General features: G+C 39.9%; 52 protein-coding genes, 1 pseudogene and 1 riboswitch (2 of these 54 cut by a window edge). Of the genes and pseudogenes, 27 read left to right on the forward strand and 26 right to left on the reverse strand.

What is annotated here, in order from left to right:
- Positions 1–377, forward strand: partial view of a zinc piracy TonB-dependent receptor ZnuD gene (znuD, locus tag POD11_RS14385; RefSeq protein ID WP_262457633.1) — the final stretch only. The gene continues 1,705 nt to the left of window position 1, outside the view; only the last 377 of its 2,082 coding nucleotides appear in the window; its start codon lies beyond the left edge, outside the window; its stop codon occupies positions 375–377.
- 75 nt (positions 378–452) lie between these two features.
- A complete protein-coding gene (locus POD11_RS14390) occupies positions 453–1,916 on the forward strand; it encodes a phospholipase D family protein (RefSeq protein ID WP_262457635.1) in 1,464 nt (487 codons plus the stop codon).
- A 275-nt stretch (positions 1,917–2,191) separates the two neighbouring features.
- Here the strand turns inward: POD11_RS14390 and POD11_RS14395 are convergent, their stop codons facing one another.
- On the reverse strand, positions 2,192–2,638 hold the full coding sequence (locus tag POD11_RS14395) for a hypothetical protein (protein WP_262457636.1): 447 nt from the start codon (positions 2,636–2,638) through the stop codon (positions 2,192–2,194).
- A 165-nt stretch (positions 2,639–2,803) separates the two neighbouring features.
- On the opposite strand from POD11_RS14395, the gene POD11_RS14400 reads away from it, so the two are divergent.
- Positions 2,804–3,187: an RcnB family protein gene (locus POD11_RS14400; protein WP_239967402.1), complete on the forward strand. Its 384-nt coding sequence runs from the start codon at positions 2,804–2,806 to the stop codon at positions 3,185–3,187.
- Between the two features lie 37 nt (positions 3,188–3,224).
- On the opposite strand, the gene POD11_RS14405 is transcribed toward POD11_RS14400, so the two are convergent.
- The 4 genes from POD11_RS14405 to POD11_RS14420 all read right to left on the reverse strand — a co-directional run bounded on the left by POD11_RS14405 (position 3,225) and on the right by POD11_RS14420 (position 8,245).
- Positions 3,225–3,707: a phosphate-starvation-inducible protein PsiE gene (locus POD11_RS14405; RefSeq protein WP_086265224.1), complete on the reverse strand. Its 483-nt coding sequence runs from the start codon at positions 3,705–3,707 to the stop codon at positions 3,225–3,227.
- A gap of 119 nt (positions 3,708–3,826) precedes the next feature.
- Positions 3,827–5,608: an acyl-CoA dehydrogenase C-terminal domain-containing protein gene (locus tag POD11_RS14410; protein ID WP_224992695.1), complete on the reverse strand. Its 1,782-nt coding sequence runs from the start codon at positions 5,606–5,608 to the stop codon at positions 3,827–3,829.
- A gap of 167 nt (positions 5,609–5,775) precedes the next feature.
- Entirely contained in the window at positions 5,776–7,578 is a 1,803-nt protein-coding gene (locus POD11_RS14415; RefSeq protein WP_239967398.1) for an acyl-CoA dehydrogenase C-terminal domain-containing protein, read from the reverse strand.
- A gap of 289 nt (positions 7,579–7,867) precedes the next feature.
- Complete coding sequence (locus tag POD11_RS14420; RefSeq protein ID WP_016143069.1) at positions 7,868–8,245, reverse strand: hypothetical protein; 378 nt, start codon at positions 8,243–8,245, stop codon at positions 7,868–7,870.
- A gap of 132 nt (positions 8,246–8,377) precedes the next feature.
- Here POD11_RS14420 and baeS point away from each other — a divergent pair, with 132 nt between their 5' ends.
- Both baeS and POD11_RS14430 read left to right on the forward strand, forming a co-directional pair.
- On the forward strand, positions 8,378–10,036 hold the full coding sequence (gene baeS / locus POD11_RS14425) for a sensor histidine kinase efflux regulator BaeS (RefSeq protein WP_262457638.1): 1,659 nt from the start codon (positions 8,378–8,380) through the stop codon (positions 10,034–10,036).
- Positions 10,037–10,057: 21 nt separating this feature from the next.
- A complete protein-coding gene (locus POD11_RS14430) occupies positions 10,058–10,744 on the forward strand; it encodes a response regulator (protein ID WP_002116101.1) in 687 nt (228 codons plus the stop codon).
- Between the two features lie 63 nt (positions 10,745–10,807).
- Here the strand turns inward: POD11_RS14430 and POD11_RS14435 are convergent, their stop codons facing one another.
- Both POD11_RS14435 and POD11_RS14440 read right to left on the reverse strand, forming a co-directional pair.
- Positions 10,808–12,250, reverse strand: a complete 1,443-nt coding sequence (locus POD11_RS14435; RefSeq protein ID WP_262457639.1) for a protein adenylyltransferase SelO — start codon at positions 12,248–12,250, stop codon at positions 10,808–10,810.
- A gap of 99 nt (positions 12,251–12,349) precedes the next feature.
- Positions 12,350–13,522: an acyl-CoA desaturase gene (locus POD11_RS14440; protein WP_262457640.1), complete on the reverse strand. Its 1,173-nt coding sequence runs from the start codon at positions 13,520–13,522 to the stop codon at positions 12,350–12,352.
- 208 nt (positions 13,523–13,730) lie between these two features.
- On the opposite strand from POD11_RS14440, the gene POD11_RS14445 reads away from it, so the two are divergent.
- Positions 13,731–14,264: an META domain-containing protein gene (locus POD11_RS14445; protein ID WP_239967394.1), complete on the forward strand. Its 534-nt coding sequence runs from the start codon at positions 13,731–13,733 to the stop codon at positions 14,262–14,264.
- A gap of 28 nt (positions 14,265–14,292) precedes the next feature.
- On the opposite strand, the gene POD11_RS14450 is transcribed toward POD11_RS14445, so the two are convergent.
- The 3 genes from POD11_RS14450 to POD11_RS14460 form a co-directional block, all read right to left on the reverse strand.
- Positions 14,293–15,006 carry a glycerophosphodiester phosphodiesterase gene (locus POD11_RS14450; RefSeq protein WP_262457641.1) on the reverse strand — a complete coding sequence of 238 codons (714 nt, stop codon included), beginning with the start codon at positions 15,004–15,006 and terminating at the stop codon, positions 14,293–14,295.
- Between the two features lie 74 nt (positions 15,007–15,080).
- Entirely contained in the window at positions 15,081–15,659 is a 579-nt protein-coding gene (locus POD11_RS14455; RefSeq protein WP_262457642.1) for a cob(I)yrinic acid a,c-diamide adenosyltransferase, read from the reverse strand.
- Between the two features lie 93 nt (positions 15,660–15,752).
- Complete coding sequence (locus POD11_RS14460; protein ID WP_262457643.1) at positions 15,753–17,585, reverse strand: TonB-dependent receptor plug domain-containing protein; 1,833 nt, start codon at positions 17,583–17,585, stop codon at positions 15,753–15,755.
- Positions 17,586–17,621: 36 nt separating this feature from the next.
- A riboswitch (cobalamin riboswitch) is annotated at positions 17,622–17,828 on the reverse strand.
- Between the two features lie 126 nt (positions 17,829–17,954).
- Between POD11_RS14460 and POD11_RS14465 the strand changes: the two genes are divergently transcribed.
- The 4 genes and pseudogenes from POD11_RS14465 (at position 17,955) to POD11_RS14480 (ending at position 21,382) form a co-directional block, all read left to right on the forward strand.
- A complete protein-coding gene (locus tag POD11_RS14465; protein ID WP_262457644.1) occupies positions 17,955–18,614 on the forward strand; it encodes a phosphoribosylanthranilate isomerase in 660 nt (219 codons plus the stop codon).
- A complete protein-coding gene (gene trpB / locus POD11_RS14470) occupies positions 18,598–19,827 on the forward strand; it encodes a tryptophan synthase subunit beta (RefSeq protein ID WP_002116129.1) in 1,230 nt (409 codons plus the stop codon). Before POD11_RS14465 ends, trpB begins: the two co-directional genes overlap by 17 nt.
- A gap of 10 nt (positions 19,828–19,837) precedes the next feature.
- Positions 19,838–20,349 (forward strand): annotated as a pseudogene (locus POD11_RS14475) (DUF1543 domain-containing protein).
- Positions 20,350–20,386: 37 nt separating this feature from the next.
- Positions 20,387–21,382 (forward strand): DUF2804 domain-containing protein, encoded by a 996-nt coding sequence (locus POD11_RS14480; protein WP_262457646.1) that lies wholly within the window; start codon positions 20,387–20,389, stop codon positions 21,380–21,382.
- 8 nt (positions 21,383–21,390) lie between these two features.
- Here the strand turns inward: POD11_RS14480 and POD11_RS14485 are convergent, their stop codons facing one another.
- Positions 21,391–22,266, reverse strand: coding sequence for a metal-dependent hydrolase (locus tag POD11_RS14485; RefSeq protein WP_262457647.1), 876 nt, complete (start codon positions 22,264–22,266; stop codon positions 21,391–21,393).
- Between the two features lie 121 nt (positions 22,267–22,387).
- Here POD11_RS14485 and POD11_RS14490 point away from each other — a divergent pair, with 121 nt between their 5' ends.
- The 6 genes from POD11_RS14490 to POD11_RS14515 all read left to right on the forward strand — a co-directional run bounded on the left by POD11_RS14490 (position 22,388) and on the right by POD11_RS14515 (position 28,768).
- Complete coding sequence (locus tag POD11_RS14490; RefSeq protein WP_262457649.1) at positions 22,388–23,437, forward strand: AraC family transcriptional regulator; 1,050 nt, start codon at positions 22,388–22,390, stop codon at positions 23,435–23,437.
- A gap of 246 nt (positions 23,438–23,683) precedes the next feature.
- Positions 23,684–24,487 carry a tryptophan synthase subunit alpha gene (trpA, locus tag POD11_RS14495; protein WP_239975436.1) on the forward strand — a complete coding sequence of 268 codons (804 nt, stop codon included), beginning with the start codon at positions 23,684–23,686 and terminating at the stop codon, positions 24,485–24,487.
- Positions 24,484–25,380: an acetyl-CoA carboxylase, carboxyltransferase subunit beta gene (accD, locus tag POD11_RS14500; RefSeq protein ID WP_262457650.1), complete on the forward strand. Its 897-nt coding sequence runs from the start codon at positions 24,484–24,486 to the stop codon at positions 25,378–25,380. The genes trpA and accD overlap by 4 nt, the downstream gene beginning before the upstream one ends.
- Positions 25,377–26,663 carry a bifunctional tetrahydrofolate synthase/dihydrofolate synthase gene (folC, locus tag POD11_RS14505; protein ID WP_262457651.1) on the forward strand — a complete coding sequence of 429 codons (1,287 nt, stop codon included), beginning with the start codon at positions 25,377–25,379 and terminating at the stop codon, positions 26,661–26,663. The genes accD and folC overlap by 4 nt, the downstream gene beginning before the upstream one ends.
- Positions 26,654–27,751 (forward strand): SPOR domain-containing protein, encoded by a 1,098-nt coding sequence (locus POD11_RS14510; RefSeq protein WP_262457652.1) that lies wholly within the window; start codon positions 26,654–26,656, stop codon positions 27,749–27,751. Before folC ends, POD11_RS14510 begins: the two co-directional genes overlap by 10 nt.
- A gap of 87 nt (positions 27,752–27,838) precedes the next feature.
- Positions 27,839–28,768 carry a DUF6929 family protein gene (locus tag POD11_RS14515; protein ID WP_262457653.1) on the forward strand — a complete coding sequence of 310 codons (930 nt, stop codon included), beginning with the start codon at positions 27,839–27,841 and terminating at the stop codon, positions 28,766–28,768.
- A gap of 145 nt (positions 28,769–28,913) precedes the next feature.
- Here POD11_RS14515 and POD11_RS14520 read toward each other — a convergent pair whose 3' ends face one another.
- The 3 genes from POD11_RS14520 to POD11_RS14530 form a co-directional block, all read right to left on the reverse strand.
- Positions 28,914–29,495 (reverse strand): dual specificity protein phosphatase family protein, encoded by a 582-nt coding sequence (locus tag POD11_RS14520; protein ID WP_262457654.1) that lies wholly within the window; start codon positions 29,493–29,495, stop codon positions 28,914–28,916.
- Positions 29,492–30,304: an MBL fold metallo-hydrolase gene (locus tag POD11_RS14525; RefSeq protein ID WP_262457696.1), complete on the reverse strand. Its 813-nt coding sequence runs from the start codon at positions 30,302–30,304 to the stop codon at positions 29,492–29,494. The genes POD11_RS14520 and POD11_RS14525 overlap by 4 nt, the downstream gene beginning before the upstream one ends.
- A gap of 302 nt (positions 30,305–30,606) precedes the next feature.
- Positions 30,607–31,257, reverse strand: a complete 651-nt coding sequence (locus tag POD11_RS14530; RefSeq protein WP_262457655.1) for a peroxiredoxin — start codon at positions 31,255–31,257, stop codon at positions 30,607–30,609.
- A 406-nt stretch (positions 31,258–31,663) separates the two neighbouring features.
- Between POD11_RS14530 and secA the strand changes: the two genes are divergently transcribed.
- Entirely contained in the window at positions 31,664–34,384 is a 2,721-nt protein-coding gene (gene secA / locus POD11_RS14535) for a preprotein translocase subunit SecA (protein WP_224992728.1), read from the forward strand.
- Between the two features lie 130 nt (positions 34,385–34,514).
- Positions 34,515–34,958, forward strand: a complete 444-nt coding sequence (locus POD11_RS14540; protein WP_262457656.1) for a hypothetical protein — start codon at positions 34,515–34,517, stop codon at positions 34,956–34,958.
- 66 nt (positions 34,959–35,024) lie between these two features.
- Here POD11_RS14540 and POD11_RS14545 read toward each other — a convergent pair whose 3' ends face one another.
- Positions 35,025–36,335 carry an MFS transporter gene (locus POD11_RS14545; protein WP_016143091.1) on the reverse strand — a complete coding sequence of 437 codons (1,311 nt, stop codon included), beginning with the start codon at positions 36,333–36,335 and terminating at the stop codon, positions 35,025–35,027.
- A gap of 132 nt (positions 36,336–36,467) precedes the next feature.
- A complete protein-coding gene (gene trhA / locus POD11_RS14550; RefSeq protein ID WP_262457657.1) occupies positions 36,468–37,109 on the reverse strand; it encodes a PAQR family membrane homeostasis protein TrhA in 642 nt (213 codons plus the stop codon).
- A gap of 127 nt (positions 37,110–37,236) precedes the next feature.
- Between trhA and POD11_RS14555 the strand changes: the two genes are divergently transcribed.
- Positions 37,237–38,448: a class I SAM-dependent methyltransferase gene (locus POD11_RS14555; RefSeq protein ID WP_262457658.1), complete on the forward strand. Its 1,212-nt coding sequence runs from the start codon at positions 37,237–37,239 to the stop codon at positions 38,446–38,448.
- Positions 38,449–38,460: 12 nt separating this feature from the next.
- Complete coding sequence (locus POD11_RS14560) at positions 38,461–38,880, forward strand: GNAT family N-acetyltransferase (protein ID WP_239975428.1); 420 nt, start codon at positions 38,461–38,463, stop codon at positions 38,878–38,880.
- Positions 38,881–38,909: 29 nt separating this feature from the next.
- Here POD11_RS14560 and POD11_RS14565 read toward each other — a convergent pair whose 3' ends face one another.
- From POD11_RS14565 to POD11_RS14585, 5 genes are all read right to left on the reverse strand, one after another.
- The gene (locus POD11_RS14565) at positions 38,910–39,770 is read right to left on the reverse strand and encodes a patatin-like phospholipase family protein (RefSeq protein ID WP_262457659.1); all 861 of its coding nucleotides are present in this window, start codon (positions 39,768–39,770) and stop codon (positions 38,910–38,912) included.
- Positions 39,771–39,785: 15 nt separating this feature from the next.
- A complete protein-coding gene (locus POD11_RS14570) occupies positions 39,786–40,043 on the reverse strand; it encodes a hypothetical protein (protein ID WP_001280981.1) in 258 nt (85 codons plus the stop codon).
- Between the two features lie 163 nt (positions 40,044–40,206).
- The gene (locus POD11_RS14575; protein WP_262457660.1) at positions 40,207–42,342 is read right to left on the reverse strand and encodes a 3-hydroxyacyl-CoA dehydrogenase NAD-binding domain-containing protein; all 2,136 of its coding nucleotides are present in this window, start codon (positions 42,340–42,342) and stop codon (positions 40,207–40,209) included.
- 18 nt (positions 42,343–42,360) lie between these two features.
- The gene (locus tag POD11_RS14580) at positions 42,361–43,566 is read right to left on the reverse strand and encodes an acetyl-CoA C-acetyltransferase (protein WP_262457661.1); all 1,206 of its coding nucleotides are present in this window, start codon (positions 43,564–43,566) and stop codon (positions 42,361–42,363) included.
- 169 nt (positions 43,567–43,735) lie between these two features.
- Entirely contained in the window at positions 43,736–44,746 is a 1,011-nt protein-coding gene (locus tag POD11_RS14585; RefSeq protein WP_002116561.1) for an AraC family transcriptional regulator, read from the reverse strand.
- A 210-nt stretch (positions 44,747–44,956) separates the two neighbouring features.
- Here POD11_RS14585 and POD11_RS14590 point away from each other — a divergent pair, with 210 nt between their 5' ends.
- The 6 genes from POD11_RS14590 (at position 44,957) to POD11_RS14615 (ending at position 52,768) form a co-directional block, all read left to right on the forward strand.
- Positions 44,957–46,075: a CaiB/BaiF CoA transferase family protein gene (locus POD11_RS14590; RefSeq protein WP_016143098.1), complete on the forward strand. Its 1,119-nt coding sequence runs from the start codon at positions 44,957–44,959 to the stop codon at positions 46,073–46,075.
- Positions 46,076–46,230: 155 nt separating this feature from the next.
- Complete coding sequence (locus POD11_RS14595) at positions 46,231–47,463, forward strand: carbohydrate porin (protein WP_080612991.1); 1,233 nt, start codon at positions 46,231–46,233, stop codon at positions 47,461–47,463.
- Positions 47,464–47,640: 177 nt separating this feature from the next.
- Positions 47,641–50,046: a glucose/quinate/shikimate family membrane-bound PQQ-dependent dehydrogenase gene (locus POD11_RS14600; protein WP_262457662.1), complete on the forward strand. Its 2,406-nt coding sequence runs from the start codon at positions 47,641–47,643 to the stop codon at positions 50,044–50,046.
- Positions 50,047–50,211: 165 nt separating this feature from the next.
- Positions 50,212–51,855 carry a nitrite/sulfite reductase gene (locus POD11_RS14605; RefSeq protein WP_016143101.1) on the forward strand — a complete coding sequence of 548 codons (1,644 nt, stop codon included), beginning with the start codon at positions 50,212–50,214 and terminating at the stop codon, positions 51,853–51,855.
- Positions 51,848–52,333 carry a DUF934 domain-containing protein gene (locus POD11_RS14610; RefSeq protein WP_016143102.1) on the forward strand — a complete coding sequence of 162 codons (486 nt, stop codon included), beginning with the start codon at positions 51,848–51,850 and terminating at the stop codon, positions 52,331–52,333. Before POD11_RS14605 ends, POD11_RS14610 begins: the two co-directional genes overlap by 8 nt.
- Positions 52,334–52,414: 81 nt before the next feature.
- Entirely contained in the window at positions 52,415–52,768 is a 354-nt protein-coding gene (locus tag POD11_RS14615) for a DMT family transporter (protein WP_016143103.1), read from the forward strand.
- Between the two features lie 51 nt (positions 52,769–52,819).
- Here the strand turns inward: POD11_RS14615 and POD11_RS14620 are convergent, their stop codons facing one another.
- The 3 genes from POD11_RS14620 to POD11_RS14630 form a co-directional block, all read right to left on the reverse strand.
- Positions 52,820–53,263 (reverse strand): VOC family protein, encoded by a 444-nt coding sequence (locus tag POD11_RS14620; RefSeq protein WP_016143436.1) that lies wholly within the window; start codon positions 53,261–53,263, stop codon positions 52,820–52,822.
- Between the two features lie 131 nt (positions 53,264–53,394).
- Entirely contained in the window at positions 53,395–54,570 is a 1,176-nt protein-coding gene (locus POD11_RS14625; RefSeq protein WP_262457663.1) for a thiolase family protein, read from the reverse strand.
- A gap of 108 nt (positions 54,571–54,678) precedes the next feature.
- Positions 54,679–55,194 carry a GspH/FimT family pseudopilin gene (locus tag POD11_RS14630; RefSeq protein WP_239967341.1) on the reverse strand — a complete coding sequence of 172 codons (516 nt, stop codon included), beginning with the start codon at positions 55,192–55,194 and terminating at the stop codon, positions 54,679–54,681.
- A gap of 379 nt (positions 55,195–55,573) precedes the next feature.
- On the opposite strand from POD11_RS14630, the gene omp38 reads away from it, so the two are divergent.
- The gene (omp38, locus tag POD11_RS14635) at positions 55,574–56,617 is read left to right on the forward strand and encodes an outer membrane protein Omp38 (protein ID WP_014207589.1); all 1,044 of its coding nucleotides are present in this window, start codon (positions 55,574–55,576) and stop codon (positions 56,615–56,617) included.
- A gap of 120 nt (positions 56,618–56,737) precedes the next feature.
- Here the strand turns inward: omp38 and POD11_RS14640 are convergent, their stop codons facing one another.
- Both POD11_RS14640 and POD11_RS14645 read right to left on the reverse strand, forming a co-directional pair.
- A complete protein-coding gene (locus POD11_RS14640) occupies positions 56,738–56,896 on the reverse strand; it encodes a hypothetical protein (protein ID WP_239967339.1) in 159 nt (52 codons plus the stop codon).
- A 2-nt stretch (positions 56,897–56,898) separates the two neighbouring features.
- Positions 56,899–57,671 carry the 3' portion of an RtcB family protein gene (locus tag POD11_RS14645; RefSeq protein WP_262457664.1) on the reverse strand. 433 nt of this gene lie beyond the right edge of the window, so 773 of the gene's 1,206 nt are visible here — the last part of the coding sequence; its start codon lies beyond the right edge, outside the window; it ends in the stop codon at positions 56,899–56,901.

The following is a 57,671-nucleotide window of genomic DNA, read 5'->3' on the forward strand; positions in this document are numbered from 1 at the left end:
CAATGTACAAGATCAGTGCCTTTGGTGACTATGTACGCGGTAAAATTGATGCAGAAGGGAACGCTCCACGTATTCCAGCGGGACGTTTAGGTACTAAAGTTGATGCAGATTTTGGCGATGGCTTTAGTGGTTCTGCCGAGTACTACCACGTCTTTAATCAAGATAAGATCGCAGCTTATGAGACTGAAACTGAAGGCTATAACATGCTCAATCTTGGTCTAGCATATGCTGGACAATATGGTGCAAAAACAGATTACCGTGTTTATATGAAAGCGAATAACTTGTTAGATGACACGGTTTATCAGCATGCTTCGTTCTTATCAAATATTCCACAAGTTGGACGCAATTTTACAGTAGGTGTTGATTTTAGTTTTTAAGGCTTTAACACGAAACTAAACTTGAAAAATCAATCCAAAAGACCTAATTTGAAACCATCAAGTTAGGTCTTTTTTATGCGTATTTTTCAACGAATTCATCAAAAAATAAATTGGTCAGGGCGTCGTTATATGGCGGTATTACTTTGCGTTGTTGCTATTGCATATCTTGCATCGGCGATTTACCACACAGTAAAACCATTACCACAAGGGATTAACTTTAGTGGCAAGCTTAGACATGCCGATGTCAAATTTTTAGCTGATAAAACCTATCTTGATGCCAAAGGACAGCAACAGGTTGATCAACACATTTTTGATGAAATCTTGAAAATGATTGATGAGGCAAAATCTACGATTGTGGTGGATATGTTCTTGTTTAATTCAGAAGTGGGTGACTCGAAACTCAAGCAAAGACCGTTAATGCAAGAGTTAACCGATGCATTAGTGAGTAAGAAAAGACAGAATCGCCAAATTCAGATCGTTATGATTACCGACCCGATTAATTCGGTATACGGTGGTCTAAGCCCTGAACACTACCGTCAATTACGTCAGGCAGGTGTCGATGTGATTGAAACCAATTTAACTCCTTTGCGTGCTTCTAACCCGTTTTGGTCTGGGTTCTGGTACATCTGCTGTCAAAATGTTGGCAATAATCCTGAAAAGGGCTGGTTACCAAATCCATTCGGTGATGAAAAAATTACACTGCGCAGCTATTTAAATTTATTTAACTTTAAGGCAAATCACCGTAAAACTGTGGTAGTCGATACTGATGCTGGTTGGAAGTCATTAGTGACCTCAGCAAATCCACACGATGGCAGCTCTAGACATTCTAATGTCGCGTTGGTTGTAACAGGGGCAACAGCGGCTGATGTTCTCCAAACTGAAGCTGCTGTTGCGCAAATGTCAGGCAGTAGCTCTCCATCGCTCATTTTAGGTGACTTTGAAAAAGACGTAACCAAACCTCAAGTTCAGGTGTTAACTGAAGGGGCGATTTATCAATCTGTACTTAAATTGATTAATTCAGCGAAGCCGAAAGAGCATCTTGATTTAAGTATGTTCTATTTGTCTGAACGTAAAATTATTCAAGCACTAAAAAATGCTCAAGAGAGAGGCGTTATTGTCCGAGTTTTACTTGACCCAAATAAAGATGCGTTTGGTCGACAAAAAAATGGAATTCCTAACCGTCAGGTAGCTTCAGAACTACATGCCGCCGGCATTCCAATCCGCTGGTGTGATACCCATGGTGAGCAGAACCATAGCAAAATGATTTTGAAATATAACGCCCAACAAGCTGAATTGATTGTAGGGTCTGCCAATTTTACAGCCCGTAATTTAAAAAATTACAACCTTGAAACAGATATGTTGGTTGTGGGTAAAGTTCAAGATCAGGTCTTTAAAGATGCGCAAGATTACTTCAATACTTCTTGGTCAAACTTACAAGGTAGACAGATGAGCGTGGATTACGTGAAGTATGCAGATGAGTCTAAAGTGAAGTATTGGATTTATCGCTTTATGGAATGGTCAGGATTGTCGACTTTCTAATTCTATTTTTTATATAAACGTTGAGGCTATATGTTCACGACGGAGACTTACCTAGTCTCACCCTAAACCTACAGCTCATTCGTTGCCGTGATTTTGTACAAAATTGGAAAGGTGATTGGCGACATGGAAGTCGCCGTTTCACTGTGTGGCAGGGAAGCAACATCAGTGAAACAAAGGTTTTTGTCACTTTTGACCTCTCAAAAGTGAGACATTAGCCTATACAAAAAGAAATTTGAACATCACTGTAAGTATAAAGGCTGTGCCATAAGTCCGATTTAAGGCGCTGGCGGAATTAATTGATCCAACGCTTTATCATCAAGTTTTTCTATTTCACTCAAATCAGTCTTAATTTTCCACTGTGTCTCATCATCTACAGGGTTTGGTAAACGTGCCTCAAGCCAGTCACAGACCACATCTGGAGAGAATTCAGGATGATTACATTGAATAATCCACGATAAAAAATCTTTGGCTTCACCATTCATATACGGTGGTGGTGAAACAGGAAAGAATAAAGTCGGTAGACGTTCATTCGTCGATAGATAGTTTAAAACATGCCCTAACTCTTGAACGGTTTGCCATGCAAGGGCATGCTCTACGTCAATACTGAACTTAAACCACCAAGCATGTTCGCCATCTGCTCCATGAGCCATAATTCGGGCTTCTTGTACACTTGGAACTTTGCAAAAAAATTGATGAAGACGCTCAAAACTGATTTCAGACACAGCAATTGACCTAGTTTGAAAAATGGTAATGGTAGCACAGATACAGATTCTTCATATTTTCTTTATAGTCATTACAAAGTTTAGCAATCAAAGCGGTTTTATACATGGTTTCTCCTTGAGTCTCTTCTAATCTAGCTTCATATCAAGATTAAAAGGAAATAGGCCATGAAAAAGCCAATCGTTCTTGTACTTTCGACATTAATGTTAGGTATGTCAGCTACCGCGATGGCCGATTCTGGGCACCGTTGGGACAATAACCATGGTAAACACTATGATCGATATGAGCATCGTGATGACCGCCGTCATGATTACCGTAATGATCATCGGGCGCCAGTTTGGTCAAATGCTGATCGTGGTAAACACTATGGCAACTATGTTGCTTTTAAACGTGGTGAACGCATTCCTACTCAATATCGCAATAGCCGTTATTATGTTTCGGACTGGCGTGCACACCGTTTATATGCGCCACCACGTGGATACCATTGGGTTAAAACCCCTAATCAATACTTATTGGTCGACTCAAGACACAACATTTACCGAGTTCGTTAAATGTAAAAATAAAAAGGCCTCAATATTGAGGCCTTTTTTATGCTAACTCGTCATCTTGCGGTTGAGGGGTTTTCAAGTTATTGGAGGTTTTTGCGTGTTTCTCTTTCATTACTGATGGGTAGTGCCATGAAGCAAATCGTACGACAAGAATAGATAAGGCTAAAATCAAAATTGAGCCAGTAATAATGACTTGATCGATATCCGCTTTGTGGTCATGTTGGATATCTGAAATGAGTAGACGGGTTAAGGCCGTAATCGCGACATAAATAAGAAATCGCACTGGCATATGATTGGTTTTAAAGTAAATTCCAACCATTGCTCCCAGCTCTAAGTAGATAAATAATAATAAAATATCATCAATTGAAGCATACTTTTTGACGGTCAGAATTTCAAAAACTGTATTGGCTGCGGACCAGGCCACCATACAGCCAATAATAAACAGGGCTAAATAATGAAAAGCTTCAACGGCATAATGACCAAATCGGTCCAGAATACGTTCATACTTTTTGGAATCGGGCATAGTAAGGTCTTTTGTTTACTTAATAATGCTTAGAAATTAAACAAATTTCATGCCAATTGAAATAGTAAATATAAAATAAAAAACGCCTGAATTGTCAGGCGTTTTTGTGGAAAACTTAATTAAGCTTGATTTGTAAAGTAATCTTCACTAAAGCCCATAATTAAGTCTGAACCAGCTTTAATCTTAGCAATGCGCGCATCAATATCTGGCAAGATGCGTTCAACAAAGTACTGAGCCAAAGCAAGTTTATTTTGATAGAAATCACCAGACTTATCTTTAGCAGCGGCAGCAATTTTCGCAAACATATATGCGAAGCTGAGTAAGCCCACTGCATGTAAATAATCAACCGCAGCTGAGTTCGGGAAATCTACATTCTCAGCAGCTTGTTCAATAATAAACTGAGTGATCGCTTCAATTTCAGTTGCAGCATCTAAAGTTGCATCTTTAATGAAGTTTAAATCAGTATCTAAGTCATTTGCGAAGTCACGAATTTCAGTGATGTATTCAGCAATGAACGCACCGCCACATTTAATGGTTTTACGACCAATTAAATCTTGAGATTGAACGCCGTTAGTTCCCTCGTAGATTTGAGCAATACGAAGGTCACGAATACATTGTTCCATTCCCCATTCACGGATATAACCGTGACCACCGAACACCATCTGAGCATCTAAAGTTGCTTGGAATGCTGTATCTGTGAGGTAAGCTTTTGCAATTGGAGTTAAAAGCGCAACGCGGTCATTGGCTTTTTTCACTGCTGCTGCATCAGTTGAGAATTTAGTGATATCGAGTTGCTGACCTACATATACAGCAAATGCACGAGATGCTTCATTATTTGCACGTGCGTTTAACAACATACGACGTACATCACCATGGACTAAAATGCTGTCAGCAGGTTTATTTGGTGATTGAACACCAGCTGCACTACGGCCTTGTAAACGATCAGTCGCGTATTGAGCAGCATTTTGATAAGCAAATTCAGATGCACCTAAACCTTGAATACCCATTGATAAACGTTCGTAGTTCATCATAACGAACATGGCAGCAAGACCTTCGTTCTCTTTACCAACGAGGTAACCTTTTGCTCCATCAAAGTTCATCACACAAGTTGCAGATGCTTTGATACCCATTTTATGTTCAATAGAACCTGGGCCAACATGGTTACGGTCGCCTAAAGAACCATCTTCATTTACAAGGTACTTCGGTACAATAAATAGCGATATACCACGTGAACCAGCAGGGGCATCTGGAGTTTTAGCAAGGACCAAGTGAATGATGTTTTCAGCTAAATCGTGGTCGCCGCCAGTGATGAAGATTTTAGTACCTGTGATGTTATAAGTACCGTCTTCATTACGTTCTGCTTTAGTTTTGATAATACCTAAGTCAGTACCTGCATGTGGCTCGGTTAAGCACATTGTGCCAGACCATTCACCTGAATAAATCTTAGGTAAATATGTTTCTTTTTGCTCTTGAGATGCGTAGCTGCTTAAAGCCATACCTGCACCCACTGAAAGAAGCGGGTAGAGCATAAATGATGGGTTTGTCGCAAATAACATTTCATCAGAAAGAACGGTGAGCATTTTTGGCATGCCTTGGCCACCCCATTCTTCATCGGCACCTAAGCCAATCCAGCCGCCTTCTGCATATTGACGAAATGCATCTTTAAAACCAGCTGGTGTGAACACCTCACCGTTTTCATAGCGAGCGCCTTCTTCATCACCGGTACGGTTTAATGGATGAGTCACGTTCTGAGCAAATTTAGCCATTTCTTCTAAAATTGCTTCAGCTGTTGCAGCATCTACATGAGCAAGTTTCTCATTAGACTGCCAAAATTGTTCTGCTTTAAATACATCATTTAAGATGAATTTCATATCAGCTAAAGGAGCATTGTAAATTGGCATAATCGTTCACCTTTTTTGTGCACATTGGCCTGTGCTAGATATCCTGTAAAACGAAATGGATATGGAATTTAAAGTGTAAATTTATCATTGATTTTATAAAAAAAGGACCGTCAAAACTGAGCAGTCCTTTTTTGTTTTTTAACATTGCATATCGCAACTAACTATGATTAGAAAGCGAAATGTTCAGCGTCTAATGACATTAATGGATCTAGACCACCCGCAATCACATCTACATGAGAACGTACACGTGGTAATACTTTCTTAAAGTAGAAGCGAGCAGTAGTTACTTTCGCATTGTAGAAGTCAACATCGGTAGTACCGGCTGCTAATTTCTCTTGTGCTACAAGCGCCATACGAGCCCATAGGTAAGCTAAAGTGATATAACCTGAGAAGTAGAGGTAATCTACAGCAGCAGCGCCTACTTCATCTGGGTTTTGCATCGCACGCATACCGATTTGCATAGTCAGATCGCCCCATTCTTTGTTAAGAGCCGCAAGCGGTTCAACAAATTCTTTCATAGCAGCGTTGTCTTTGTTTGCTTCTACGAATTTATGGATGATCTTAGTGAAGTCACGTAGCATTGCACCTTGAGTTTGCAATACTTTACGACCTAACAAATCAAGTGCTTGAATTTCAGTTGTACCTTCATACAAGCAAGCAATACGTGTATCACGTACGATTTGCTCCATGCCATGCTCAGAAATAAAGCCATGACCACCGAAGACTTGTACACCGTGCTTAGCAGATTCAGAACCTGTTTCAGTCAAGAATGCTTTCGCAATTGGAGTCAATAAAGACAAGATGTTGTCAGCAAACTTGCGCTCTTCTTCTGTTTCGCCTTTTTCAACGATGTCAGCGTATTGAGCAAGTAAGTAAACAAGTGCACGACCGCCTTCAGCAAACGCTTTTTGAGTTAAAAGCATGTTGCGCACAGCAGGGTGAACGATAATTGGGTCTGCTTCTTTTTCTGGAGCTTTAGGACCAGAAAGTGAACGCATTGCTAAACGTTCTTTCGCATAAGTCAACGCACCTTGGAAAGATGATTCAGATGCTGCTAAACCTTGAACAGCAGTACCAATACGTGCTGTGTTCATGAAGGTGAACATACAGTTCAAACCACGGTTTTCAGGTCCAATCAAGTAACCTTTCGCTTGGTCAAAGTTAATGACACAAGTCGCATTACCATGAATACCCATTTTGTGTTCGATAGAACCACAACGTACCGCATTACGTTCGCCAATAGTTCCATCTGCATTTACATGGAATTTAGGAACGATGAATAATGAGATACCTTTAGTGCCTTTTGGCGCACCTGGTAGGCGAGCAAGAACGATATGGATGATATTCTCAGCCATGTCATGTTCACCAGCAGAGATAAAGATTTTCTCGCCAGAGATTGCATAGCTACCATCAGCATTTGGTTCTGCCTTAGAACGGATAATACCTAAGTCTGAACCAGCATGAGATTCAGTTAAGCACATCGTACCCGTCCAAACACCTGAAACAAGGTTTGGTAAGTAAGTATTTTTTTGTTCATCAGAACCGTGATGTTCTAATGTACGGACAGCTCCGTGAGACAAGCCTGGGTACATACCCCACGCCCAGTTAGAGCTACCTACCATTTCAGAAATTGCAATACCTAAAGAGTTAGGTAAAGCCTGGCCACCGTATTGTTCTTCTGCTGATAAAGACGGAAAGCCAAGTTCAATATATTTTTGATAAGCTTCTTTAAAACCTGTTGGAGTAGTAACTACGCCATCATTCCAAGTACAACCTTCGCGGTCACCAACTTGGTTTAAAGGAGAAAGTTCATTTTCACAGAAATCCGCCGCAGCTTCTAAATATTGATCAACCAATTCACGGCTTACGTTACCTTGGAAATCAGGTAATTTTGCATAGTGTTCTTCAGCATTTAATAATTCATGCAAAACGAATTGCATATCACGTAAGGGCGCTTTGTATTGTGGCATATCGGGTTCCTCAATACTGGTGAAACCAGAGTTATAATCTTAATCTATGATAATGTGCCATGAGGCACCTTGGACTACTACATCGTGCAACAACTTGCATAACTGCACAAGCACCTCAGTACCTTTACTTTGTGACTGCAAAGTCAAGAAAAAAATACTTAAATGATGTAAGTGCTTTGAGTGTAAATACTTTTGGTTATGTTTATATGATACAAATAGTCAAAATCGTAAATAGTTATGTATAAGCAAAAGGCGCCTATGGGCGCCTTTTGCTTGATGATTTTTAGAATTATTTTGCTTGAACAGCTGCAGGAGCAGGGGCATTAACGGGTGGTTGAGGACGTTTTGGTTCAAAACGAAGGTTACATGTTCCTTCAAGTGTTTTATCGCCAACTTGAACATTTACTGTTTGTCCATTGGCCTTGCCATCACAAGCTTTTTGGATTTGTTCAAAACGCGCTTTGCGTTCTGCACGATGTTGTTCCCATGCTGCTTTTTGTTCTGGAGTAAATTCACGGTGCTTCATACGGTGGTGCCCCTCACGCGGGCCATCTTGCATCATTCCGCGCTCTGGCTTAGGTGGTTGAGTTGTCGATTGACACGCCGCCAAACTGCCCATTGTTACAATTGCCGCACTGAATAATGCAATTTTTGCCGTCATTTTCATATTTAAAGCCCTCTAATGTTGTGTTTACCGATGCCTTAAAGATTAGATAATAAAGATGTAGAAACAATGGAGAGTTTTTCTTTTCGTTGTTGGTTACAATGCCAAATATAGGGTAAAAATGAGAGAGTGCTTTTGAACGTTCTACGTGTTCCCATTGCATTACGGTTATTTTTGACAGTCTTGCTCACCACATTACTTATTGCGACTGCAAGCTTGAGCGTTTTGCACTGGACAATGCAAAAGAACTTTGCCAAATATGTGGCTGACGTTGAAATGCAGAAGCTCGACCGCCTCATTACCAATTTGGGTGATGTCTATACGGTCTACCATGATTGGGGGAATGCGATTCAGGCACAGATTTTACAAATCGAAGGAACCGCGGCTCCCGATGACTACGATCGTCTTTCGCAGTGGTGGCTTCGTCGTCAATATGATATTGCCATACAACAGCATTCTTTTGATGAGCATGCGCTTATTAATATTTCGCCTGAAGTTGCACCAACTAATAAAAATAGTATTTTTAGTGATGAAGAGTTAAGAACGCTTGAGCAAAATTTACCTTCTCAATATCAACCCTTTGAAGGATTGCGTTTCCCTTTAAGTGCAAACCAGTTTCGTCCAAGTGATGATAAAAATAAATCAAAGAAGGGAAGCTTAAAAGATATTGAAACTCAAAATGGTAAGAAGCGTTTTATCGCTTTACCAGACCGCTTAGGATTGAGTTCACGTTTATCTCTATATGACGCGCAGCACCAGTTTGTAGTGGGTGAACCGCCTTCTTCAGATCAGATGTCATTTCGTCCCATTATCTTAAACAATCAAGTGGTTGGATATTTGGGTTTGAAACCCGTTTTGGATAAAGAAGATGCTTTGAGTATTAACTTCTTTAGTAATCAAAAGCGCTATTTGCTCTTAATTTATGCCTTAACCTTACTTTCAAGTTTAGTTGCAGCGCTATTGATGGCGACTTATTTTAAAAAACCGATTCAGCGTTTATTAAATGCAACCAATGAATTAACGAAAGGAAATTATCAACATCAAGTTGTTATTAAACGAAATGATGAGCTGGGCGACCTATCCACTCAATTGAACCATTTAGCAGAAATTTTACATCAGCATGAAGAGTCGCGACGTCAATGGGTAGCAGATACTTCTCATGAATTAAAAACGCCGCTGGCTGTATTGCAAGCTCAAATTGAAGCCATGCAAGATGGGATTCGAAAAGCAACCCCTGAACATCTAGATGCGATGATGCGTCAGGTATCAAGCCTGAAAAAATTAACCCAAGACCTTGCCGACTTGGCACAGGCAGATGCTCAGCAGCTTAAGTGTTATTTGAGTTCTGTAAATCCATGGGAAGTGGTATTACAGGAAGTTGAAAACTTTAAACCAAAACTTGAGCAAGCTGGGCTTGAAATTCAAGTTGAAGGAACAAGTTCTCCGCTATTATTAGATCGTGATCGGTTTAAACAGATTGTTGTTAATTTAATTAGTAATAGTATTCGTTACACAGAAACAGGTGGCAAAATTCATATTCATACGAGCCAGACTCCTCAAGAGTGGACTTTATATGTTGATGATAGCCCGTTTGGTTTAAGTGATGAGCAATTATCCCGTTTAGGTGAGCGCTTCTATCGTGTAGATGATTCGCGTACGCGTAGTACAGGTGGAACAGGGCTGGGCTTAGCTTTGTCTTGTAAAATTGCGCAAGCGCTTGGTGGTACACTTAGTTTTGAACATTCACCGTTAGGTGGTTTACGTTGTGTACTTACTTTCAAAAAGCAGAGTTAAATATAAAAGGAAAAAAATCTCATGAAACATGTGATGTTGGTTGAAGATGAAGTCGAATTAGCGCATTTGGTACGTGATTATCTTGAAGCTGCCGGTTTTGAAGTAAGTATGTTTCATGATGGTCAGGATGCCTATGCGAGTTTCCAGCAACGTAAACCAAATTTGATGATTTTGGACTTAATGGTTCCAAGAATGGATGGTTTGACTATTTGCCGTAAAGTTCGTGAGCAGTCAGATTTACCGATTATTATGGTCACTGCCCGTACCGAAGAAATTGACCGTGTACTAGGTCTCAACATGGGCGCTGATGATTATGTATGTAAGCCATTTAGTCCAAAAGAACTTGTTGCTCGCGTACAAGCTGTGCTACGCCGTTTAGAGCGTAAGGCAGAGCCTGAACAAAATGATTCGTTCCGAATCGATAAAGCTCAGCAAAGAATTTGGTATCAACAAAAATCATTGAGCTTAACGCCAACCGAATTTCGCTTACTTGAGCTATTTTTAGAGCATGTGGGGCAAGTTTATTCGCGTGCACAATTATTGGATCATATTAATCCGGATAGCTTTGATGTTGCCGATCGCGTGATTGACAGCCATATCAAAAACTTGCGCCGAAAAATTAGTGAAGCGGCTGAAACTGGTAACCGCCATGAATGGATTCAAGCTGTTTATGGTGTAGGTTACCGCTTCGAATATCCTGAAGAGTAAGTCTTCATAAAAGTTATTCTGTGGATAACCACAATGTTATCCACAGAAAATGTGGATAAAAAATTAAGACGAACAACTCACTGCCACATCAGGCATATCGCTTGGTAACGGGCCTAAATCTTCCGGGTTTTCCAAATTTGGCTGTCTTGTGTAAGGATGGTTGAGTAGTTTAAATAAACGGTCAACTTCACTAAAATCATCTTTCTCAGCTGCTTCAATAGCACGCTGCGCCATGTGGTTCCGTAAAACATAAACTGGATTTGCTTTTTGCATATTGGCATCAAGTTCATCAATATCTTGATGCTCACGGATGCTGTCATATTGGCTAATAAACGCATCAAATTGACGAATATCAAGACAATCATCTCGTAAAGCTTTGTATTCTTTGTTTTGAAGACGAATAAAACTTTGCGTGTAATCGAGTTGTTCAGTTTGTAAGATTCTTAAAAAAGCAAAACTACAATCAAGACTGTCTTTATGGAAATGAGGAAGTCCCATCTTTTGACATAAACCTTGCCCATAGTGCTCTAAAAAGATCGGTTCAAATTGTTCTAAGCAACGTGCTAACTCTTCTTTGAACTGATCTTTTTGTTCAGGTTCAGCAAGAGGAATTAAGTTATTTAACCACGTCCATAAGTTCCAATGGCCTATACTTGGTTGATTTTGGTAAGTATAACGACCTTGGTAATCCGAGTGATTGTTGATCCAGTTTGGGCGAAAACGCTCCATAAAGCCATATGGACCAAAATCGAGTGTTGAACCTGTAATATTTAAGTTGTCGGTATTCATTACACCATGAGCAAATCCAACCAATTGCCATTTCGCAATCATAATTGCAGTACGTTCAACTACCTTTTTTGCAAAAGATAAAATTGGATTTTCAGTTTCTAGGCATTCTGGATAGTGCCATTCAATACATTTTTGAGTAAATTCTGACAGCAACTCAGGTGCATATTGATTAATCCATTCGAAGTGTCCTAAACGAATATGACATTCAGATGTTCTAAGTAGCATTGCACCTAACTCTAGTTTTTCACGCTGTACACCTTGAGTCGAGGTTGTAAAACCGACTGCGTGACTAGAAGCGACGCCTAAAGCATTTAGCGCATGTCCTGCTAAATATTCACGGACCACAGAACGTAATACTGCTCGCCCATCTCCCATTCTTGAATAAGGCGTAGGGCCTGCACCTTTGAGATGAAGGTCGATGGTTTGGCCCTTTGTATTCAATATTTGCGCAATCAGTAAACCACGACCATCACCAAGTTGACCTGCCCATTGTCCGAATTGATGGCCAGCATAAACCATCGCAAGTGGAGGAAATTCAGTGAAAGTACGTTGTCCACTACAGATCTCAACCCATGCATTTTTATCGTCTTCTGACCATTGCAGTTCATCAGCCAATGCGCTGTTAAAATGTCCTGCCTTTGCACCACGTAACGGTGAGGGCTGCTGAACATGGAATAATTTAGACGGAAGTGAAGGGTAGAGCGGATTAAACTGCATAGGCTTAGCAAAATAAAGAGAGCGGATTTCACTATAACACAGTTAAAAAGCAGGCATAAAAATAGCTCCCGAAAGAGCTATTTTAGATCAGAATTTAATTTAGTCTGACACTACATTGGTATTCTTTTTAACACTACGCATAAGTGTTTCTAAGCATTCACGATGATGACTTAGACGATGTTCAAGCAATTGGAAATCAACTTTAAGCTTATGATCCATTCTATGAATCTTTTCAGCCATTGCTGCTTTTTTAGCTTGTAACTCTTGTTCTTTAAGTTTTGCCCAATCATTTAAGGTATGTGTAAATGCTTCGTACTCTTGTGCGATACGTTGCTTCATTTGAGTAATGTCTGCATTTACATCATGCCCATAAATAGCAAGGTCTTGTTCAGCATATTTAAATTTCATCGCCAATTCTGCTTTTTTAATATTAAAGCTTGGAATACGACGTAAATTTTTAGCTAAACCAATTTTAGAACATGACCAGATCAACCATTTAGTTGGATCATATTGCCACCATTTCACACCATTACGATAGTCGTATTGGAAGATATGGTGATAGTTATGGTAACCCTCGCCCCAAGTGGCAATAGCTAACCAGAAATTATCACGTGCCGAGTTTTCGTCTGTATAAGGACGTTTACCGAACATATGACAAAGTGAGTTAATAAAGAAAGTCACTTGATGACTAATGATTAAACGTACTAAACCACCCAAGAGTACTACACCCCATAGGTCGCCAGTCGCCCAACCGATTAAGCCTAAAATACCAACATGAACTGCAACTACCAGTAAACCATAGTATTTATGTTGGAACATGACCAATTTATCGTTGAGTAGGTCTGGTGCATTTTTAAAATCCGGCTCAGATGGTGAATGATCACGGATCATCCAACCCATATGGGCATACCAAAAACCACGCTCAATTGAATATGGATCTTCATCAACATCATCAACATGTCGATGGTGAGTACGGTGACCAGATGCCCAGAACAAAATACTATTTTGTACAGCAAAAGTTCCACCGATCATTAAAAGAATTTTAAGCGGTAACGACGCTTCATAAGCTCGGTGAGCCCAAAGGCGATGGTAACCAGCAGTAATCCCCATACTACTTAGAGCTAAAAGAAAAAATAAGCTTACCCATGCGCTTACACTAAAATCATAATAATACGTATAAATCGGGATTATGATTGCGGCAAGAATTGGTAAACCAATTAAGGTAATGCTAGCGGTCCAGTTAATTGGGGCTTTGAGTGGGGCGGAAGTCATATCCGGCAGCGCTCCTAGAATCCTTGTGAAACAAGGTACAAAGACAAAACGACATAGCAAAACCAATCATCAAGATATATTGCTATTCTATCCTTCATATTAGCACGTGCTTAGTGAGAATCACTAGCATTATTGTACAGATGTATTGAAAGAACCGTAACAGAATTAAACTATGTCAGAGAGTTTTTCAAGCAGGAGAAGTTGTTTAATGAACGTACAACGATTGAAAAAAAAGAACCGCATTGATATTTCAAGAAAATTATCTTTGAAGTGTGTCTTGGTCACAATCAGTCTTGTATTAGCCGCATGTCAAAGTGCACCCGAACAGAATACAAAAAACGTTCAAGCAAAAAGAACAGTTCATCAGATTCAAGCTCCTATTGTAAAAAAGAGAGTGAGTCCGGATGGCATTCAAGATATTGATTGGCAGATCACTCAGATCAGCGGTCATAAGGCAAAATTTTTTACACAGTGGCCGACTCTATCTTTAAATTCTTCGGTCAAAACAGTGTCTGGACATACTGGCTGTAATGGAGTTTTTGGTCGTTATACATTTAATTTCAGCCAGCAAAAACTTGATATGCAAGTAAATGCAGGCCATTCAAGTTGTGATGGTGCTTTGGCGCAAGAGGCAGAATTGGTAGATGCTTTGCAACGTATTCAACGCTTCCAGCTCGTAGGTAATACGCTATATCTACTTGATCAGAATGGGCAACGCCTCATTCAGGCACAAAAGAAATAAAAGGTGGTTTTTACCACCTTTTTTATATTTATAGGACCTGTAACATCGTGGTCGGAATATCTGTAATTAAGCCCTGAACATCTAAATCACGTAGCCTTTTTGCTCTTTCTACATCATTGACTGTCCACACACTAATGTTCAAACCAGCTTGATGAGACAGTTTAATCATTTCATCTGTTGCCAGCTGATCATGCCAACCAATATGACAGCAACCATATTGATGGGCGAGTTCTATCGCAGTTACCCCAACAGGAAGCTCGACTAACAATCCGCGTTTAAATTGAGAGTTTATATCGCGTAAAGCAGTTAAAATTTGAAGATCAAAACTTGTGATGGTGACGACTTTCCCAAAACCCTGTAATTCAGTCTCAAGCTTTTGAACGAGTTTTTCGGCCAATGCCATATCTCTTACAGCTTTCACTTCAACTTCAATATGATCGAAGTTATTAAGTAAACTTAAAACGCCTGTGAGTCTAGGTGTTGGCTCTAAATTTGGCCAGTCAGGCCAATTTTGGCGATGATCAAATGATAACGCTTGAGCCAAAGTCGAATGCTCTACAATTTGATCGACTCCAGCTGTACGTAAAAAATTGTCATCATGAATGACAACCAACTCTTCGTCTTGAAGTTGACGAATATCAAATTCGACACCGCGAATACCTAAATTCTTTATGTGCTGAAACCCACCTAATGTATTTTCAGGAGCTTCTCGGCGTGCACCACGATGACCAATAATGCGCATAATTTTCTTCTATAAAATCTTTTGCCTATGGTCTCTTCAAAAAGAGCAGAGACCATGTTTAATCTAATCTATTTTTAAATAATCTCATTAATATTTTTTTGCCAAAGCACTTCTTGACCACCTTCGGCACGCTGTAAAGCTCGTGATGCAACAAATAACCAGTCAGATAGGCGATTTAAAAGTTGGAGCGCTGTAGCCTGAATATTTTGATCACGAGTTTGTACTGACATCAGAGATCGTTCTGCACGACGACAAACAGCACGGGCTTGATGGGCATAACTGCAAGATAAAGAACCAGACGGTAGAATAAATTCTTTCAACATAGGCAAATCTTCATTCATACGGTCAATTTCTTTTTCAAGAAATTCAATACAAACGGGCTGGAGTAGGTTGTAGTTTGGAATACAAACTTCTCCACCTAAGTCGAATAGCCAATGTTGAATCAGACTTAAGCTTTTATCCCAAGCGGCCTTATCCGTTACTTGGCTATCGGTGATTTGAGCACGAAGTACCCCAATAATGGCATTGAGTTCATCAACATCACCAAGCGCGGCTACTCGTAAGTCATCCTTGGCAACACGAGAACCATCGCCTAAACCTGTGGTGCCTGAGTCGCCTGTACGTGTATAGATCTTGCTTAAACGGTGTCCCATGATGGATATCCTGAACATAAAAAAGGGATAATGTCGGTCAGAACATTACCCCGAAACTGGAGTTAAGAAAATATTTTTATAATAAAGTTTTGCTTAGTAGCTTAAGGTCACACCAGCTGATGCGAGACGGCCGCCGTTGACATAATAGTATCCTTGGTCTTGATAAGCTGTTTTGTATTCAACATCTCCAATATTTTGAATATTAGTAAACAATTTAATGTGCGGATTCATATTCCAGTAAGCATTAATATCTACAGTTGCGTAACCTGGATTCTTGTAATTGCTATCCCAGTCTTTCGACTTAGATTTTGCAACGAGCGAAGCACTAATACCATAAACTTCATTTTGTAGACCTGTTGTTAAGGTTAATCCTTGACGAGGGCGACGATTTAAATCCTGATGAGTCTCTTCGTTTTCGGGTTTGACATAGCTATAAGTTGCTTTTGCAAAAAGATCATCTTTCTGCCAACCAATATAAAATTCACCACCTTGGTAAGTTGCTTTATTAATATTAGTTAATTTACCAAAGTTCACTGAGCCGATAAGATCTTCAACTTCAGTATAGTAAGCAGATAAACCTGTTTTAAAACCTGCTGGTAGAGCTTGATCTATACCAATTTCATAAGATGTACTTTCTTCTGGTTTTAAATCTGGGTTGCCGTTCCATGAGTTGAAAAGTTCATTAAGCGTTGGCGATTTAAATGCACTACCAATATTGGTATAGATACTTGTTTTATCTAAGAGTTGGTAACGTGCAGCAATTTGACCAACAGTATGTGAGCCATATTTTTCATTATCTTCTACGCGAACACCGACTTGAGTGTTTAATCTATCACCATTGAATTGATGTTGAAGATAATACCCTGTCGAGTCTACGTTCTCATTGTATGGTGCTCCATAAGATAGAATATCTCCATCCAACGTACGGTGGGTGGCACCAACTAAGAGTGTTTGCTGTGGTAAAAACTTCCATTTGCTATATAGCTCTACTTCCTGCGTTTTGCTGTGAACAAAATCAGTAGAGTCTTTTTGATTAACTTCATCTTTGAATTGTGATAAGCGAGTATTTAATTCTAGGTTATTTGTTACATTTAAACGGCTACGTAAATTGATAATCTCATTTTCGAAGTCTTGTTTAAGCAATGCACCATTAAATGTATAAGCATCATAAAGGCTTGAACCTTCATTATGGCTATAGTCAACAGAAATACCGTAATCTTTCTGCTCAACACCAAACTTTGTACTAAAACCTTTCTGATCAAATGATGCTGTATCTGATGAGTTGGTTTTTTGATTAGTTACTTTAGTTGCATCAGACTCTAAGCGTTGTCCACGAATTTGGGCATAAAAACCATCTTCATATAAATCAGCGCCAATAACTGATTTATAAGTTTTATTCTCGCCAATTTCACCCGTGATAAAAGCTCTATTCTTTTCAGGTGTTTTTGAAACGAGCTGAATTACTCCGCCAATTGCATCCGTACCATAGAGAACAGAGGCAGGCCCTTTCAATACTTCAATTTGTTTAATATCTGTTGTGTCAATAAATGCAAGACTTGCTGTTCCTGAGGATGCATTATTTAGTCGAATTCCATCTCGTAGCACGAGAGTATGATCAGATTCTGTACCTCGTAAATAAATCTCTGCAAGTTGTCCCATACCACCACTTTGCACCATATTGATGGAAGCATCGGTTTGTAATAATTGTGGTAAAGAAGCGATAGGGGATTGTTCGAGAACCTTTGGTTCAATAATGTTAATACGCGCCGGAACTTCACTCGCTTTTTCAGCACTTTTTGAAGCAGTGACTACAATTGGATCAAGTTGAGTTGCGTTCGTTGCATCTTCAGCAAAAATAACAGGTGAAAACCCCATCGCAATAGCGATAGCCCCTACCAGACGAGTAGGTTGAAAAGACTTAGACATAACATGCTCCATACATTCACCCCACGTGAATGATCGGGTAGATAGATGAAACAAGTAGGTCTCCGGACTTCAGCGCCATATTTATGTTATGGACATATTCACCTTCCCACATGACTGCAGTGGTGTAAGTCGCTCTCGACTTAAAAAATATGCTTTACATTGTTACCGTTGCGGGGGCAGTGCCGGACTTTCACCAGCTTCCCTAAAGCATTAATTGCTTACACTTGCTTCCAATTTTACGCAGTATAAAGTGACGATTTATTTCATACAATGTCATTTAGCCCAATTCCCAGAGAACTTTTACGCAAGGGGCAAAAATTGCATTACAATGGCGCTTATTTTAAGAAATGGTTGTAGTTTAAACAGCTCATGAGCCAATCAAACCAAAAACGTACACGAGCAAAAATCTGTGGAATTACTCGCATTGAAGATGTTCAGGCAGTTGTTGCTGCTGGAGCAGATGCGATAGGTTTTGTTTTTTTCCCGCCGAGTCCAAGACATGTGACAGTTGAACAGGCAGAAAAATTAGCAAAAGTAATTCCACCTTATGTACAAATGGTTGGTTTGTTTGTTAATGCAAGTGCTACTGAAATTCAGGATGTACTTGATTGTATTCCCCTAGATGTATTACAACTACATGGCGATGAAACTCCTGAACAATGTCAGGAAATAGCTCGCCATTGTAAACGTCGCTGGTATAAAGCGATTCAGGTTAAACCTGATTTAGATGTAATTGCTGAAATTCAAAAATATCAGATGGCTGGTGCCAGTGCTGTATTGCTCGATGCGTGGCATCCTGAGCTTAAAGGGGGCACAGGACATCAGTTTGACTGGTCTAAATTTCCAAAACTTGATATTCCTTTAATCTTGGCAGGGGGTTTAACCCCTGACAATGTCATTGACGCTATTCATACTACCGGTGCTTTTGCAGTAGATGTGAGCGGAGGCGTAGAGTCCGCAAAAGGTATAAAAGACCAACAACTCATTGAACGATTTATGCAAGGAGTCCAACGTGGATCAGCAAAATAATGTGATTGACTATACACAGTACCCAGATGCTGCAGGGCATTTCGGTATCCATGGCGGACGTTTTGTGTCAGAAACACTCATGGCGGCATTAGAAGATTTAGAAAATCTCTATTCTCGCATGAAAAATGATGAACAGTTTCTGGCAGAATTCGACCGCGATCTAGCCTACTATGTAGGTCGTCCTAGTCCACTTTATTATGCTGAGCGATGGTCAAAAGAGTTAGGTGGTGCGCAAATTTATCTTAAACGTGAAGACTTAAACCATACAGGCTCACACAAGGTAAATAACACGATTGGTCAGGCGTTATTGGCAAAGCTTTCCGGTAAAAAACGTATTATTGCTGAGACTGGTGCAGGGCAGCATGGTGTAGCAACTGCAACAATTGCAGCACGTTTGGGCCTTGAATGTGTTGTTTATATGGGTGCCGAAGATGTTAAACGTCAAGCGATGAACGTTTATCGTATGCGTTTGTTGGGTGCAACAGTTGTACCTGTGCAAAGTGGTTCTAAAACTTTGAAAGATGCCATGAACGAAGCGATGCGTGACTGGGTAACCAATGTTGATACGACTTACTATGTCATTGGTACGGTTGCAGGCCCGCACCCTTACCCTCAACTCGTCCGTGACTTCCAGTCGATTATTGGCCGTGAAGCACGTAAACAGATTTTGGAACAAGCAGGTCGCTTACCAGATGCATTGGTTGCATGCGTGGGTGGTGGTTCAAATGCAATGGGCTTGTTCTATCCATTCTTAAACGATGCCAACGTGAAAATGTATGGTGTTGAAGCAGCTGGTTTTGGTATTGAAACTGGTAAACACTCTGCACCATTAAATGCAGGTCATGTGGGGGTATTACACGGTAACCGTACTTACTTAATGAGTGATGAACAAGGCCAGATCATTGAGACACATAGTATCTCGGCGGGCCTTGATTATCCGGGTGTTGGCCCTGAACATAGCTTCTTGAAAGATATGAAGCGCGTAGAATATGTGCCAATTAATGATACAGAAGCTCTGCAAGGTTTCCGTGATTTAACCAAAATCGAAGGGATTATTCCTGCACTTGAAAGCTCACATGCGATGGCGTACGTCTCTAAGCTTGCACCAACGATGTCTAAAGATCAGATTATTATTGCGACTGTTTCAGGCCGTGGTGATAAAGATTTAATGACAGTTGCACGCATTGATGGCGTAGAAATGGTCGAGATGTAAGAGAACTATAATGCCAAGCTTGTTTATGGTGATGTTGGGCGGGCGCCATGCCCGCGCTAATACAGAAGTTCATGATGTAGTCATGGCGGTAGGGGATACTTTGGAAGAAGTTTATCCTCAACTTAAACAGGCTTGGTTTGGTGAGGCTCAAGGGTTGCATATCGATGCTTGGGCCAAGCTCTCAGGAGTTAGCTCTCAAGGGCAAAATTATCAAATTCATTTTACAGATGCTGCTCCACAACCAGATGATTTAAAATTATATTTAATTAATTTGGGTGGATATGATGCGCGTGAATTCGGTGAGCTTCATCGTTATGAGTTTGTGGTTGCACCCAATGCGGTCATTGCCAAACAATTAGGTAAAAACTTTATAGATCGGCAGTGGCAAAAAACACATACAGATCGAGTGATTGATATTGATGACTGCTTAGCGATAGATTGTGTAGCAGGGCGCTATATTCATTTAATAAAAGGCGATTTTGCTGCAACAATTGGGAAAATACGTATTTGACCGTGGTATAGGTCATTTGAAATCTAATATTCATATGGAAGTGGGTAAATGGATTTAATTCAAGAAAATGGGCAGCCTCGTTATGGGCGTTTTGAATCTGTACCGTCAACCATTCATGTACAACATTATATTTATAAAACGCCGTATGGTAAGGTCTTAAAAGGCTGGCGTAAGCAATTAAAATATAAAAAATTCAAATTCTGCGGTATTCAACATAAACACTATAGTATTGGTCTGGCCATTGCAGATATTGGCTGGGTTGGGCACGGTTTTTTCTATATTTATGATCATGAAACTCAGCAGGTCATTGAGTGGAATGCAATTCAGCCTTTGGGGCATAAAACCTATCTTGATGAACAGCCGTTGTTTAATCAAAGTTATTTTTCTAAATCGCCTTATCAGTTTGATATTCAGCATGCTAATGGCGTGCGGTACATTCGAGTGACTAAATATGGTGAGATTCAACTTAGCGCTCGAATTTTTTGTGCTGGAACAGATATATTAAGTTTATGTACACCAACTGGTATTAACGGTTGGACTTATACCCAAAAGCAGACCACGCTTGCTGTAGAAGGCATGTTTATTAATAAACAAAACCAAGTTGTACAATTTGATGAAAAGACATTTGCATCGCTAGACGATACTTGTGGTTTTCTGCGACCTGAAACGGCTTGGTTCTGGCTCTCATGTAACTTTTGGGATGAGCAAGGGCGGCGTATTGGTTTAAATTTAGCTTCAGGGGTTAATGAAAGCTTTGGTAATGAAAACTGCTTATGGATTAACGGAGTTTTATTTTCACTAACAGATGTTTTATTTGAAAAAGTAAATGATGAACTTTGGCAAATTAGCTCTCTAGATCAAAAGCTTAATCTACAAGTGCATATTGGTTGGTGTAGATACGAAAATATTAATTTAAGAATGATCGGCAGCCAGTTCAATCAGTGGCAAGCTAAAATTAGTGGCACGATTGAGCATGAGGCAACCGATATAATCAATTGCAATGAACAATACGGTTTATTAGAACAACATTATGCAAAATGGTAATAAGCAGGTTATAAACCTGCTTGCCAGAATGCCTCACCCGCTGCAATAGGATCATTTGTCTTTTCGAGTGTTTCAATCCAAACAGGATATTGACGAATGACCGGATGCTGACTTGGATGAAAATCTTTTTTAAACCAATCCAGATATTGGCTTTTCATTGCAGTTAATGTGCCATTTTTGCCGAAGAACCAAGGTAAGCCTTTAAGGCTCATCAAGAGTCTTTCTCTAGAACTAAAGCCATCACATTTCAACATGACATTGGTGCGATAGAGTGTAAAACCAAACATGAGTACAGTCGTAAGAACCAATACAAATCGACGAGTTGACTCTGGTACTTCACCTACTTGTTTCATGACATCAAAAGCAATATCACGGTGCTCCATCTCTTCAATGGCATGCCACGCAAACAGTGCTCGAACATAGGGGTGAGCATTTTCCAAAGTTTTTTTATGGCTATAAAACGTTTCTGCCATTAATGCCGTTAAATGTTCAGCTGCTGCTGTCATTGCAATATTGTATTGCGGTGAGCGTTTGGTGAGTTCAAAACGAAAAATTCTTTTAAGTGTGGCCGTGAACTGGTCAACAGGCATGCCTTGCTCTTTCATGAGCTGATTCATTTTGTCATGTGCAATACCGTGTTGAGCCTCTTGTTTAATAAAGTCTGCAACACGTTTTTGTAGTTCTGGATCATCAATTTTGTCACGGAACATACGAACGCATTCGATAAAATAACGCTCTCCATCTGGAAAGGTTAAGCTGAGTGCATCAAACATACGAGTCAAAAAAGGATCATTATTAAACCAAAAGCGTGGTGCTTCGTTTAAATGAAAATCCAGATCTTTACGAACCACGGGTTCGACTTGATAAGAAACATGTGCGTTCATATTTTTATTTCTCGCATCTAACATGTTCATTAGTATGTCGCGAATGGTCGGCTTTGTTTTGACAGTTATTGCCAATTTTTATACAGTTTGCGACAAGATGGCATTAAAAAAAGGATGAGCCATGAAGGATTTTACGATTTCAAATGGCTATTTTTATTTGTGGAACACTTACTTAAAAGAAAGAGGAATCGATTGGCAGGGATTAAATCTTACGGACGTTCAGGCCCGTCAGGTTCAAAATATTTTAGCTTCATCTATTGATGCTCAATCTTCTTTAAATTTTTTTCTTGAACTTTTAGAGCTGACAGAGTCTCGTCTACAAGTTTCTAATTTAGCCTTGGAAATGGCGACTTGTATTACACCTGCCAATTTTGGTGTATTGGGTTATATGGCTTCTCGAAGCGGCAGTTTCGCAGAGGTTCTTGAATATGTCATGAAATTTCATCGTCTCGTCATTGACGGTGAGCAAATCGTGCCTATGAAAATCGAACAAGATACTTCTAGCATCCGTTTGTATTGGCCTCTGGTTGATGCCAGCAATATTATACTTTGTGAGCTAACTTTGGCTGCTATGGTACAACTTGCTAAACAGATTGCTCCTTTTCATGATTTCCTCTTGCAGCATGTTGAGTTTGTGCACCGCTCCCGTGGAGCATTAGTACATTATCAGCGTTTCTTTCAATGCAAATTATCATTTGAGCAACCTTACTATGCATTAACTTTTGCAAGTGAAGGATTAAGTGTTCGCCCTCGTCAGGCAGACCCAACTCTAATGCAACTTTTGGTGAAACAGGCAGAAGAGGCATTGGCTCAGCGGAAAATACATACAGATTTAGCTCAGCAAATACATTGGATTGTTCATGAATATTTTAAGCACAAGCAACAAGCCCCGAAAATAGAGGATATTGCTATTGAGTTGAATATCTCAGTACGAAGCTTACAACGCCAACTACAGTCGTTAAACACTTCATTTAAATTAATTTTAGATACTGAACGTATGAAACGCTGTGAAATATTACTTCACCAAAATGAAAGTCTGACTGTAATTGCTGAACAGTTGGGATATTCGGATCAATCAGCACTTGCACGTGCCCATAAAAACTTGACAGGACAAACTTTACTCACACGTAAAAGGCAATTACAACTCGCGCATAAAAATATTGAGAAATAACTTTTGGGTGGTGATTTTTTGTTCATGCTAGGGTCTAATAATGGCTCGAAAATAGGAAGCTTTGATCATTGAGAAAAGTTTCAAAATATTGATAAATGTACGCCATGGGTTGTATGAATCATACAATCGAATATCGCCATAACGTTAGAGCTGTTCAATGGACAAAAAATAGCGTTAAAATGCGATGTTCTTGTATTTCTACAAACAACTCCTCAATTTTAAATAATTCAAGGAAAGCACAACCCTATGTCACGTCTTGCCACCCGTTTTGAAAAGCTTAAGTCCCAACAACGTAAAGCGCTTGTATCTTATGTTATGGCGGGTGATCCACAGCCACAAGTAACGGTTCCGTTACTGCATAAAATGGTTGCGGCAGGAGTAGATGTCATTGAGCTTGGTTTACCATTTTCAGATCCAATGGCTGATGGTCCGGTAATTGCGCTTGCAGCTGAACGTGCGCTTGCAGCAGGGACCAATACGTTGGATGCACTCAACATGGTAAAAGAGTTCCGTGAGCAGGATCAGGAAACACCTGTTGTTTTAATGGGTTATCTAAATCCAGTTGAAGTGATTGGTTACGAGAAGTTTGTTTCTCATGCGAAACAATGTGGTGTAGATGGCTTATTACTTGTGGATTTACCACCAGAAGAGTCAAAAGAATTTGGTGCTGTGTTGAAACAACATGATATGGACCAAATTTTCTTACTTGCACCAACTTCTACAGATCAACGCATTCAACATGTGGCAAATCAGGCAAGTGGATTTATCTACTATGTTTCACTGAAAGGTGTAACGGGAGCCGCAACACTTGATACGGCAGAAGCTGCTGCGCGTATTCAAAAAATCAAAAATGCTACTGATATTCCAGTAGGTGTTGGTTTTGGTATTAGTGATGCCGCTTCAGCAAAAGCAATGGGTAACGTTGCTGATGCCGTGATTGTAGGTAGTGCTTTCGTTAAAAATTTTGCAACGTTGGCAGCGGATGACGCTGTTGAACAGACGGTGAGTAAAGTCAAGGAGCTTCGAGCAGCGCTCGATGAGTTAGTATGAATCAAGAAGTGAAACCAGGGAAAGTTCTTAGCCCTTCGACACCATGGACAAAACGTCCGGTTCCAGGTATTGAAGTCGCAGATGAGCAACAAATTCTCAAAGCAACATTTACTGAGCCAACGATTGAATGTCCTGAATGTCATGCACTAGTGACACGTACAGCAATATCTTTCAATGCGTATGTTTGTCCGCAATGTGATGAACATTTACGAATGAAAGCTCGTGACCGCTTGAACTGGTTCTTCGACAATGTTGTAACTGAATTGGGTCAAGAATTTAGTGCCAAAGATCCACTAAAGTTTGTTGACTCTAAACCGTATCCAGATCGTATGCGTGAAGCGCAAACTAAAACTGGTGAAACGGAAGCCTTAATTGCCATGCAAGGTAACTTAAATGGCATGGATATGATTGCATGTGCTTTTGAGTTCGACTTTATGGGCGGCTCAATGGGTACGGTTGTAGGTGATCGCTTTGTTCAGGCTGCCGAGCTTGCAATTGAAAAACGTCAACCATTAATCTGTTTCGCAGCTTCTGGTGGCGCGCGTATGCAAGAAGGTATGTTATCGCTTATGCAAATGGCGCGTACTTCTGCTGCGATTCAAAAATTAAAAGATGCCGGCTTACCGTATATCGTGGTTTTAACACATCCTGTATATGGCGGTGTAACAGCTTCATTAGCAATGTTGGGTGATATTCATATTGCTGAACCTAAAGCGATGATTGGCTTTGCTGGTAAACGTGTAATTGAGCAGACTGTACGTGAAACTCTTGAAGAACCGTTCCAACGTGCTGAATATTTGCTTGATCATGGTGTAATCGATCAGATTGTTCATCGTCATGCTTTACGTGATACTGTATCTCGACTTGTATCGAAATTGATGAACTTACCTTGAACCAACAAGCTCCACTTTCAATAGACTCTTTAGATACATGGCTCAATTATTGGAGCCATGTTCACGTTACAGGGATAGATCTTGGTCTGGAACGTGTAATTCCTGTTGCAGAAAAGTTGGGTGTAACTCAGCCTCATGCTAAAGTTTTTACAGTAGCCGGAACGAATGGTAAAGGCTCAACGACAACCACACTGGCTGCGATATTAAACGCACAAGGTTATAAAGTTGGGCTATATCAGTCACCGCATATCTATCGCTTTAATGAGCGAGTCAAATTAGGTGGAGTCGAAGTCGATGATCAAAGTCTGATTGATGCTTTTGTTCAAGTCGATCAGGCTCGTCGTGATTGTGATTTAAGCTTATCTTTTTTTGAAGCAACCACTTTGGCTGCTTTTGTTATTTTTAAACAACAACAATGTGATGTATGGGTGCTTGAAGTCGGTTTGGGCGGGCGTTTAGATGTCGTCAATGTGATTGATCCCGACATTGCAGTAATTACTAATATTGGCCTAGATCACACAGACTGGTTAGGCGATACCATCGAAAAAATTGCTTTTGAAAAAGCAGGTATTATTCGTCCCCATATTCCGGTTATTTTTGCAGGCGAGCAACCATTGCCGCAAGCAATTCAAGATAAAGCACAAAGTACACAAGCAGAGTTATATACCATTAATCGTGATTATTTTTATAAGCTCGCAGATGATGGACAAAACTGGTACTTTGCTTCGGAAGGAACTACTTTAAAACTTCCGTTAGGTACATTAGCGATTGAAAATATTGCTGGAGCAGTTGCTGCCATTTTAAATAGCGGACTTGAGATTTCTCAGTCAGCATTAGAAAAAGGTATTCAATCTGCTCGCTTAGCAGGGCGTTTTGAACAGCGCCAAGTGGATGGCAAAACGGTCATTTTTGATGCCGGACACAATCCTCATGGTGTTGAATTTTTGTTAAAGCAATTGCGAAATTTCTTAGAATACAATAAACAGTACACAGAAGTTGTCGCAGTATTTTCAATGCTGGCAGATAAAGATATAAAATCAGTAGTCGATTTATTGAAACCTACTGTTTTACATTGGAAAATTGCTGAATTGAATGTGCCGCGTGCTGCACCGATTCAGCAACTCAATGATGCCTTGCAAGGCCAGACAGTACAACAATATGGCAATATCAAAGAGGCTTTTAAATCAGCGCTTGAGCAAACAAATAACAATCAGCTGATTTTGGCCTGTGGTTCGTTTCATACTTTAGAAGCGATTTGGGAGTATTTGGAAGAATGTCAATGAATAACAAACAACGCTGGATGGGTGGCGTTGTTTTACTAGGAGGTGGTGTTTTATTGGCAGCATTACTTCTAAAAGGAAATGAGGAAATAAAACAGGTTGAAGTTCAACCATCCGCATCCACATCGCCAAAAACTCAAACTAAACCAAAACAGACAACTGAAGGGCAAATGGTACAACTACAACCGCTTGCGGTTGATGTTGAAACTGAAAAACGTTTGCTTGAAGAACAACGTCGTGCGCGTGAAAAGGCTGTTGCCGAACAAGAAGCACGTGCAGCTGAGTTTTTAGCAATGCAGCAGCAGGCTGAAGCTGATGCTGCTCGTAAAGCCGCAGCAGAGTACGCTGCAATTAATGCGCGTCGTACAGCGGCTCAAGAAAGTTCAGATAATATTCCACCAGAGTTAGTGGGTGAGGCGAAAGCTAAAAACCAGCAAACCAATACGGTGAATAAAACAACTGCTACTTCAAACATAGATGCAGACAAAAAAGCTGCTGAAGCCAAACGTCAAGCAGAAGCAGATAAAAAAGTGGCAGATGCTAAGCGTCAAGCAGAAGCGGACAAAAAAACAACTGAAGCCAAACGCCAAGCGGAAGCTGATAAGAAAGCAGCCGAAGCCAAACGCCAAGCAGAAGCAGATAAAAAAGCGGCAGATGCTAAGCGCCAAGCAGAGGCTGATAAGAAAGCAGCTGAAGCCAAACGCCAAGCAGAGGCTGATAAGAAAGCAGCCGAAACTAAACGCCAAGCAGAAGCTGATAAAAAAGCTTCTGATGCTAAACGAAAAGCTGAAGCTGAGAAAAAAGCTGAAGCTGAAAAGGCGCGTGAACTGCTTGAAAACGGTGATAAAAAGTGGATGGTTCAAGTGGCCCTGGCTGCTAACCAAGCAAATGCAGATGCAGTGGTTTCTAAATTACGAGCTAAGGGCTATAAGGTAACTACAAGCCCAACCAGTAAGGGAATCCGTATTATGGTTGGTCCTGCGAAAGACCGTGATACAGCAGATGCAGCTCGTAAGAAAATTACTTCTGATTCAAGCTTAAATATGAAATCAGCTTGGGTAATTGACTGGGTGCCGCTTGATCAGCGATAAAGGCTGATCAACCCCTAAATCAAATCTGGAACACTTCAAAGGCTGTATTCTTGTGAGGAGTGTTCCATTCAATAGGGGATCTTGAAGATGAATACAACAATTAAAATATTAGAAAAATTTGTTTTTGCACAAGATTCAATGATTAGCGCGCTGTCTGGAGTTGCTTGTGCGGGGGAGGATGTTTATTTTGTTGGCGATAATCTCCCTTATCTATTAAGAATCAAGCGAACCCAGAACATGGCCGATGCAAAGGTCTTTGAAAAAATTCCATTATTTGATCCTTCAGAGCAAATACCGCTCAGTGTATTAACCAAAGAACAGAAACCCGATTTTGAAGCTTTAACCTCCATAAGTTGGAAAGGACAATTACAGCTTTTGGTGATGGGTTCGGGTTCTACAGAAAACCGAAAACGAGCATTACTTTATAATCCTGCCAATGATCAGGTCAGGACCTTCTTGGATGCGGTTGATTATGATTTTTTACAGCATCAGGTTGAGTTAACAGGCGGGGCTGATCTCAATGTAGAAGCCGTATGTTCAGACCATCGTTATCTTTATATCTTTCAACGCGGTAACATAAATCTTCATCATGGGGTTTTAGTCTTTGATTTAATTAAAATTCAAGCAGGAGAATCCTTAGCAAATGCACTTATACATTCCCTCAAACTGAGTTTGGCTGAGCTTGATGGTTCAGCAAGCGGCATTTCAGATGCTTGTTTTTTAGCGGATAAAAATTTGATTGTTGCTACAGCTACGGTCGAACAAACACTCAATACCTATGATGATGGTGCTGTCTTGGGAAGTTTTATCTTGGTGTTTTCACCTGATGGTAAAGCTTTAGCGACTCATTTGATTCAAGATGCGAAAGGACAGCCGCTGCCAATCAAGGTTGAAGGGATTACTTGGTTTGAGTCGAAATCTGATGGCGAAGTCTTTTTATTAGTAACAGACAGTGATGGTGGTGATTCTGAGATTTTGAAAATATTGCTTAGCAACCCCGCTTTGGGAAAATCATAAAGATAAATCATATTTTTGATAGTTATCTCTCTTTAAATGTATATTTTTCAATGTATTTGCTAAAAATGAAAACGATAAATAAGTGGGTGATTGAGCCAATTTATTTGCCTAATAATTGGGTTTGTATGCAAATGCACTCGAGGCTTTAACTGTTGGAATTCGACAGTTGTTGTTGAATCCATCTTACATTTTCAGGGGTAAATAACCGGTCAATGTTCTTCCAAATAATATGATAACCATAACCACCGTGTTTCATTTCTTTAACGGCATCATCAATTGCCCAATTTTCAAAAATAATGCGATACATGGCAACGCTGGCCCCTGTACGATCTGAACCATGGTAACAATGCAATAAAACGCGTTGATCATTCTGCTTAGCAATTTTGATTTGTTGCATGACTTCTAATAAATCTTGTCGGTCAATTGCCCATGTGTTGATAGGAATATGTACAAGATTAAAATTTTCATTTTTAAAAACTAAAGTATCTACGTCTTTGGCCCTTAAATTAATGATCGTTCCAATTTGATTCTTCTTTAATTCTGAAATCATGGCAGCATTTGGTTGTTCGCTGCGAAAAACATCATTACTAATTTGGTAAAAGTTATGGGGTTGAGAAACTAAGCTTCCCCAATCTTGTGGTCGATGCTCATGGGCAATACTTTCGTGCTGCATACAGCCTTGTAGATTTATACAGATCACAAGTGTAAGGAGCGATAATTTCTTCATATTTGATACCGTTTCAGCTCATCAGGGTCGTGAGCACAAATTATTTCAATTGTTGGCTCATGTTGAGCTAAATGCTGTAAGCGTTTGAGGTTGAAAATACGTTTTTCATTATCCTCTGCAAATGTTTTTTCCAGCAGACTGAGCGATCTTAATTTATTTTTAGGGTTTAACTCTCGGTGTGAGTAGTAAGCATCTCCACAAAATAATAACCATTGATTTTGTTGCTTTATAGCAATACCACAATGTCCAGCCGAATGGCCTAGGAGCGGTACCATTAAAATTTCATCTTGAAATAGGGGAAATCCTTTTACTTTTTCGAGGTTAAACCATGCTTCACCTTTTTGATATTCAACAAAGTTCCAATATCGATGATCTTTATATTGATTGGTTCTATAGCGAAGTTTGCCTTTAAAATTTGGAAGTTGGGCTGCGTTATACTCTGATGCTAAAACATGGACTGTGGCATGAGGAAAATCTGAGATTCCACCTGCATGATCAAAATCAAGATGAGTAACAAAGATGTGCTGTACATCTTTAGGGCTAAATCCGAGCTTTTGGATTTGCTGGATCGCGCTAAATTCAAGATTATGCTCAATCTTGCCTAGACGTTTCACTAATGAGCCTAAGCGCTGCTTCATATGTAAGTAGTCTTGCAAGCCAAAGCCCGTATCGATAAGTACTAAGCCTCGATCAGTTTCAACCAGAAGGCAATGACAGATTACCTCAGCTAGGAAACCCTTTTGTCCAAACAATGGGGCACAAACCGGGCACATGCTGCCACACTTTAAATGATGAATTTTATAGATCATGATTTTTATTTTTTTACCGAATCGGTTCGAGTTATAACTGATCTGAACAATAAAAACCATGAGTATTCAATACATAAATAAAAAAGCCACCGCGTTGGATGACTTTTTAGGGTGTGATATTTAACCTCTTGTGCCTACGCGCTTTGCTTGTCTTGTAGGGAACTTTTCAAATGTTTGCCTACGCACTGCGTTTGTCTTGTAGGGAATCTTTAAGATGTGTGCCTACGCGCTTTGCTTATTTTGCAGGGAGTCTTTCAGAAGCCTGCCTACGCACTTCGTTTGTCTTGCAAGCAATAAAACCTTTAGTCGGTTTTATTGCTTTCAGGCTGTGGTGTAAGGCGTAAATAAGGTTTAACCACTGTATACCCTTTAGGGAAGCGCTGTTTAATTTCTTGTTCATCTTTAAGTGATGGCACAATAACGACATCTTCACCCTGCTGCCAATTCGCTGGTGTAGCGACTTTATGCTTATCTGTTAATTGTAAAGAATCAACAACACGTAAGACTTCATTAAAATTTCGGCCAGTTGAAGCAGGGTAGGTAATGATTAAGCGAACTTTTTTGTTAGGATCGATAATCACTAATGAGCGCACTGTCAAAGTTTCACTGGCATTAGGGTGGATGAAACCGTAGAGCTCAGATACCTTCCGGTCTTTATCCGCAATGATAGGGAAGTTGACAGTTGTATTTTGTGTTTCATTAATATCGTTGATCCAGCCTTTATGAGACTCTACATCGTCTACTGACAAAGCAATCGCTTTAACATTACGCTTCGTAAATTCATCTTTTAATTTTGCTGTGTAACCTAACTCAGTTGTACATACGGGGGTATAGTCAGCCGGATGCGAAAATAAAATCCCCCAACTATCCCCTAAAAAATCATAAAAATTAATTGTGCCTTCGCTCGATTCTTGTTGAAAATCGGGAGCAGTATCTCCTAATCGTAGTGTCATGATCGTTCCTCAATTGCTCATAATTTGTTATTCGATCAAAAGAATATGCAGCATTTACTTTATGATTAAAATTATTGTTTTTGTATTTTATTATGAATTTTTTATATAAGTGTAAATATATATGACTAAAACTCATTATTTTAACTGCTTAATCAATGTAACTTTAAGGTAAATTTGCTAAATTAGATTTCTCGGAAGTTATGCTTAATCGATGAGCGTTAATGGTGTGTTTTTGGTGCTCGGCACATTAAGGGGAGATTAGATGAATGAAAAACCGTTTATCTAACTATCAGATTTTTTTTAGGGGTTTTGTGCAAACCCCTTGTACTTCAAATTTCTGGCACCATAATAAACGACTGAGAAAAAGTTTATTCATTTGACCAAGCAAGATTTAGAGAGTTTATCCATGTTGGCAAGTCTGATCGGAGGTATCTTCGGTACAAAAAATGAGCGTGAACTCAAACGCATGCGCAAAATTGTTGAGCAAATCAATGCGCTCGAGCCGACGATATCAGCTTTAAGCGATGCAGACTTATCTGCAAAAACTCCAGAATTCAAACAACGTTATAATAATGGCGAAAGTTTAGATAAATTACTTCCAGAAGCATTTGCAGTGTGTCGTGAGGCCGCTAAACGTGTAATGGGTATGCGTCACTATGACGTTCAGTTAATTGGTGGTATTACCTTACATGAAGGTAAGATTGCCGAGATGCGTACTGGTGAAGGTAAAACCCTCATGGGTACTTTGGCATGTTATTTAAATGCTTTAAGTGGCCAAGGTGTACATGTCATTACTGTGAACGATTATTTGGCACAGCGTGATGCCGAGTTGAACCGCCCATTATTTGAGTTTTTGGGTCTATCAATTGGTACGATTTATTCAATGCAAGGTCCGTCAGAAAAAGCGGCAGCTTACCTTGCCGATATTACTTACGGTACTAATAACGAATTTGGTTTTGACTACCTTCGTGACAACATGGTGTTTTCTTTAGCAGAAAAGAAACAACGTGGTTTGCACTATGCCATTATCGATGAAGTTGACTCCATCTTGATTGATGAGGCACGTACACCATTAATTATTTCTGGTCAAAGTGAAGATTCTTCACACCTCTACAGTGCAATCAATACGATTCCACCTAAATTACATCCGCAAAAAGAAGAAAAAGTAGCAGATGGTGGGCATTTCTGGATTGATGAAAAGCAGCGTTCAGTTGAAATGACCGAAATCGGTTATGAAACTGTTGAACAAGAACTTATTCAAATGGGCTTGTTGGCCGAAGGCGAAAGCTTATATTCAGCAACAAACCTAAATCTTGTCCATCATGTGTCGGCTGCTATCCGTGCGCATTTCCTGTTCCAACGCGATGTTCACTATATTATTCATGATGGTGAAGTGGTTATTGTTGATGAACATACGGGTCGTACGATGCCGGGTCGTCGTTGGTCAGAAGGTTTACATCAAGCTGTTGAAGCAAAAGAAGGCTTGGAAATTCAGCCTGAAAACCAAACTTTAGCGACAACAACATTCCAGAACTATTTCCGTCTATATAAAAAGCTTTCAGGTATGACAGGTACTGCTGATACTGAAGCTGCGGAAATGAAAGAAATTTACGGCCTTGATGTTGTGATTATTCCAACGCATCGTCCAATGATTCGTAACGACCAAAACGATTTAATTTATTTAAACCGTAACGGCAAATATAACGCGATTATTCAAGAAATTATGAATATTCGTCAGCAAGGTGTTGCTCCGATTCTGATTGGTACGGCAACGATTGAAGCCAGTGAAATTTTATCTTCTAAGTTAATGCAAGCTGGTATTCATCATGAAGTGTTGAATGCAAAGCAGCATGAGCGTGAAGCTGACATTATTGCTCAGGCGGGTAGCCCGAATGCAGTAACGATTGCTACTAACATGGCTGGTCGTGGTACGGACATTATCTTGGGTGGTAACTGGAAAGCTAAGCTTGCCAAACTAGAGAATCCAACTGCAGAAGATGAAGCACGTTTAAAAGCACAATGGGAGCAGGACCACGAAGATGTATTGCAAGCGGGTGGTTTGCACATCATTGGTTCTGAACGCCATGAATCACGTCGTATTGATAACCAGTTACGTGGTCGTGCCGGTCGTCAGGGTGACCCTGGTGTTTCTCGTTTCTATTTGTCTCTTGAAGATGACCTTATGCGTATTTTCGCAGGCGACCGTGTTGTTGGTATGATGCGCGCGATGGGTTTGAAAGAAGACGAAGCGATTGAACATAAAATGGTGAGCCGTTCGATTGAGAATGCTCAGCGTAAAGTTGAAGCACGTAACTTCGATATTCGTAAAAACTTATTGAAATACGATGATGTGAATAATGAACAGCGTAAGATTATTTATTCACAACGTGATGAAGTATTAGCTGAAAATACCTTAAAAGAATATGTTGAAGAAATGCATCGTGAAGTGATGCAAGGCATGATTGCTAACTTTATTCCACCAGAGTCAATTCATGACCAGTGGGATGTGGAAGGTTTAGAAAATGCTTTACGTATTGATTTAGGTATTGAGCTGCCAATTCAACAATGGTTAGACCAAGATCGTCGTTTAGATGAAGAAGGTTTAGTTGAGCGCATTAGCGATGAAGTGATTGAGCGTTATCGTCAGCGCCGTGCTCAAATGGGTGATGAATCGGCAGCAATGCTTGAACGTCATTTCGTTTTAAACTCTCTTGATCGCCATTGGAAAGATCACTTAGCTGCAATGGATTATTTGCGTCAAGGTATTCACTTACGTGGCTATGCGCAAAAAAATCCTGAACAGGAATATAAGAAAGAAGCTTTCAACCTGTTTGTAAATATGTTGGGTATTATTAAAACTGATGTTGTGACTGATTTGTCTCGTGTACATATCCCAACACCAGAAGAACTTGCAGAAATGGAAGCTCAACAGCAGCAGCAAGCTGAATCAATGAAGCTTTCTTTTGAACATGATGATGTAGATGGTTTAACTGGTGAAGTTACACTTTCTCAAGAAACCATGAACGAGTCTGCCGATCAGCAAACTTTCCCTGTTCCAGAAAGTCGCAATGCGCCATGTCCATGTGGTTCAGGACTAAAATATAAGCAATGTCACGGTAAGATCTAATCTGCCTTCACAAAAAAGCAGAACAATTGTTCTGCTTTTTTTATGTTTGTAGTAAGCCTGTGAATAATGTTTGCAGTTTTAAGCATTAAATGATATTTACTTCTCATCCAGAGTGTATGTTGGAAAGACAATGAAAAAAGTATTACAACCTTTATTTTTAACTGTTCTTGCTGTGCCTAGTTTTGTTTTCGCAGCAGAAACAGCTTCAGCCCCTCAAACGACAACAGTTGATAAAGTTCTTGCAGCAAAAGGCCCAACTTCGGCTCAAGCTGTAGTGAAGCAAGAAAATACTACAGTGATTAGCCCACGTACCGGTATTCGCTATACGTTGGGAAACACAAATAATCGCCCAATTATTTTACAAACTACTGCGATTGCTCCAGCAAACTCAGCAAACATCAATCGTATTGTGGCAACTAACCCAGCTCTCTCTGTAAAGAGCCAAGAAAAAGCAAAAGTGGCTTTAATCGGTGAAGCAGCTGTAGCAGGACCAGCAGCTGTTGCAGCAAGCAATGTTACAGCTCCAGCTGTATCAAATAGTATGGCTCCTTCGAATCCAGCAACAATGAATTAAGACATATATGTATGAAAAAGCCGGTTCAATTTTGAACCGGCTTTTTTATGGGGTGTTTTTAAAACTTTAAATCTGGTTATTTACATCATCATTTTTTGTTTCACGAATGAGTAAGAACGCGATGAGTGATAAAAGTGATGCAGCAGTAAGATAATAACCAACCGCATATAAACCATAAGTTTCAGCAAGCTTAGTCGCAATGAGTGGGGCAAAAGATGCACCAAAAATACCAGCCAAGTTAAAAGTTAATGCTGAACCTGTATAACGAACTGAAGTTGGGAAAAGTTCAGAAAGAACTGTACCAATTGGACCATAGGTTAAGCCCATAATTGCCAAGCCAGTACATAAGAAAAGGAAGACGATTAAGGTATTTCCAGACTCTAACATACTAGAGAAGAACAAGCCGAAAATCGCAGCAGCAATACAAACGCCAATAGAAGTTGTTTTACGACCAAATTTTTCTGCAAAAATAGCCGATAAAGGAATGAATGCGGCAAAGCAAAGTGTAGCAAAGAGTTGAAGTTCTAAGAATTCACCACGTGCATAGCCAAGCTTTGTGGTTCCCCAGTTTAAAGCAAATACGGTAGTAAGATAGAACACGACAAAGGTACAAATTGCTGCAACTGTGCCAAGAATAAGTTTACCAGTATGTTTGGTTAAGACTTCTTTAAATGGAATATTAACTTCTTTTTGCTTATCTAAAACCTTTTGGAAAGCTGGAGTTTCATGAAGCTTTAAGCGAATGTATAAGCCAACAATAACCAATACAGCACTGGCAATAAATGGAATGCGCCAGCCCCATTGCATGAATGCTTGCTCAGGAATAACTGCACTTAATAATAAGAAAGAACCTGTTGCTAGAATAAAGCCAATTGGAGCACCTAGCTGTGGAAACATGCCATACCATGCTCTTTTACCTTCTGGGGCATTTTCAGTCGCTAATAATACTGCGCCACTCCATTCACCGCCCAAGCCTAGACCTTGTCCTAAACGACAAACGGCTAATAGTAATGGTGCGACAATTCCGATTTGGGCATAGGTTGGAAGCAAACCAATACATACGGTCGAAATACCCATGGTCAGTAAAGCTGCAACTAAAGTTGCTTTTCGGCCAATACGGTCTCCGAGATGGCCGAATAGTGCAGCACCAATAGGGCGAGCAATAAAGGCAATTGCAAAGGTTGCCAGAGATTGTAAGACTGCGGCACTGCCACTACTAGCAGGGAAAAATAGGTGTGGAAAGATAATTACGGCAGCTGTTGCATAGATATAAAAGTCGAAAAACTCAATGGTTGTACCGACTAAGCTTGCAAACAAAACTCGTGTCTTTGAATTAGTGGCTACTACAGGAGCAGCAGTCGCAGAGGTTGACTCCATATAAGTCCTTATATAAGTTAAAATTTATTTTTAATTACTACTCTTTTTAAAGACATATTTTTCTCAAAGAATAGCGTGAAAGAACATCATCCATGACTCTTTCAGGATCACTGAATATGAGTGAAAAATGGATTAAACTATGTACCAATAGATGGCAAGAAAATGTGCCCCTGCACCTAAAAGCACAAAAATATGCCAGATCGCATGGGTATATCTTACCTTTTTTAACGCGTAAAACAATGCTCCAACCGTATAAGCTAATCCGCCAATGATTAAGAAAATCAATGCATCTTTGCTTAAATAAGTACGCATATCATCCATAACAAAAACAGCAAGCCACCCCATAAGAATATAAGCAAGTAAAGAAATTTTCTGAAAGCGATGAATGAAAACTAACTTGAAAAGTGTACCAATTGCAGCAATGCTCCAAAGTGCAATAAGCAAAATATGAGCTTTTTGTGTAGGAATCGCGATGCTCAAGAACGGGGTATAGGTACCGGCAATTAAATAGTAAATGGCTGTATGGTCGAGTTTTTTATACCAGTAGCGCAGGTTTTGGGTTTGAGCAAAATGATAGAGTGTCGAGCTGGTAAAAACTAAAATAAGACTAAATGAATATACCCATAAACCCACCCACTGAGCAGTGGAAAGATAAGATCCTTTTATAATTAAAAAGATAGAAGCTACGACTGCCATAACAACACCAGCGCCATGACTATAAGCATTAAATAGTTCTTCTTTTGGATCGTAAGTTTCCAACACAGATTTACTCATAACTTTAATTTTTTTGATTAAAAATACAAATGTATAGAAATACAAAACAGTCGTAAAGTTATTTTATTTTTAATCCTAGACCCTTTAAACTTCTATTTTATATGAGTCTTCATTTTTAGGTATATCCGTGTCGGTTTTCTCCTTTGAGCAAGAACAGCAATTTTTTCATGAAATCAAGCAAATGCTTGACCAACAAGCTTTTGAGCGATTGATCTTGAGCCAATATAAGGGAGAGTTGGCGCAGCTGGAAAAAATTACTTTCCGTATTGTAGAGCTACATGGACAAAAACAGCTTTCAGCTTTATATCACTATACCACCCAAGATGTGACTAAAAACTATTCATTTGAAGAAGGCTTGCAACAGATTGAGCAATTAATCACTCAGTGTAAGCAAGCAAACTTATTTTCGACTACTCAAGAAATTCAACTTAAAAAAAATAAGAAAAAAGCCATATTGAATATGGGTAAAAAGCAGGCGGTAAATGCGACACAAACGGTTCAGTCACATGACCGTGAAAAGCAGCGCTATGTACAGCAGGGGAATGCATTTTTAAAAGAGCTGGGTATTACTGATGAAAAAGCTCAAGTCATTCCAAGCATGGCTCGTAAATGGAAACAGATTAATAAATTTATCGAAATTTTTGCGAGTGCTTATGAACAGATTGATGCATCTCAACAAGAGTTACGCATTGTCGATTTTGGTTCAGGGAAAGGTTATTTAACTTTTGCTTTGTATGATTATCTGCAACAACAACAGAAAACACCCCTCATTACGGGTGTAGAGCTGCGTCGTAATTTGGTGGAGTTTTGCCAAAGTGTTGCAGACAAAGTGCATTTTAACCATTTAGACTTTTTTGAAGGTGATGTACGCAGTTATCAACCGGAAAAGCTAGACGTCATGATTGCTTTACACGCTTGTGATATTGCGACTGATTTTGCTATTCATACTGGAATTCGTTTAAACGCTTCGATGATTATGTGCGCACCATGTTGTCACAAAGAGTTGCGCCCACAATTACATAGCCCAGAAGTTTTACAGCCAATGCTACAGTTTGGTATTCATGCTGGGCAACAAGCCGAGATGCTGACCGACACTTTACGTGCGTTACTTTTAAAAGCGTATGGCTATGAAACCAAAGTGTTTGAGTTTGTATCGCTTGAACATACCAGTAAAAACAAAATGATTTTGGCAACAAAGCGTAAAAATGTTTCACAACCTGATGCCAAGATTATGGCTCAAATCCAAGCATTGAAAGAAATGTATGGAATTAAGAAACACTCACTAGAATTGCTGTTACAAGATCAGTTACCAATCGAAAATATTGGCTGCAAGTGCTAGGACGGTGAGCGGATGTATAAAATTATAGAGAGTGGTTGGGAACAACTTGAAAAAGATGCGAAATACATCCGTGAGCAAGTCTTTATTCAAGAACAGGGAATTGCACCTGAAGATGAATGGGATGACTTGGATGCCATAGTTTTGCATTTTATTGTCTATGACAAAGAACAGCCTATCGCTACAGCACGTCTATTACCGCAGCATAGCGTAGGGCGTGTTGCTGTTTTAATGCCTTATCGAAAGCAGGGTATAGGTAAAATTTTAATGCAGCATATTATTGAATATGCGCGTCATCATAAATTGCCTTACTTAAAGCTTTCGGCGCAAACCTATGTGACCGCTTTTTACGAAGCTTTAGGCTTTAAAGTACAAGGCGAGGTTTACCAAGACTGCGGCATTCCACATATTGATATGGTTTTAGAATTAAATTGAGACTTCTTTTTAGAAATCTCAATTTTAATTTATTTCATTGCATTCCAACTTTCGATGGCTTGTAAGCCAGTCTCTAAACCAACTTCATAACTGTAGCGAAGCTTTTTCGGATTGGTCGTTAAACGGCCAGCCATATTTTTAAGTGGCGGTGGACACACTTCTAAAATTTGTTGATCTGGATTTTCACCACGAACAAAATCTACTGAAGCGTTATAACGAGCACAGCGGCTACGCAAACTATTTGCAAAACCATAATGATGTTTAAAAGCATATTTTGCGAGGAGTTGATCACCTCGACTACTTGCCTTGAAGTAGTTTTTCGGGCGAGTGCGTAAAACTAACAGTTTTTTGACGCCACTTTGCTGAGCCGTCCAGCGAACGGGTAAAGCATCTGCAACACCACCATCAAAATATGGTTCACCCATAATATCAACAGGATGACGCGTTAAAACAGGAATTGAGCTAGAAGCACGAAGTGCATTGAGTAAATTATCTTTACCTGCACGAAGATATTCCGCATGACCCGTTTTGGCATGGGTCAATACCATATAAAAATCTGGATTTTTGGCAAAAAGACTTTGTTGATCAAGTGGGTGCTCTTGCTCACCAATTTCCCACATCCATTTTAAATCAAGTAAATCGCCGCCTTTAAAAAAGCGTTTGTAATCGATGAATTCTGGACGGAGTGAATGATCAATATAAAAGGTTAGCGTGCGGCCTTGCTGGCCTGCTAAGTAGTTGGCGACATTGGTTGAGCCAGATGATACACCAACATATAAATCGAAAGGGTTGAACTGTTGTTGTAAAAACGCGTCAAGTACACCACTGGTAAAGGCACCGCGCATGCCTCCACCTTCTACAACCAGTGCATTACGGGAAAAATCTGTCATTTGAAAAATATCTAATTACTGAGTTGATTGCTTGTGTTCTTGCATATCCATTTCAGGCATATTGTCACTATGTTGAGCGTGTTGCTCAGTAGAGTGTTCAGCCTTTTGCTGCATTTGCTCTTGTTGAGCTTTACGCTGTGCACCTGGCATATAGTCAGGTTCATTACTCATCGCTAAATAGAAAAAACCAAGGAAAATCGCACTTAAGACACCAACGATCAGAACAAATTTCCAGCCTAAAATTGCTGACTCGGAAGAATTTTTATCGGACATAAGGATTTCTCGAATGTGCTGTAGAAGCACAAAAATGAAGTCTATTTATAGCATATTTAGGTGGGGGCTGAAATCTTAAAGGTTATAAAGAAAAACCCATATAAATAAAATATATTTATATGGGTAAGGTTTATGCAGTTTTTGAATATTCAGTACGTCTAAGTTATTGAATATTATGTTTCTGCTCAGCTTTGGCTTTTAGTAAGGCAGGTGGGGTAAAACGTTCACCATATTTTGCAGCCAATTCTTCGGCACGTTTTTGTGCTTTATCAGTACCATACTGATTTAGGAATTGAATTGCTCCTCCCGTCCAAGGTGCATAACCAATTCCAAAAATAGAACCGACATTGGCATCAATTACAGACTCTAATACACCTTCTTCATAACAACGTAAGGTATCCAGCGCTTGTACAAACAGAATGCGATCAATCATATCTTGTTCAGAAATGTCATGATCTTTTTTCCAGCGGTTTAAGCCTTCCCAAAGGTGCTTTTTGCCATTTTCAGGATAGTCATAGAAACCAGCACCAGCAGCTTTACCTTTACGGTTTAATTCATGAATCATGGTGTGAACCACTTCATCTACAGAAGTTTTCGGTAAATCTTTTCCTTCGGCTTGTAGGGCTTTACGTGCTTCACTGGCAACATGCTCAGTTAAGGTTAAAGATACTTCATCTTGAATCGCAAGTGGTCCAACTGGCATACCTGCTTTCAGTGCAGCCATTTCAATGCGCGCTGGATGGACGCCTTCGGCAAGCAAGCGCATGCCTTCTTGAATAAAAGTACCAAACACACGACTTGTAAAGAAACCTCGGCTGTCATTAACGACAATTGGTGTTTTTCCAATTTGTTGTACAAAGTCGTAGGCTTTAGCAAGTGTCTCTGCGGAGGTATTTTTACCTTTAATAATTTCGACCAACTGCATTTTGTCGACAGGGCTAAAGAAGTGGAGACCGATAAACGCTTTATCATCCTTACTTGCTTGAGCTAAACCTGTAATTGGTAGGGTTGAGGTGTTGGAAGCCATTACGCCATTCGCAGCTAAGTATTGTTCAGCTTCTTGAGTAACTTTCGCTTTGAGCTCTTGGTTTTCAAATACCGCTTCAATAATTAAATCACAGCCTTGTAGATCTGCTGCTGAAGCAGTAGCTGTGATGAGCGATAAAACCTGATCACGTTTTTCTGCGGTCATGCGGCCTTGTGAAACACGTTTATCTAAGAGTTTTTGTGAGTAAGCTTTGCCTTTCTCAGCATTTTCAACTGATACATCTTTAAGTACAACAGGAATGCCTTTAATTGCGGTTGAATAAGCAATGCCCGCACCCATCATGCCTGCACCCAATACACCCACTTTAGTGGCTTGCCATTTTGCAACGTCGGCAGGGCGGCTTGCACCAGACTTAATTGCATTTAAACCATGCCAGAAAGTGCCGATCATATTTTTAGAGATTTGGCCTGTTGCTAGTTGAGTAAAGTAGCGAGACTCAATACGCAAGGCGGTATCGACATCGACTTGAGCACCTTCAACTGCGGCAGCCATAATCGCTTCAGGAGCAGGGTAGCAGCCTTTGGTTTTGTCTTTTAACATGGCTGGTGCAATGGCAAGAACTTGTGCAACTGCTGGAGTTTTTGGATCGCCACCCGGAATTTTATAACCCTTTACATCAAAAGGCTGCTGAGATTTTGGATTGGCCTTGATCCAAGCAATTGCCTTATCTAACAGCTCTTGTTCATTTTCAGCTGTGTCATGGATTAAACCTAAAGATTTTGCTTTATCAATACCGAACTGTTTGCCTTCCATTAAAAATGGGAACGCATTTTGAAGCCCAAGCAGACGTACCATACGCACAATACCGCCGCCGCCTGGTAACAAACCTAAAGTGACTTCTGGTAGGCCAAATTTGCTTTTCAGGTCATTGATTGCAATACGGTGATGGCAACTTAATGCGATTTCCCAACCGCCGCCAAGTGCTGTGCCATTTAATGCTGCAACAACTGGAATCCCTAGCGTTTCAATTGTACGTAAATGACCTTTTAGCTTTTCAACCATATTAAAAAAGTCAGTCGCATGTTCCGGCTGAACTTGAATCAGCTCATCTAGGTCACCGCCTGCAAAGAAAGTTTTTTTAGCTGAACGGAAAATAACACCTGAAAGTTCTGTTTCTGCTTTAAGTTTCTGAGTCGCTTCATCGAGCGAGTCACGGAACTCGGCATTCATGGTGTTTGCAGATTGACCTGTTGAATCAAGCGTTAAAATGACAATATTGTCGGCATTTTTTTCGTATTGAATTGCACTCATCTTTTATATCCCTAATTTTTATACGCGTTCAATAATGGTGGCAATACCCATTCCACCGCCCACACAGAGCGTTGCTAAACCGCGCTTTTTATCTTGTCGTTCAAGCTCATCAAGTAGTGTGCCTAAAATCATGGCACCTGTTGCTCCTAATGGATGGCCTAAAGCAATCGCGCCGCCATTTACGTTGACTTTTTCAACAGGAACGTTGAGCTCATTAATAAAACGCATAACAACCGCCGCAAATGCTTCGTTGACTTCAAATAGGTCAATATCATCGATCGTGAGGCCAGCTTTTTCTAAAGCTTTACGTGCGGCAGGAGCAGGTCCTGTTAGCATGATAGTTGGGTCAGTACCGACTAGGGCAGTCGCCAAAACTTTAGCGCGCGGTTTTAAATTTTGTTCTTTTACCGCTTTTTCAGAAGCCAATAAAACTACAGCTGCTCCATCGACAATGCCTGATGAGTTACCTGCGTGATGAACATGATTGATTTTTTGTGCTTCAGGATATTTTTGTAAAGCCACTGCATCAAAGCCCATTTGCCCCATCATTTCAAAACTTGGGTTGAGCTTCGTTAAACCTTCGAGTGTGGTGTTGCCTTTAATAAATTCATCTTTATCTAAAATCACCACGCCGGCGTGATCTTTTACTGGCACAACTGAGTGATTGAAATAACCATTTGATTGAGCCGCTGCCGCTTTTTGTTGTGACTTCACAGCAAAATTATCGATATCTTCACGGCTATAGCCATCTAAGGTTGCAATGAGGTCGGCCCCAATGCCTTGTGGAACAAATGATGACTTAAGGTTTGTTTCTGGGTCTAAAGCCCAAGGCCCACCATCAGAACCCATTGGAATGCGTGACATTGATTCAACGCCACCAGCAACCACTAAATCTTCCCAACCAGAGCGGACTTTCATTGCTGCCATGTTGACTGCTTCTAAACCTGATGCACAAAAACGATTGATTTGCACCCCAGCAACATCATCGTTCCAACCTGCTGCAATCGCTGCTGTTTTAGCAATATCACCACCTTGGTCGCCAATTGGTGTTACACAGCCTAAAACAATATCGTCAACTTTAGATGTATCAAGTTGATGGCGCTGCTGTAATTCATTTAATAAGGTGGTCAGTAATGTGATTGGTTTTACTTCATAAAGAGAGCCATCTTTTTTTCCTTTTCCGCGTGGGGTGCGAATGGCATCAATAATATAAGCCTCGCTCATAGCAGTTCCTTTTTTATTACTTAAACTTTGTTGTGTTTTGAGTGTACTGGTTTTAATAGCGAGTGCAATGACGATAAGCGCACCCATCAGGTGATGATTTTTGCCAATAGAAATACAAAAAAGCCCAAGTTGAACTTGGGCTAAATGTAAAGCTAAATAGATTTAAGTATTAATGGTAACCGTGTAGTTGACGATATAAGCCCGGAGTTACTCCCGTCCATTTTTTAAATGCACGGTGGAACGTACTGGTTTCACTAAAACCGACTTGTTGAGCAACATCTTCAAGTGTTAATTCAGGGTTGAGTAATAAATGAATTGCAGCATCTCGACGTAAGGCGTCTTTTACGCCTTGATAGCTTTTACCTTCGGCAGCCAAGCGACGACGTAAGGTTTGAGGAGATAAATACAACATTGATGCAACGTCATTAAGCGTTGGCATTTCTTCACCAATCTGGCTTTTGAGTACTTCACGAATACGAGAAGTTAGCGAGTTGGTATTTTTGAATTTTACTAAAAGCTGAGCAGGTGCTGCTTTTAAGAACTCTTCCAGCGTTTTTTCATCTTGACGGATTGGCAAATCAAGATAATCAGCTGCAAAGGTTATTTCAGTACGCGGTGCATCAAACTGCATGACTGGTGCAAAAAATAATGCGTCATATTCATCTGCATGTGCAGGGCGTGGATAGCTAAAATGAACACGCTCTAATGGCAAACGGCGTTCAATGAGCCATGATGCTAGACCGTGCCAAATCATAAGCATACTTTCGGTAATGAAATGATCTGGATCTAAAGTTTTTGGAATGAGAGGAACGAGACGTGCTTCGTGTTTGTCACGTTCTAGTGTTACCGACCATTCATCGCCAAATAATTTATAAAATTGAGATGATAGTTCAAGGGCTTGACCTAATGTTTTTGCGTGAATAATCAACTGACACATAATGGCAAAAGTGCCCAGACGACGTGGTTGTACGTCAAATCCAACGTGTTCATCCTGTGTGACCATCCACAACATTTTTATAAAACGAGTGTATTGTTCTGGTGAGATTCGAGCTTTAGGTTGACGTAATAATTCTGCTTCAATACCCACATGTGAAAGGAGCATTTCAACATCCATGCCAAGGCGTTTTACGCCTGTCAAAGCCGCATTCACGAAGTGGATGCTAATCGTATCGCGACTCATATTGAATCCTTCAGTCTCTTTGATGTTCACTTTAAATTGACCTAAATGACCGTCTAAAAAAATAAATTGGCGATTTACAACAGAGTAAAAGCACTTTTTACATGTTAAATTGCCGAAATGATCAAGGTAAATGGCTGAACATGACATTGTTTTACTATATTTGCTTAACTAATATAAAAGAAAATTCGAATAATAGTGGTTAAAAATACGATGACGACAGCATTAAATGGACTTAAAGTTCTCGATTTCTCGACGCTCTTACCAGGACCTTTTGCAACAATGTATCTGGCCGATATGGGAGCCGAAGTCATCCATATCGAATCTCCATCACGTCCTGATTTAATCCGAATCATGCCGCCATATGCAAATGGTCAAGCAACGGCACATAGTTATCTAAACCGAAATAAACAGTCGATTGTTCTGGATTTAAAGGATAAGACGAGTATTGATCTGATTAAAGCCAAAATTTCTGAGTTTGATATTGTTATAGAGCAGTTCCGACCAGATGTCATGCGCCGTCTCGGATTAGACTATGCGACACTTGCCGAAATTAACCCGCGTCTCATTTATTGTTCAATTACAGGATACGGACAAACAGGAAGCTATAAAGACAGAGCTGGGCATGACATAAACTATTTAGCTTTAGCTGGTATTGCTGGATATAGTGGTCGACAAGACAGCGGTCCGCCTCCGCTCGGTATACAAGTTGCAGATATTGCGGGTGGTTCACTTCATGCGGTCATTGCGATCTTGGCTGCGGTCGTCGAACGCGGACGTAGTGGAATGGGGCAATATATTGATATTTCTATGACTGATTGTGTTGCTAGCCTCAATAGTATGGCCGCATCCGCTACACTTGCGGCACAAGTTGAACAGGCTCCTGAGCATGGCATGCTCAATGGTGGCATTTTCTATGACTATTATATGACTCAAGATGGGCGTTATCTTTCAATAGGTAGTCTTGAGCCACAGTTTATGTCTGGTTTGTCAGTAGCTCTTGATTTACCTTTATTATTACAAAAAGGTGCTTCTTTGGATGTAGAAGACAGACAGGAAGTTAAACAAGCAATTCAAGAGAAAATTAAAAGCAAAACATTTAAAGAATGGCATGAAATTTTCGCAAATCTTGATGTATGTGTAGAACCTGTTTTAAGCCTATCTGAGTCCCTAAACTCGCCTTTAGCACAAGAACGTGGATGGATTGTGGATGTACCTTTGCAAAATAATGCGACGGATACAGAACCACAATTGGCTTGTCCAATTAAGTTTTCAAGATCAAAAATGAGATATTCCTTTATTGGTCAGAAACTTGGTGAAGGACGCTGGTAAAGAGCCAAGGCCGTTTCTTATACAATGTGTATTAAAATTATTATTAGATTAATCAATCGATTAACATTTTGAATAATTTCTTTACATAAAATTAGCGTACCCTTTATAAACAAAGACATAAAAGGTATGTAAACATGAAAACACATAAATCCTTGATGGCTTCCTGTTTATCCGTTTTATCAATTACTCTTTTTATACAGCATGCACAAGCTGCTGCTGCATTCGACCCAAATAGTCCTTGGATGTTGGGTGATTGGAACGGTCAACGCACTGCGTTACAAGCACAAGGTTATGATTTTTCTTTTGGATATACCGGCGAATATGCCGGTATTTTAGATTCAAAAAATACATCTACGCATGGTAGTGCTTATACGGGGCAACTGGCATTAGGAACTCATTTTGACCTAAATAAAATTTTAGGTTGGCAAGATACTGAAGCTCAAATCACATTAACTTATCGTGATGGGCAGTCGCTTTCTGAACATTCACCAGCTTTAGCAGGGCACTTAAGCTCAGTACAAGAAGTGTGGGGGCGTGAGCAAACTTGGCGTTTAACTGATTTGTGGATTAAGAAAAAATTCATGGATCAAAAATTAGATGTTAAAGTCGGTCGTTTTGGTGAGGGTGAAGACTTTAATAGTTTTGATTGTGATTTCCAGAACTTGGCACTTTGTGGTTCGCAAGTCGGTAACTGGGTGGGCGATCAGTGGTATAACTGGCCGGTCAGCCAATGGGCAATGCGTGTTAAATATAACTTGCAGCCTGACTTATATACCCAAGTTGGTGTATATGAATACAACCCGGAAAATCTGGAGCGAGGCAAAGGTTTTAACTTAAGTACTGATGGTTCTCACGGTGCAATTATTCCTGCCGAAGTGGTTTGGTCACCTAAATTAGGTGCTCAAAGTATGGCGGGTGAATACCGTTTAGGTTATTACTACAGCACTGCTGACGCCAAAGAAATTGCAGATGAAACCAAAAACTCTCATAAACAAGGTGTGTGGGTAACTGCAAAACAAAAATTATTTCAGCCTGCTGATCAAACAGATCGCGGTTTAACAGGTTTTGTAAACCTGACTTTCCACGACTCTGACACCAACAAAATTGATAATATGCAAAATGTAGGCTTAGTCTATAAAGGTTTGCTTAATCAACGTCCTCAAGATGAGTTGGCGCTCGGTGTGGCTCGTATCCATATCAATGATGATTGGAACGATGTTCAAACTAAAGAATATGACACCGAATATAATACCGAGCTTTACTACGGTATTCATGCGACGAACTGGTTAACTATTCGTCCAAATGTGCAATATGTTCGTCATGTTGGTGCATTAAAAAATGGTGATAACACTTGGGTAGGCGGCATTAAATTCTCAACCGCATTCTAAGCGTAATTACTCCGAAAAAACGGATTGTCGAGGGCTAACTCATTGATTGAAGTATCCTGACCTTCCGTTTTTTTCTTTATGCCTGAATTTTGTTTTAGATGTATGGGTAATGTCGATTTTTAATTAGAAACTCGGCATATCTTTCCTATAAAAATGATGATTGATAAGAGGTGGTTTATGAATCAACCTACTTCAAGATCAGGTTTAACGACTTTTACCGTAATTATTATTGGGTTATTAGCGTTATTCCTGTTAATTGGAGGTATTTGGCTCGCTACATTAGGCGGTTCAATTTACTACATTATAGCTGGAGTCTTGCTCCTCATTGTTGCATGGCAACTCTACAAGCGTGCTTCTACTGCTTTGTGGGTTTATGCTGCATTAATGCTAGGAACTATTATCTGGAGTGTCTGGGAAGTTGGAACAGACTTTTGGGCGCTTGCACCACGTTTAGATATTTTAGGTATTCTTGGTTTATGGTTATTGGTTCCGGCTGTAACTCGTGGAATCAACAACCTTGGATCAAGTAAAGTTGCTTTATCTTCAACTTTAGCAATTGCAATCGTGTTGATGGTTTATTCAATCTTCAATGATCCGCAAGAAATTAATGGTGAAATTAAAACTCCTCAGCCTGAAACTGCTCAAGCCGTTCCGGGCGTTGCAGAGAGCGACTGGCCTGCTTATGGTCGTACTCAAGCTGGTGAACGTTATTCTCCATTGAAACAGATCAACGATCAAAACGTAAAAGACTTGAAAGTTGCTTGGACTTTACGTACTGGCGATCTCAAAACGGGTAATGACTCAGGCGAAACGACCAATCAGGTTACACCGATTAAAATCGGTAATAACATGTTTATCTGTACGGCTCACCAGCAATTAATTGCGATTGATCCTGCGACAGGTAAAGAAAAATGGCGCTTTGATCCGAAGCTTAAAACGGATAAATCGTTCCAGCATTTAACTTGTCGTGGTGTGATGTACTACGATGCAAACAATACAACTGAGTTTGCAAAGAGTCTCCAAAGCAAGAAATCTAGCTCTACACAATGTCCGCGTAAGGTATTTGTACCAGTGAATGATGGTCGTTTAGTGGCTGTGAATGCTGACACTGGTAAAGCATGTACTGACTTTGGTCAAAATGGTGAAGTGAACTTGCAAGAGTTTATGCCATATGCGTATCCAGGCGGTTACAACCCGACATCTCCTGGTATCGTAACTGGTTCAACAGTTGTTATTGCTGGTTCGGTAACCGATAACTACTCAAATAAAGAACCATCTGGTGTAATTCGTGGCTACGACGTTAACACTGGTAAACTTCTTTGGGTATTTGATACTGGCGCAGCAGATCCAAATGCAATGCCGGGCGAAGGTACGAATTTTGTTCATAACTCACCAAATGCGTGGGCACCTTTAGCATACGATGCGAAACTTGATATCGTTTATGTACCAACAGGTGTAGGTACACCAGACATCTGGGGTGGTGACCGTACTGAGCTGAAAGAGCGTTATGCAAACTCAATGTTAGCGATTAATGCATCTACTGGTAAATTAGTGTGGAACTTCCAGACAACCCATCATGATTTATGGGATATGGACGTACCATCACAACCATCTTTAGCTGATATTAAAAACAAAGCTGGCCAAACTGTTCCTGCAATCTATGTATTGACAAAAACAGGTAATGCCTTTGTTCTTGATCGCCGTAATGGTCAACCAATTGTTCCTGTGACTGAAAAACCAGTACCACAAACAGTTAAACGTGGACCACAAACTAAAGGTGAGTTTTACTCAAAAACTCAGCCATTCTCTGACTTGAACTTGGCGCCACAAGACAAATTGACTGATAAAGACATGTGGGGTGCTACTATGCTTGATCAGCTCATGTGTCGTGTATCTTTCAAACGTCTAAATTACGATGGTATTTACACTCCACCATCTGAAAACGGTACTTTAGTTTTCCCTGGTAACTTAGGTGTATTTGAATGGGGCGGTATGTCGGTTAACCCTGACCGTCAAGTTGCTGTAATGAACCCGATTGGTTTGCCATTCGTAAGCCGTTTAATTCCGGCTGATCCAAACCGTGAGCAAACTGCAAAAGGTGCGGGAACTGAGCAGGGCGTACAACCGATGTACGGCGTACCTTATGGTGTAGAAATTAGCGCATTCTTATCTCCGCTTGGTTTACCTTGTAAACAACCAGCTTGGGGTTATGTAGCTGGCGTTGATTTAAAAACTCATGAAGTGGTATGGAAAAAACGTATTGGTACAATCCGTGACAGCTTACCGAACTTGTTCCAGTTACCAGCTGTGAAAATTGGTGTGCCTGGTTTAGGTGGTTCAATTTCTACTGCCGGTAATGTCATGTTTGTTGGTGCAACTCAAGATAACTACTTACGTGCGTTTAACGTCACTAATGGTAAGAAACTTTGGGAAGCACGTTTACCAGCTGGTGGACAAGCAACACCAATGACTTATGAAATCAATGGTAAACAATATGTTGTCATCATGGCTGGTGGTCATGGTTCATTTGGTACGAAAATGGGCGACTATTTAGTGGCTTATGCCTTACCAGATAACAAATAAAAAGCTTTTATAGAAAGGGCCTGGATTTATCCGGGCTTTTTTATGTCGATTTGTATTAAAGCTTATCAATAAAACCGTTATTAAATATGCAAAAAAAGCATTTTATTGATGAATAAAAGCTCGCTATGCTATCCGCCTTAATAATGAATCTACTAGCCATACGCCATGTATTTATATACCGATTTCGACCAGCAGCTGGTTAATGAACGAGTTGCTCAGTTCCGTGATCAAACAGAACGCTATTTAGCTGGCAAACTTTCTGAAGACGAATATCGTCCATTACGTTTGCAAAATGGTTTATATGTGCAACGTTATGCGCCTATGCTGCGTATTGCTGTGCCGTATGGCTTAATGAATTCTAAACAATTACGTAAAGTCGCTGAAGTTTCAACTGCTTATGACCGTGGTTACGCACATGTATCTACACGTCAAAACATTCAGTTAAACTGGCCTGCGCTTGAAGATGTGCCAGACATTTTGGCGGAACTTGCAACTGTACAAATGCATGCCATTCAAACCAGTGGTAACTGTATTCGTAATACGACAACTGACCAATATGCTGGTGTGGTTGCTGGTGAAATTGCAGATCCACGTCCAACATGTGAATTGATTCGTCAGTGGAGTACATTCCACCCTGAATTTGCCTTCTTACCACGTAAGTTCAAAATTGCTGTTTCTGCACTTGAAGAAAAAGATCGTGCGGCGACTGCATTCCACGATATTGGTGTTTATATCGTACGTAATGAAGCGGGCGAGATCGGCTATAAAATTATGGCTGGTGGTGGTTTAGGCCGTACCCCAATCATTGGTAGCGTCATTCGTGAGTTTTTACCACGTGAAGATTTAATTGCTTACTTAGAAGCGGTTTTACGTGTTTATAACTTGCATGGTCGTCGTGATAATAAATATAAAGCGCGTATCAAAATTCTAGTTAAAGCATTAACGCCTGAAGTGTTTGCACAGAAAGTTGAAGCTGAATTCGAACATACACGCGAAGCATTGAAAATTCAGCCAGAAATCTTGAAAAAACTGGATGAAGAATTCACACCGTTTGATTATCAAGATTTAGAGGATGAAGACTTCACAGCTTTATTTGCTGAGCATCCAAAATTCAAACAGTGGTTCAACATCAACACGCATGCGCATAAAGTCAAGGGCTATCGAATTGTTACGATTTCTCTAAAACGTGCAGGTATCGCACCGGGTGATATGACCACTGAAGAAATGAATTTTATTGCAGATCTTGCTGATAAATATACTTTCGGTGAACTTCGTACTACTCACGAACAAAACATTGCTTTGGCTGACGTACCTCAAAAAGATTTATTCGATGTATGGCAAGCGCTTGAACAACAAAATATGGCGCGTGCACATATTGGTTTTATTACCGATATCATTAGTTGCCCGGGCGGTGATTTCTGTTCACTGGCAAATGCGAAATCAATTCCAATTGCTGAAGCCATTACACGCCGTTTCGATGACTTAGACAAAGTTTATGATCTTGGTCATTTAGATCTCAATATTTCTGGTTGTATGAATGCTTGTGGTCACCACCATGTAGGTAACATCGGTATTTTAGGTGTAGATAAGAAGGGTGCTGAATTCTACCAAATTACATTAGGTGGCAATTCAGACCATGATGCATCAATCGGTGACATCTTAGGGCCATCATTTGCAGCAGATGCTGTGCCTGATGTCATCGAAGAAGTATTGAATACTTACCTTGATCTACGTACTGAAGGTGAGCGTTTTGTTGATACATATCGCCGTGTAGGAATTCAACCATTTAAGGAGCGTGCATATGCTTAATACAGCTCTACCAGTGCTTTATAAAGATGGCACGATTGCAGATAATACTTATCAAATCATTGCTGAAGATGGTGTTGTTCCACAAGGTGATGTTGTTGTAACAACAGCTCAACTCGATCAATTGGCAAACATTCAAGGTAAAAAAGCTTTGTATGTAACTGTGAATGATTCACCAGAAGAACATACATTTCCATTAAATGAACTTGATGCAATCTTTATTGAGTTCGCAGGTTTTGGCGATGGGCGCGGTTATTCATTCGCTGCACTATTGCGTCGCCAAGGTTTCCAAGGTGAACTTCGTGCAACAGGTGATGTATTTAAGGATGTTTTAAACTACTTAAAACGTTCAGGTTTTGACAGTTTTGTGATTAAAGAAGGTAAAGATGTGCAAGAAGCAGCAGCTGGTTTGCAAGACTTTACTCGTCCATATCAAGCTTCAACAGCCGTACCGCAAGCAAGTTATCAAACTGGTGCTTAAATAGCTTTAAAATATAAAGGCTGAACTCCGGTTCAGCTTTTTTTATAAATAATTTTTATATGACTCAACTGAAGAACAATAATGTTAGGTTTAATTTCAAAAATAAATCCCGGTGCTTGGTGGCTACTCTTTGCTATTGCGACAGATGTACTCTCAACATTTTATTCTGCTAAGGGGAATGGATTAGTTAATAAAACAGCTCAGGGCATTGCTCTGGTTTTATATATTATTTCTTTTGCCTGCGCTGCTATTGCTTTGAAGTATATGCAAGCTGGAATCTTATATGTGCTTTGGTCTGGAATAGGTGTATTAGCGACGGCTTTTTTAGCAAAGATTTTTCTTGGTCAGAATATTGATATTGCAGGGTGGATAGGAATCGGCTTTATTACGGTTGGTTTAATGATTATTGCGCAATATTCCAATATCGATGTTTAAAGCCCTTATAGAAATACTAAGTATCTCTATAAGGGCTAAATATTGAAAATATTAGGTATCAAGCTGGCAGTTAACCATCCACTTTATACCGAACTGATCGGTAAATGCGCCGTACAATGCACCCCAGAATGTTTTTTCTAGAGGCATTTCAATTTGACCATTAACAGATAAAGCATCAAAAAGCTGTTTTGCTTTTTCTTGCTCATCTTTTTCAAGATTGATCGAGATGTAGTGATTATTTCCTTGGGTAAAAACGCTGTTAGGGGCACAGAATTGATCATTTGTATCTGAAGCCATAAGTACAGTGTATTCATTAATTGGTAGAGAAACATGAAGAACTAGATTTTTGTCGGCTTCCGATAATGTTACACCTTCAGGCGCGGGCATATCACCATAACGGCTCAACATGGCGAATTCACCGCCAAATACTGATTTATAAAAATTAAAGGCTTGCTCTGCCTGACCTTGGAAATTGAGATAGTGATTGAGTTGCATTGTTATTGTCCATTGTTGTTTTCGTTTAAAAAAATAAGTTAAAACTTAAAAGTGATTTTGTGGGTCATTTTTTGTAGTTTTTTCATAAAAAAAATCCCACCGAAGTGGGATTTTAAAATAATGAATTTGGATTAAATGAGTTCAATTGCAACTGCTGTTGCCTCACCACCACCAATACAGAGTGCAGCAATACCTTTTTTACCACCAGTACGTTTTAGTGCATGAATAAGGGTAAGAATAATACGAGAACCCGTAGAACCTACAGGATGACCTAGGGCACAAGCACCACCATTGATATTGACTTTTTCAGCATCAAGTTTGAAGTCATCGATTGGACACATGGTAACCATCGCAAAAGCTTCATTAATTTCCCAAAGGTCAACGTCTTGAGCATTCCACCCCGCTTTTTTAAGCACTTTTTCGATAGCACCCACAGGAGCGATCGTAAATTCTGAAGGATGCTGTGAGTTTGAAGCTGTCGCGATAATTTTTGCAAGCGGTTGTAAACCACGTTGTTTAGCAACATCACTTGAAGTTAATACTAATGCAGACGCACCATCCGAAATAGAACTCGCATTTGCCGCGGTAATTGTACCGTCTTTTGCAAAAGCTGGTTTGAGTGAAGGAATTTTGTCAATCTTTGCATTTAAAGGTTGTTCATCCTGATCAACAACGATATCACCTTTGCGACTAGGTACGGTAACTGGAACGATTTCATCTTTGAAATAGCCTTCAGTAATTGCTGTTTGAGCACGCTTCAAAGAGCGAATCGCAAAGTCATCCATTTGTTCACGTGTATAGCCACGAGTATTTGCCATATCTTGAGCAAAAGAACCCATTAAACGCCCAGTTTCAGCATCTTCAAGCCCATCAAAGAACATATGGTCTTTGATTTCACCATGGCCCATACGGTAGCCAGCTCGTGCTTTTGGTAAAACGTAAGGTGCATTTGTCATAGACTCCATGCCGCCAGCAACAACTACTTCAGCACTACCTGCTTTAATCATATCAGCAGCTTGCATGACTGCCTTCATGCCAGAACCACAAAGTTTATTAATTGTCACTGCACCCGTAGAATCTGGTAAGCCAGCTTTACGCATGGCTTGACGAGCAGGGCCTTGTTTTAAGCCTGCAGGAAGAACACACCCCATAATGACTTCTTCGACATCAGTAGGTTGTAAACCTGCTCGTGCGATTGCTTCTTTAATCGTTACAGCCCCTAACTCAGGCGCTGTAAGTCCTGATAATGATCCTTGAAAACCGCCCATGGCAGTACGAGCACCATTTACAATTACGATGTCAGTCATTGTTGTAATCTCCGATTGTTCTTAATCTCAAAATAAGAAATATTTAAAACTTAGGCAGTATATTGCAAAAATTAAAGAGAGATATCTTCTGCATTAGACTGTAGAGTTCTAACAATTTTTTAGGTCTTCTAAACGGGTGTGCCCCATTTTGCTGAGAACTAATTTAAAGTTTTTAAGCTGATTATAAGAACAATAAGTAAAAGTGCCGTTAGACTCTCGTGGAAGGCCAGTGTCGCCTTGAAATACAATACTATTTAATTTTTTTCCAAACTTTTGAAATTTTAAAGAACCGTAGTGGTGAGCAAGTTCAATATTGCTCAAAATCTCCTCATTGCTTTCTCTCTGCAGGTTATGATTTGTGTCTACAAAGCTAATAAGGCTTGTATCCCAATTACTATTACATATAGACAAATCAACACTTGGACAAAGTACGACGCTCTTATGTCGTAGAATTGCGTCGTATTTGGCTTTTTGTATATGAATTGTGAGTAATCGAGAAACATTTTTTAATTCTACAGAAGCCATAAATTGATGGTATAAGGGAAGAGCTATAATGACCATAATCATAAGAATTGCGAGCGTTATAGTGAGTTCAAATAGCGTAAAACCGGGAGATCTAAACATTAAAATTCCTTAATATATGAAGAAATATTTTGATTTTATGCTTTCTATCAATGATTTATAATGATTTTTATAGTGAGGAAACACAAAATTAAATAAAGGTTATCAGGATGCTAGAATACTGGTAAAATCACCGTAAGCGAAAGAAAGAAGTTGTTCATATTTACTAGTTGAGTGAAAAATTACCGAATTACAACGGAAATTGTAAGTAATTTTGTCAATAATTTACTTGATTAAAATTATCAAGCACTTGGAAAGTCTATCAAGTGTTTGTATGATTCAAATGTGAATAGCTTAAAAATAATACTGGGGTAAAAATATCTCAGGGGCCAATAAATTTAGGCTGAGCTTGAACAACAATTGTTATCTCTGGAGGATATCCATGAAATTGAGTCGTATTGCACTTGCTATGCTTGTCGCTGCTCCATTAGCTGCTGCTAATGCGGGCGTAACTGTTACTCCTTTATTAGTAGGTTATACTTGGCAGGATAGTGACCACAACAACGATAAATTAACAAGTCATGCTGAATTACAAGATGATTTATTCGTTGGTGCTGCACTAGGTGTTGAATTAACTCCTTGGTTAGGTTTCGAAGCTGAATATAACCAAGTTAAAGGTGATCTTGAAGGTACTGGCGTAGCTGGTTCTGAATACAAGCAAAAAACTATTGCTGGTAACTTCTACGCAACTTCTGATTTGATTACTAAGAACTACGACAGCAAATTCAAGCCGTATGTATTATTAGGTGCAGGTCAAACTAAAACTGAGTTTGATGGTATCTATGAAGACAAGAAAGATACTATCGGTAATGCCGGTGTAGGTGCTTTCTATCGTTTGAATGATGCATTATCACTTCGTACAGAAGCTCGTGGTACTTATGATTTTGACGAAAAATACTGGCGTTACACAGCTCTTGCTGGTTTAAACGTAGTTCTTGGTGGTCACTTGAAGCCTGCTGCTCCTGTAGTAGAAGTTGCTCCAGTTGAACCAACTCCAGTTGCTCCACAACCACAAGAGTTAACTGAAGATCTTAACATGGAACTTCGTGTGTTCTTTGATACTAACAAATCAAACATCAAAGACCAATACAAGCCAGAAATCGCTAAAGTTGCTGAGAAGTTAACTGAATACCCTAACGCTACTGCACGTATCGAAGGTCACACAGATAACACTGGTCCACGTAAGTTGAACGAACGTTTATCTTTAGCTCGTGCTAACTCTGTTAAATCAGCTCTTGTAAACGAATACAACGTTGATGCATCTCGTTTGTCTACTCAAGGTTTCGCTTGGGATCAACCGATTGCTGACAACAAAACTAAAGAAGGTCGTGCTATGAACCGTCGTGTATTCGCGACAATCACTGGTAGCCGTACTGTAGTTGTTCAACCTGGTCAAGAAGCGGCAGCTCCTGCAGCAGCTCAATAATTTGAGTTCTTGAACAGTAAAAAAGCGACTCGTTAGAGTCGCTTTTTTTATTGCGATTTTTAAAATATTTAGTCATTTCTAAGTCTCCTTAATAATTACTACGATCTTGGTTTAAATTATTTACCAAATACCTTTCTTCAATTGCTGTTTAGTATCTTGTCTATCTTTACGATGTTGGGCACGAGGTTTTTCCGTTTCATGCATCCCACCTTTATGAAGTAAAGGGGATAGAGCTACTTGATTACGGACTTTGATTTTTGACATTTCTTTAATTTTCATGTTTAGCCTTTAATACATAAAACTTGTTTAAGAGTGTGAATAACTTCAATGAGGTCAGCCTGATTTGCCATGACTTCATCAATATCTTTATAAGCACTTGGGATTTCATCGACAACACCACTGTCTTTACGGCATTCAATACCTTGGGTTTGTTCAATAAGATCTTGCTGGTTAAAAAGAGTTTTTGCCTTGTTTCTACTCATCTTGCGACCTGCACCATGAGAACAAGAACAAAATGATTCAGGATTTGCCTTGCCTTTAACGATATAAGATCGTGCTCCCATTGAGCCAGGAATAATGCCTAACTCATCTAAGCCCGCTCTAATTGCACCTTTTCGGGTAATCAATAGATTTTCGCCAAAATGTGTCTCACGGCTTACATAATTATGATGACAATTAATCGCTTCTTTTGTCATTTGAAAAGAAGGTAAAAGTGGACGAGTCGCTTCTAATATTAAACGCATCATCTCTTTGCGATTTTCAAAAGCATACTCTTGCGCCCACTCTACAGCTTCTACATAATCATCAAAACTGTTTGAGCCTTCAGCAAAATAACTTAAGTCTTTATCGGGTACGTGGCCAAAGCGATGCTGAGCTTCTTTCTTGGCTAACTCAATAAAATAAGTACCAATGACATTACCCAGCCCTCTGCTACCTGAATGTAGCATCACCCATACGTCTTGATTTTCATCAATACATAACTCTATAAAGTGGTTACCACCACCTAAAGTCCCAAGCTGCTTTTGCCATGTTGCATCAAATTGTCGAAGCATAC

The sequence above is a fragment of the Acinetobacter sp. P1(2023) genome (assembly GCF_028367635.1).
Classification (GTDB): domain Bacteria; phylum Pseudomonadota; class Gammaproteobacteria; order Pseudomonadales; family Moraxellaceae; genus Acinetobacter; species Acinetobacter pittii_E.

Excerpts from the sequence above, each read along its gene's own strand:
- POD11_RS14600 (WP_262457662.1), top strand. The coding sequence starts at position 47,641 with ATGAATCAACCTACTTCAAGATCAGGTTTAACGACTTTTACCGTAATT.
- trhA (WP_262457657.1), bottom strand. The coding sequence starts at position 37,109 with ATGAGTAAATCTGTGTTGGAAACTTACGATCCAAAAGAAGAACTATTT.
- POD11_RS14605 (WP_016143101.1), top strand. The coding sequence starts at position 50,212 with ATGTATTTATATACCGATTTCGACCAGCAGCTGGTTAATGAACGAGTT.
- POD11_RS14435 (WP_262457639.1), bottom strand. The coding sequence starts at position 12,250 with ATGCAGTTTAATCCGCTCTACCCTTCACTTCCGTCTAAATTATTCCAT.
- POD11_RS14445 (WP_239967394.1), top strand. The coding sequence starts at position 13,731 with ATGAACGTACAACGATTGAAAAAAAAGAACCGCATTGATATTTCAAGA.
- secA (WP_224992728.1), top strand. The coding sequence starts at position 31,664 with ATGTTGGCAAGTCTGATCGGAGGTATCTTCGGTACAAAAAATGAGCGT.
- POD11_RS14615 (WP_016143103.1), top strand. The coding sequence starts at position 52,415 with ATGTTAGGTTTAATTTCAAAAATAAATCCCGGTGCTTGGTGGCTACTC.
- POD11_RS14575 (WP_262457660.1), bottom strand. The coding sequence starts at position 42,342 with ATGAGTGCAATTCAATACGAAAAAAATGCCGACAATATTGTCATTTTA.
- POD11_RS14565 (WP_262457659.1), bottom strand. The coding sequence starts at position 39,770 with ATGACAGATTTTTCCCGTAATGCACTGGTTGTAGAAGGTGGAGGCATG.
- POD11_RS14530 (WP_262457655.1), bottom strand. The coding sequence starts at position 31,257 with ATGACACTACGATTAGGAGATACTGCTCCCGATTTTCAACAAGAATCG.
- POD11_RS14465 (WP_262457644.1), top strand. The coding sequence starts at position 17,955 with ATGAGCCAATCAAACCAAAAACGTACACGAGCAAAAATCTGTGGAATT.
- POD11_RS14525 (WP_262457696.1), bottom strand. The coding sequence starts at position 30,304 with ATGATCTATAAAATTCATCATTTAAAGTGTGGCAGCATGTGCCCGGTT.
- POD11_RS14410 (WP_224992695.1), bottom strand. The coding sequence starts at position 5,608 with ATGCCAATTTACAATGCTCCTTTAGCTGATATGAAATTCATCTTAAAT.
- POD11_RS14585 (WP_002116561.1), bottom strand. The coding sequence starts at position 44,746 with ATGAGTCGCGATACGATTAGCATCCACTTCGTGAATGCGGCTTTGACA.
- POD11_RS14405 (WP_086265224.1), bottom strand. The coding sequence starts at position 3,707 with ATGCCCGATTCCAAAAAGTATGAACGTATTCTGGACCGATTTGGTCAT.
- POD11_RS14440 (WP_262457640.1), bottom strand. The coding sequence starts at position 13,522 with ATGACTTCCGCCCCACTCAAAGCCCCAATTAACTGGACCGCTAGCATT.
- POD11_RS14610 (WP_016143102.1), top strand. The coding sequence starts at position 51,848 with ATGCTTAATACAGCTCTACCAGTGCTTTATAAAGATGGCACGATTGCA.
- POD11_RS14450 (WP_262457641.1), bottom strand. The coding sequence starts at position 15,006 with ATGCGCATTATTGGTCATCGTGGTGCACGCCGAGAAGCTCCTGAAAAT.
- POD11_RS14400 (WP_239967402.1), top strand. The coding sequence starts at position 2,804 with ATGAAAAAGCCAATCGTTCTTGTACTTTCGACATTAATGTTAGGTATG.
- omp38 (WP_014207589.1), top strand. The coding sequence starts at position 55,574 with ATGAAATTGAGTCGTATTGCACTTGCTATGCTTGTCGCTGCTCCATTA.
- POD11_RS14460 (WP_262457643.1), bottom strand. The coding sequence starts at position 17,585 with ATGTCTAAGTCTTTTCAACCTACTCGTCTGGTAGGGGCTATCGCTATT.
- accD (WP_262457650.1), top strand. The coding sequence starts at position 24,484 with ATGAATCAAGAAGTGAAACCAGGGAAAGTTCTTAGCCCTTCGACACCA.
- POD11_RS14480 (WP_262457646.1), top strand. The coding sequence starts at position 20,387 with ATGGATTTAATTCAAGAAAATGGGCAGCCTCGTTATGGGCGTTTTGAA.
- POD11_RS14560 (WP_239975428.1), top strand. The coding sequence starts at position 38,461 with ATGTATAAAATTATAGAGAGTGGTTGGGAACAACTTGAAAAAGATGCG.
- POD11_RS14595 (WP_080612991.1), top strand. The coding sequence starts at position 46,231 with ATGGCTTCCTGTTTATCCGTTTTATCAATTACTCTTTTTATACAGCAT.
- POD11_RS14490 (WP_262457649.1), top strand. The coding sequence starts at position 22,388 with ATGAAGGATTTTACGATTTCAAATGGCTATTTTTATTTGTGGAACACT.
- POD11_RS14580 (WP_262457661.1), bottom strand. The coding sequence starts at position 43,566 with ATGAGCGAGGCTTATATTATTGATGCCATTCGCACCCCACGCGGAAAA.
- POD11_RS14520 (WP_262457654.1), bottom strand. The coding sequence starts at position 29,495 with ATGAAGAAATTATCGCTCCTTACACTTGTGATCTGTATAAATCTACAA.
- POD11_RS14590 (WP_016143098.1), top strand. The coding sequence starts at position 44,957 with ATGACGACAGCATTAAATGGACTTAAAGTTCTCGATTTCTCGACGCTC.
- POD11_RS14570 (WP_001280981.1), bottom strand. The coding sequence starts at position 40,043 with ATGTCCGATAAAAATTCTTCCGAGTCAGCAATTTTAGGCTGGAAATTT.
- POD11_RS14430 (WP_002116101.1), top strand. The coding sequence starts at position 10,058 with ATGAAACATGTGATGTTGGTTGAAGATGAAGTCGAATTAGCGCATTTG.
- POD11_RS14455 (WP_262457642.1), bottom strand. The coding sequence starts at position 15,659 with ATGGGACACCGTTTAAGCAAGATCTATACACGTACAGGCGACTCAGGC.
- POD11_RS14510 (WP_262457652.1), top strand. The coding sequence starts at position 26,654 with ATGTCAATGAATAACAAACAACGCTGGATGGGTGGCGTTGTTTTACTA.
- POD11_RS14420 (WP_016143069.1), bottom strand. The coding sequence starts at position 8,245 with ATGAAAATGACGGCAAAAATTGCATTATTCAGTGCGGCAATTGTAACA.
- POD11_RS14515 (WP_262457653.1), top strand. The coding sequence starts at position 27,839 with ATGAATACAACAATTAAAATATTAGAAAAATTTGTTTTTGCACAAGAT.
- POD11_RS14415 (WP_239967398.1), bottom strand. The coding sequence starts at position 7,578 with ATGCCACAATACAAAGCGCCCTTACGTGATATGCAATTCGTTTTGCAT.
- POD11_RS14390 (WP_262457635.1), top strand. The coding sequence starts at position 453 with ATGCGTATTTTTCAACGAATTCATCAAAAAATAAATTGGTCAGGGCGT.
- POD11_RS14545 (WP_016143091.1), bottom strand. The coding sequence starts at position 36,335 with ATGGAGTCAACCTCTGCGACTGCTGCTCCTGTAGTAGCCACTAATTCA.
- trpA (WP_239975436.1), top strand. The coding sequence starts at position 23,684 with ATGTCACGTCTTGCCACCCGTTTTGAAAAGCTTAAGTCCCAACAACGT.
- POD11_RS14485 (WP_262457647.1), bottom strand. The coding sequence starts at position 22,266 with ATGAACGCACATGTTTCTTATCAAGTCGAACCCGTGGTTCGTAAAGAT.
- POD11_RS14640 (WP_239967339.1), bottom strand. The coding sequence starts at position 56,896 with ATGAAAATTAAAGAAATGTCAAAAATCAAAGTCCGTAATCAAGTAGCT.
- POD11_RS14540 (WP_262457656.1), top strand. The coding sequence starts at position 34,515 with ATGAAAAAAGTATTACAACCTTTATTTTTAACTGTTCTTGCTGTGCCT.
- POD11_RS14625 (WP_262457663.1), bottom strand. The coding sequence starts at position 54,570 with ATGACTGACATCGTAATTGTAAATGGTGCTCGTACTGCCATGGGCGGT.
- POD11_RS14620 (WP_016143436.1), bottom strand. The coding sequence starts at position 53,263 with ATGCAACTCAATCACTATCTCAATTTCCAAGGTCAGGCAGAGCAAGCC.
- POD11_RS14630 (WP_239967341.1), bottom strand. The coding sequence starts at position 55,194 with ATGTTTAGATCTCCCGGTTTTACGCTATTTGAACTCACTATAACGCTC.